Raw genomic sequence first — 54,713 nt, forward strand, 5'->3', positions numbered from 1 at the left:
AAACCGCAGCCGCGGTGGTCGAGCGCCAGGCTGACGGACAGGCGAAAATCCTCTCCAATGTCGTGCGCTCGCAGACCGACGAGCACGCCCGCTTCGGCGGCGTGGTGCCGGAGATCGCGGCGCGCGCCCATGTCGACCTGCTCGACGGGATCGTCGCCTCCGCCATGAAGGAGGCCGGCGTCGGCTACGGACAATTGTCGGCGGTCGCGGCAGCTGCCGGCCCCGGCCTGATCGGCGGCGTGATCGTCGGTCTCACCACCGCGAAGGCAATCGCGATGGTGCACGATACGCCGCTGATCGCGGTGAACCATCTCGAGGCGCACGCGCTGACGCCGCGGCTGACCTGCGCGCTGGCGTTTCCCTATTGCCTGTTCCTGGCCTCGGGCGGCCACACCCAGATCGTCGCCGTGGTCGGCGTCGGCGAATATGTGCGGCTCGGCACCACCGTCGATGACGCGATGGGAGAGGCGTTCGACAAGGTGGCGAAGATGCTGTCGCTGCCCTATCCCGGCGGGCCGCAAGTCGAGCGCGCGGCCGCCGGCGGCGACCCGACGCGATTTGCGTTTCCGCGCCCAATGCTCGGCCGTCCCGATGCGAACTTCTCGCTGTCGGGATTGAAGACGGCGGTGCGCAATGAAGCCAGCCGGCTGGAGCCATTGGAGCCGCAGGACATCAGCGATCTCTGCGCGAGCTTCCAGGCCGCGGTGCTGGAATCGACCGCTGATCGGCTGACCGTCGGCTTGAAATTGTTCGAGGAGCGGTTCGGCACGCCGCGCGCGCTGGTCGCGGCCGGCGGCGTTGCCGCCAACCATGCCATTCGCAGCGCGCTGCAGGATGTCGCGGCGAAAGCGCAGACCACGCTGATCATTCCGCCGCCGGCGCTCTGCACCGACAATGGCGCGATGATCGCCTGGGCCGGCGCCGAGCGGATGGCGCTTGGCCTCACCGACACGCTGGAAGCGCCGCCGCGGGCCCGCTGGCTGCTCGATGCCAACGCCAAGGCGCCGGCCGGCTACGCCAACAGCCGCGCCGGATATTGAGCTGAGGGTTCAGATGCCTGCGCATATGTCAGTCAGCGTGATCGGTGCCGGCGCCTGGGGCACGGCATTGGCCGAGGTCGCGGCACGCGCCGGGCGCAAGGTGACGCTGTATGCGCGCAATGCCGAGCATGCCGCGCAGATCCAGGCGACGCGGGTCAATCCGAAGCTGGCTGGTGTCCGGCTGCAGCCCGGCATCGCGGTGACATCGGATATTGCGGCGGCCGCGCGTGCGGACATCGTCCTCGCCGTCACCCCGGCGCAGCATTTGCGCGCCGCGGTCAGCCATCTTGCGCCGTACCTCAAACCCGATACGCCTGTCATCGCCTGCGCCAAGGGCATCGAGCACGGCACGCACAAGTTCATGACCGAGGTGATCGCGGAAGCCGCACCGCGCGCCGTGCCCGCGATCCTGTCGGGTCCGAGCTTTGCCGACGACGTCGCGCGCGGATTACCGACGGCCGTGACGTTGGCCACCAAGGACGAGGCGCTGGCACGCGCGCTCGTGCAGGCGCTCGGCTCGGCAACCTTCCGGCCCTATCACACCACCGACGTGCGCGGCGTCGAGATCGGCGGCGCGGCCAAGAACGTGCTGGCGATCGCCGCCGGCATCGTCGTCGGCAAAAATCTCGGCGCTTCCGCGCTCGCCGCGCTGACCACGCGCGGCTTCAGCGAGCTCGCAAGATTGGGCCGCGCCTGCGGCGCGCGCACCGAAACCCTCGCCGGCCTGTCCGGATTGGGCGATCTCCTGCTCAGCTGCTCGACCGCGCAATCGCGCAATTTCGCGCTCGGCCTCGCGCTCGGCCGCGGCGAGGCGGCGCCGGTCGGCAAGCTCGCCGAAGGCGCGTTCACCGCGCCGGTGCTGTGCGAGCTCGCCGCCGCGCAGAAGGTCGATATGCCGGTGTCAAACGCGGTCGCCGCGATCCTGAGCGACCGGCTGACGATCGATGACGCGATCGAAGGCCTGCTGACGCGGCCATTCAAGGCGGAAGGGTGATCACCGCGCCGTCGCGAAGGCGACGAGGTCGTGCAGTCCGGCCCCCGCTCCATCGGGTGTCACGCCGAGTTCCTCGGCTGACGCGTTGCTGCGGTTGACCCAGAAGGTTGGATAGCCGAACCATTTTGCGCCGGCCACGTCCCATCCGGCGAATGCGGCAAAGACGATCTCCTCCTTCTTCAGTCCGAACGCGTCGACACCCATTTGATAGGCCCGCGCGTCCGGCTTGAAGGCAGCGACCCTGTCGGTGCTGAGGTGATCTTCGAACAGACCCTCGAGCCCGGAATTCTTGATCGCCGCATCCAGCATCGGTGCGGTGAAATTGGAGAGAAACGCCATGCGCAGGCCGGCGGCGCGAAGCTGCACGAGCGCCGGCACGACGTCCGGCCACGCCTTCAGTTCCAGGTAGCACTGCATCAGGCGGTCGCGCTGCTCGGGCGAGAGCGAGATCTTCGTCGCCTTCGCCGCGAACACCAGCGCGTCCTCGGTAACGCGCCAGAAGTCGGCATATTGCCCGCCGAGCGTCCTGAGCCAGCTGTATTCGAATTGCCGGGTTCGCCACACGGCGCTCAGCTCCGCGCCCATGCCGGGGAACATCTCGTCCAGCCGGGCGGACACGGGGCGGGGATCGATCACGGGGAAGCCGTCGAAGGCGACCGCCCGGAATGGCGGGCGGCCTGCCGCGCGCGACCGATCGGGCAGCACCGTCGCGGCCGTGACGGAAGCCGCGGCCAGTGTCGTAAACGTCCGGCGATCCAGCAGCATGTCGTTTCCTCGCATTGCGTGCCGCCAGCGTTCACACAATTGCGTGTTGGCACAATCGCCCGATTTCAGCAGAGATCATTCCGTGTTTCAGAACAATCGGGGAGGGGATGACGATGGACCGGCTCGAGGAGCTCCGCCTGTTTCTCGCGATCGTCGACAGCGGACAATTTGCGGCCGCCGGCCGCAAATTCGCACGTTCACCCTCCTCGACGACACGGATCGTCGCCGAGCTCGAGCAGCGCCTCGGCACCCGGCTGCTGCAACGGACCACGCGAAAGCTGTCGCTGACCGACTCCGGCGCGCGGCTTGCGGCGCAGGCGCGCCGCCTGCTCGCCGATTATGACGACGCGATCGACGGCGCGATCGGCGAGGCCGCGAGCCTGCGCGGCAACATCAAGCTGTCAGCGCCGACGCTGTTCGGCAGCCGTCACATCGCACCGCTGGTGCGCGGATTCCTTGAACGTCACCCTGACATCACGCTGCAACTGGCGCTCGAGGATCGTCTCGTCGATCTGATCGACGAGCGGATCGACATCGCGCTGCGGATCGGCCATCTGACGGACTCCTCGCTGAGGGCCCGGCGCGTCGGGGAAGTCCGACGCATTGTCGTCGCCAGCCCCGATTACTTGAAGCGGCATGGCCGGCCACGCAGACCCGACGATCTCGCGCAGCATCACGCCGTGACCTTGGTCAATCAGGCGAGCCCCGCGGCCTGGTGGTTCCAGCACAAGCAAAGCGGTCCGCAGAAGGTCAAGGTATCGAGCCGCATGGAGGTCAACCGGGCCGAGACGGCGATCGGACTGACGCGCGACGGCATGGGCTTGACACGCGTGCTGTCGTACCAGGTTGCGGGTGAACTCGCCGCGGGGACCCTGGTCCGCGTGCTGCGGGATTATGAAGTCGCGCCGATCCCGGTGCAGTTGGTCTATCCCAGCGCACGCCTGATGGCGCCGCGCATTCGCAGCTTTCTGGATTTCGCCGCGGGTGAGCTACCCCAGACGGCATTCAACCATCCATAGCGGGTCTGCGCCGGTCGCGCTTGACGGCGCAGACTTCCACGTCGAGATCATGCGCGCTGTGCTAGCGTGGCGGCACCGTCGGATCCCGTTCCAACAACAAGAAACCGAACTTGGGGAAAGTACATGCGTCAACCGCGTCGCGTTATCGTTTCGATCAGCATTCTGTTTGCCGTCGCCACCTCCTGCGCCACCACGCGCGCGCAAACGGCCGTCCCGTACGACGAACTCGCCAAGCGCGAGGCTGCGGCGAACGCCGAGGATGGCAAGCGGGTCGCCCCGCTCAAATCGATCGGCAATCCCTCAAGTGACGTCTCGGCGGAGATGCAGGCGATGATCGGCGCGCCCTACCCGTCGCATTTCAACGCCGACCCGAAGACCCCAGCGGAGTGGAAGGAGTTGATCGACCGCCGCGCCAAGGAAGCGGTCGCGAATATCCCGGCGATGAAGGCGAAGCTCGGCGTCAAGGTCGAGGAGACCAGGCTTGCCGGCGTGCACTGCTACATCGTGACGCCGAACAAGATCGCGCTCGAGAACCGGCGGCGCCTGCTGATCCATGTCCATGGCGGCGGCTACGTGTTCGGCCCCGGCGAAGCGGCGTTGCCGGAAGCCATCATGATGGCCGGCTTTGGCGGCTACAAGGTGATCTCGGTCGATTACCGGATGCCGCCGGACTTCCCCTATCCGGCCGCAATGGACGACGCGATGGCGGTGTGGAAGGAGGTCCTGAAGTCGCACGAGCGGCACCGGCTGGCGATCTTCGGCACCTCGACCGGCGGCGCGATGACGCTTGCGATGGTGCTGCGGGCGAGGGACGAGAAGCTGCCGCTGCCCGCCGCCATCGCGCCGGGCACGCCCTGGTCCGACATCGACAAGATCGGCGACAGCTACGCGAGCAATGAGTGGGTCGACAACGTGCTGGTGACCTGGGACGGATGGCTCGGCCGCGCGGCAAAGTTTTATGCCAACGGGACCAGCCTGAAGAATCCCTATATTTCGCCGATCTATGGTGACTTCAAAGGCTTTCCGCCGACCATCCTGACGTCGGGCACGCGCGACCTGTTCCTCAGCAACACGGTTCGTACGCACCGCAAATTGCGGCGCGCCGGCGTGATCGCCGATCTCAATGTCTATGAGGGGCAATCCCACGCGCAGTACCAGATGAACATCGATGCGCCCGAGACCAAGGAAGCCTTCACCGACATCGCCAAATTCTTCGATCGATACCTGAAGCAGTGAGTGCTGCCATCAAGATAGATGCCCGCGCTTGTCGCGGGCATCCGGCTGCTTGTAGATTGCCGCGCAATGGACGCTCGAGAACGGGGTGAGTTGCGATGAATTACTGGCTGGTGAAATCCGAACCGTCGACCTGGTCGTGGGACCAGCAGGTCGCCAAGGGCGCGAAGGGCGAAGCCTGGACCGGCGTGCGCAACTTCACGGCGCGGCAGAACCTCGTGAACATGAAGAAGGGCGACAAGGCGTTCTTCTATCATTCCAACGAGGGCAAGGAGATCGTCGGCATCGCCGAAATCATCAAGGAGGCCTATCCCGATCCGACCGACAAGACCGGCAAGTTCGTCTGCGTCGACATCAAGGCCGACAAGCCGCTGAAGACGCCGGTGACGATGGCCGCGATCAAGGCCGACAAGAAGCTCGCCGACATGGCGCTGGTGAAATATTCGCGGCTCTCGGTGCAGCCGGTGACATCCGAGGAATGGAAATACGTCTGCAAGATGGGCGGGCTGTAGCGTCCCACAAATTCAATCGTCGTCCCTGCGAAAGCAGGGACCCATAACCACAGGCGCGCATTGTTAAAGCGCGCTGGGGCCCCAGCTCGTCTCAACAACCAACATTTGGGGTTATGGGTCCCGGGTCGCGCTTCGCTTGCCCGGGACGACTAGAGAGTTACGCTCCCGCCGCCATCACCACCTGCGCCAGCAACTGCTCGCGCTTGGACTGGGTGCGGTAACCGCCCATCGTCGCGGCGAAGCGTTCGAGGATGCCGTCCTCGAACGCGGTGACGATGGTGTCGTGGACATAGCTCTTGCGGCAGATCGCCGGCGTGTTGGAGAGCTGGTCGGCGGCGGCGCGGATCGCGTCCAGCACCTGGCGCTTGCGGCCGCGCTGGCTTGCGGCCGGCGTGATCCGCGACAGCGATTCCACGACGACGGCCGAGGCCATCAGGGTGCGGAAATCCTTTAGCGAGATCTTGATGCCGGCGAGCTCGCGCAGGAACGCGTTCACCGCCGTGGTCGAGGCCGCGCGGACCACACCGGAGCGGTCGTGGTACTGGAACATGCGCTTGCCCGGGACACCGCGCAGAATGCCGATCGCACGCACCAGCTTGGCCGCGTCGCATTCCTTGCGCACGGCCTTGCCGCCCTTGGCCTTGAAGGTCAGCACCAGGGAATCGTCTTCCAGCGTGACGTTGGACTTCAAAAGCGTGGTGGCGCCGCGGGTGCCGTTGAGGCGGGCATAGGACTCGTTGCCGGGTCGGATCGCGGTGCGCGCGATCAGCTCGATCACCGCCGACAGCGCGAACTCGCGCGTCGGCTCGTCGCCAGACAGGAACGCCGAGACCTTGCGCCGGATCTTCGGCAACGCGGCGACGAGCTTGGCCAGGCGATGCGCCTTGCGCTGCTCGCGGACCTTCTCCCAGTCGGCGTGATAACGGTATTGCAAGCGGCCGGCGGCATCGCGGCCGACCGCCTGCAGATGCGAGCTCGGATCGCTGGAATAGCGCACCTGGCGATAGGCCGGCGGAACCGCCATCGCATGCAGCCGGCGGATCGTCCGCGCATCGCGGACGCGCGAACCGTTGGCGCGAACGAACGAATAATTCTTGCCGCGCTTGATACGGCGGATGGTCAGCTCGTTCTGGTCGCCGAGCCGAAGGCCGAGATCGCGCGCGAGGTCCTCGACCGAGGTCTTGATGGCAGCGGGCGCGTCAAGCTTGAGCTTGGATTGTGGCTGCTTGGGCCACTGGCCCAGCGCCTTCGCCAAGGCGACAGCGGGATCGGCGGACATGGGCCGCACAGCCGCGATGTTCTGCTGATCCATCATACTTCCAAGACGCCTTGTTCCGCTGTTCTCCCGGTAATGCCGTTGCTTCGGGCTTCGTTCCGGTGGGGCCGTCCGGCCTCGATTTCGCGATTTAGGGCGTCAGGGCTGACATTGCGAGTCGCGAATCGGTTATTGACGGTTTCTAATTACCTTTCATGGGTGCCATTCGCCCGCTAACCTTGATTTTGGCCCCTCCAGGATCGGTCAAAATGGCGGGAGCCCGGCTGGGAACCGGGTTTTGAGGCCCACGGGGGCTACAGGAGACAGGTCAGGGATCGTGCCGTTTCGCACCAAGTCCCCAGACTGCGCCGCCACACCTCACGATCCACCCGGCTCTTCCGGAAGCCGAACCAGCCGCACAAGCGGTTCGGGCGGAATTGTCGGCGCAGATCGTCGCGACGGCCCTGCGGGTATTCATTGACGCGCGCTGGAAGTGGTCCAGCAGAATTGGCGCCGTGCCACCGTCGTGCGTCGCTCTCTGAACGTTGATTGAGGCTCTCCAAAATCGGCACAGGCGGATCGCGGTCGGCAATTCCTTTGCGACAGCCAGCGTCCGTGGCAACAGCGTGAAACGCCGGCGAGCGGAGCAGAGAACGATACCACTACGACCAAGAGACCAGTGACCCGGAGCACACGATGGAGCATAGGTTTCACTCGTCAACGAGGCGCGGTAAACCGCCCAATCAGACGAGGAAGCCGGCAGGATGCCCGGCGGCTTCGCCGCGACGAAAGTGACAGTCCTTTTTCCTTGCCGGGCCGGAATGCGGCAACGCATAATCGCGGCAATGATCAAGACGGCTTGTCGGCGCGTGGTGTGCGATCGGCAATGAGTGGAGGAAAATGATGTCCGAGAAGATCTATGACGTGTCGGCCGACTGGGCCAAGCGCGCCTACATCGATGACGCCAAATATCGCGAGATGTACGCGCGCTCGGTCAAGGACCCCAACGGCTTCTGGGCCGAGCACGGCAAGCGGATCGACTGGATCAAGCCCTTCATCAAGGTCGAGAACGTTTCCTTCGCGCCCGGCAACATCTCGATCAAATGGTTCGAGGATGGCGTACTGAACGTCGCCTGGAATTGCATCGACCGCCATCTCGAGAAGCGCGGCGACCAGACCGCGATCATCTGGGAGGGCGACGACCCTTCCGAATCCAAACACATCACCTACCGCCAGCTGCACGACGAAGTCTGCAAGATGGCCAACATCCTGCGCACGCGGAACGTCAAGAAGGGCGACCGCGTCACGATCTATTTGCCGATGATTCCGGAAGCGGCCTACGCCATGCTGGCCTGCGCGCGGATCGGAGCGATCCACTCGGTGGTGTTCGGCGGCTTCTCGCCGGACAGCCTTGCCCAGCGCATCAAGGACTGCGACTCCAAGGTGGTCATCACCGCCGACGAGGGCCTGCGCGGCGGCAAGAAGGTGCCGCTGAAGGCCAATGTCGATGCCGCGATCGCCAAAACCGGCGGCGTCGATTGGGTCGTGGTGGTGAAGCGCACCGGCGGTGCGATCGACATGAACCCGACGCGCGACCTCTGGTATCACGAGGCCGCCGAGATGGTGACGACGGAATGCCCGGCCGAGCACATGCATGCCGAGGACCCGCTGTTCATCCTCTACACCTCGGGTTCGACCGGCACTCCGAAGGGTGTGCTGCACACCTCGGCCGGCTATCTCGTGTTCGCGTCGATGACGCACCAATACGTGTTCGACTATCACGACGGCGACATCTACTGGTGCACCGCCGACGTCGGCTGGGTCACCGGCCACAGCTACATCCTCTATGGGCCGCTCGCCAACGGTGCGACCACGCTGATGTTCGAGGGCGTGCCGAACTACCCGGACAACTCCCGTTTTTGGAATGTCGTCGACAAGCACAAGGTCAACATCTTCTACACCGCGCCGACCGCGATCCGCGCGCTGATGCAGGGCGGCGACGAGCCGGTGAAGAAGACCTCGCGCAAATCGCTGCGCCTGCTCGGCTCGGTCGGCGAGCCGATCAATCCGGAAGCCTGGGAGTGGTACTACCGCGTGGTCGGCGACGATCGCTGCCCGATCGTCGACACCTGGTGGCAGACCGAGACCGGCGGCATCCTGATCACGCCGCTGCCCGGCGCGACCAAGCTGAAGCCGGGATCGGCGACGCGGCCGTTCTTCGGCGTGGTGCCGGAGATCGTCGACGCCGACGGCAAGACGCTGGACGGCGAGACCTCGGGCAATCTCTGCATCGCCAAGTCATGGCCGGGCCAGATGCGCACCGTCTATGGCGACCATGCGCGGTTCGAGCAGACCTATTTCTCGACCTACAAGAACAAGTACTTCACCGGCGACGGCTGCCGGCGCGACGCCGACGGCTATTACTGGATCACCGGCCGCGTCGACGACGTCATCAACGTCTCCGGCCACCGCATGGGCACCGCCGAGGTCGAGAGCTCGCTGGTCGCACATGAGGCGGTGTCGGAAGCCGCCGTGGTCGGCTACCCGCACGACATCAAGGGCCAGGGCATCTACGCCTATGTCACGCTGATGAAGGGCACCGAGCCGACCGAGGCCTTGCGCAAGGAACTCGTCGCCTGGGTCCGCAAGGACATCGGCCCGATCGCCTCGCCGGACCTCATTCAATTCGCGCCCGGCCTGCCGAAGACGCGCTCCGGCAAGATCATGCGCCGCATCCTGCGCAAGATCGCCGAGGACGAACCGTCCAGCCTCGGCGACACCTCGACCCTGGCCGATCCGGCCGTCGTCGACGACCTCGTGCAGAACCGGCAGAACAAGAAGTAATCCGGCAACGGCAATATCGGGACATCGAAGAAGGGCCGCGCGCGATCTCCGCCGCGGCCTTTCGCGGTCTCGTCACGCGAACCGGCATCCATCCCGCATCATGGCGGGACAGACTTGGCTCAAAAAACGCTCGGCGCGGCCCTTTCACGGGATTGTCAGAGGCGCGGCGCGATTGCGGCGCGTTTGTGGCCAAGTGTTGTTTTCAGGTCATTTACTTTAATCCGAACTTTTCCTTTTCTGCCCGCCATCAGGACGTGTCTCGCGGCCGGTGTGAAACCACCCGGTTAAGACACGCGGTTAATATTGCGTGCGCGAGACCGGCGGGCCCGGTTTTTTCAGGGCTCTGCACCTTCGTTTTTGGCTCCCTCACCGGAGCTGTTGGGAAGTGGAGAGGTTGATGTCGATGAAGTTTGCGGTGGCGCTGGCTGCCACCCTTGGTGCTGTTGTTGTGATGTCGCAGACGGCCGAGGCGCGGCCGGAGATGGTCGGAATACACGCCGACAATTATGAGCCGGGCACCATCGTGGTGAAGACCAACGAACGGCGGCTCTATCTCATTCTCGATTCCGGTCACGCGATGCGCTACCCGGTCGGCGTCGGCAAGTCGGGCAAGCAGTGGGCCGGCACGACCCGGATCGACGGCAAGTATCGCAACCCGGCCTGGTCGCCGCCCGCCGAGGTCAAGCGCGACAAGCCGAGCATCCCGAACGTGATCGCAGGCGGTTCGCCGGCGAACCCGATGGGCGTCGCCGCCATGACGCTGGCCGGCGGCGAATACGCCATCCACGGCACGAACGTGCCGGGCTCGGTCGGCGGCTTCGTCTCCTACGGCTGCATCCGCATGCTGAATCCCGACATCACCGATCTCTATTCGCGCGTCTCGGTCGGTACGACCGTCGTCGTCACCCGCTGACATCTGCAAAAGCTCGCGAGAAAAAGCCGCGCATCTGCGCGGCTTTTTGTTTTGCGGCACCTTGGCTTGGATACGACGCTGTCGCCTAGCGCGCGAAATATCCGCACCAGCCGAAGCGGTGGCCGCCATTGTAGGCGCGGGCATGGCCGGCCGCGAGCAGCGCGGTCGAGACGTTGTCGGTCTTCCTGGTCGCGACATCGGCGACGACGCGGCCCTGATATTTGTCGGGGCCGATATTGTAGATCGCGACATCGCCCTGGCCGAGCAGATCGCGCAGCGCCACCGTGGCTGCTTGCGCCATTTGCAGTTCGCGCGCGCAGGACGCCTTCAGCTCCGGCGCATCGATGCCGCGCAGCCGGACCCGCGTGTACAGATCGGGTCCCGGCGTGAGATGCACCCGCGCCTCGAACGTGTCGCCATCGATCGTCCTGATGACATCGACCGCATGGCGCGCATCAGACGCGCCGGCGCGCTGCCAGATCATTTCGGCATCGCGCGACCGGCTCAACGACCAGTGCGACGGCAAAGGCACCCATTCAGGCGCCCATCGGCGGATCGGCAGCATGCTGCCGACGGCAATGCCGAGAACGAACACCCACGGCAGCGCTGCCGAGACACGACGGCCCCAAGGTGAGCGGCGAAAGGGCGGACGCCCCGTCCCACGATAAGGATTTATTCTCTCATATGGGGACATATTCCCAGACTGATCTGAGTCGGACCGCCAAGCAAGACTCTCAGAAGTCCGAGGCGATGCCCTTGGTCTCCCAATCGCCGTAACGCGTCGGTTCCGGTCCCTTCGGGCCCTGGAATTCCTTCGGCCGCGCGGCCGCATCCTTCGCAGCGGCCTCCTCGGCAGCCTTGCGCCGCGCCGCGGCCTCGGCAAGCGCACGCTGCGCGGCCGGCGTCAGCGGCTTGCGCGGCGCGGGTTCCGGCGGAGACGACGATGGCGATGGCGATTTCTCAGACATGACAAAACTTTCTGCCCGCGAATTTCGTATCTCTGTCTTGGCTCAGTGACGACATCACGATCAAGAAATCCCGCAAGGCGATTCTTACATTTGGCATATTCGCATGCCAGAGGTGTTTTCGAGTTGATGGCATGAGCCGAATGTAACTCCAGCACCTTCGAGATATCTCCGCTTCATGCCTCCTTCAAGATTTGCAGTTCCTGCCGAAGTCCCCGGTCTCGCGGCGCGCCGTATCGCGGCCGACATCCTCGATGGCGTGCTGCACAAGCACCGCACGCTCGATGATCAGCTCGACGGCGCCGGCGCGCATCCCGGCCTGAAATCGCTCGCCGATCGCGACCGCGCGCTGATGCGCCGGCTGGTGTCGACCATCCTGCGCAAGCTCGGCACGCTCGGCCATTTGTTGTCGCGGCTGCTCGACCGCGGCGTCCCGACCGATGCGCCGCGCGCGCAGAGCGCGCTGCTGATCGGCGCCGCGCAGATCCTCTGGATGGATGTGCCTGACCATGCCGCGGTCGATCTCTCGGTGCGGCTGGTGCAGTCGGACCGGCGCGCGGCGAAATATGCCGGGCTGGTCAACGCCGTGCTGCGCCGCTGCGCGCGCGAGGGCCAGGGCCTGATCGACGAGATCAGCCCGCAGACGCTGGACCTGCCGCCATGGATGCTGGCGCGCTGGAACGCGCATTACGGTGAAGCCACCGCGCGCGACATGGCGCTGGCGCTCGGCCACGAGCCGTCGCTCGATCTCACGGTGAAGTCGGACGCGCCGCAATGGGCGAGCCGCCTGCATGGCGAGATCCTGCCGACGGGAACCGTGCGCACGCTGCTGCAGGGCTCCGTGACCATGCTGCCGGGCTTCGCCGAAGGCCAATGGTGGGTGCAGGACGCTGCCGCCGCACTTCCGGTGCGCCTGTTCGGCGACATCAAGGACAAGCGGATCGCGGACCTCTGCGCGGCGCCCGGTGGCAAGACCGCCCAGCTCGCGCTGGCCGGCGCACAGGTCACCGCCGTCGACCGCTCGCCGGCGCGGGTCGCGCGGCTGCGCGACAATCTCACCCGGCTGGCGTTGCAGGCCGAGACGGTGGTCGCCGACGCCGCCGAATGGCCGGCGGAAGCCGCGAGCTTCGACGGTATTCTGGTCGATGCGCCCTGCACCTCGACGGGAACCATCCGCCGCCATCCCGACGTCGCCTGGCTGCGGCAGGAGAGCGACATCGCCGCACTGACGGCGCTGCAGAAGCGGCTGTTGCAAAAGGCCACCCATCTGCTGAAGCCCGGCGGCACCCTGGTCTACTGCACGTGCTCGCTGGAGCCGGAGGAAGGCGAGCACGCGATTGCTGCGCTGCTGGCGAGCGAATCAGGCCTGCGCCGTGCGCCGGTCGAGACAAGCGAGGTCGCCGGCCTCGCCGACATCATCACCGGCGACGGTGATCTGCGCACCCTGCCCAGCCATTTGCCCAACGCCGACCCGCGACTGGGCGGACTGGACGGCTTTTACGCCGCCCGGCTGGTCAAATCCTGATTTTAAACTTCAGTCCTCTAAGCTCGAAGTGATTCGCGCGGTATCAAGAGGGTGTCTTGGATATCAAGAGGGTGTCTTGGCCGCGTTTCCGGATTAAATAAGGATTCGTTGAAAATTCCCTCCCCGCAAGGTTAGGCGTGTCGGTCGCTCAAAGCAGACGCATCTCGACGCTGATTGCTGGCCGCTTTGCCCGCAGCATAATGGCGCGCGCCAGCGGGAGCACGGTTGCGCTGTCGCGGCTCTGGCCCGGCCGCACCGACCGGCTGATCATCGCCCCGCATGATCTGCGGACCGCCGACGCCACCCGCGCTGCCGAGATCTATGCCGGGCGATTCGTGTTCGCCGGCAAGATCGTCACCTGCCACGGCCGATCGATCTTCGATCTCGAACCGCCGTCGGAGGATTGGGAAGCCGCCCTGCTCGGCTTCGGCTGGCTGCGCCATCTGCGCGCCGCCGACACTGCGCTGACCCGCGCCAATGCCCGCTCGCTGGTCGACGACTGGATCTCCAACCAGGCCCGCAAGCGGCCGCTGGAGCGGCGCGCCGACGTGCGCGCGCGGCGGGTGATTTCGCTGTTGTCGCAGGCGCCATTGGTGCTCGGCGACACCGACGGAAAATTCTACCGCAAATATCTGCGCGGGCTGGCGCGCGAGATCCGCTATCTGCGCCACGCCACGCTCGACATTGACGGCGTGCCGCGCCTGCAGGTGTTGATCGCGCTGTGCTACGCCTCGCTCTGCCTCGCCAACCAGGCGCGCAACATCAAATCGGCCACCCGCAGGCTGTCCGACGAATTGCAGCGCCAGATCCTGCCCGACGGCGGCCATATCTCGCGCAATCCCGGCGCGCTGGTCGAATTGCTCAGCGATCTCTTGCCGCTGCGGCAGACCTTTGCCGCGCGGAACATCGCGCCACCGCCGGCGCTGCTCAACGCCATCGACCGCATGATGCCGATGCTGCGCTTCTTCCGGCACGGCGACGGCAGCTTCGCGCTGTTCAACGGCATGAGCACCGCGCCGTCCGATCTGGTCGCGACGCTGCTCGCCTATGACGACACTCGCGGCGTGCCGATGTCGAGCATGCCGCATAGCGGCTTCCAGCGCCTCGATGCCGGCAACACCACCTTGATCATCGACACCGGTCCGCCGCCACCGGCCAGCGTCAGCCAGGATGCGCATGCCGGCTGCCTGTCGTTCGAGCTGTCCTCCGGGGTCAGCCGCATCGTGGTCAATTGCGGCATGCCGAACACCGGGCGCGACAATTGGCGGCCGTTCGCGCGCTCGACCGCGGCGCATTCGACGCTGACCTATCGCGACACCTCGTCGTGCCAGTTCGTCGAGCTGTCGGCGATGAAGCGGCTGTTGCGCGGCGCGCCGGTCACCAGCGGGCCCAGCAATGTCGAGAGCTACCGCGAAGCCATCCCCGGCGGCGACGTGCTGACCGCCTCGCATGACGGCTATCTCTCGCGCTTCGGCGTGATCCACCGCCGCGTGCTGATGATCGCCCAGGACGGCACGCGGATGGAAGGCGAGGACTCGCTGTCACCGGCCCCCGGCGGGCGCATCAAGGGCAGCGAGGCCGATTTCGCGCTGCGCTTCCATCTGCACCCCTCGGTGAAGGCGAGCCGGCTGTCGGATGCCCGCGGCGTCATGCTGGTGCTGCCCAACCGCGACGTCTGGACCTTCGAGGCGCTGGACGACAAGGTCGACCTCGAGGACAGCGTTTTCCTGGCCGGCAATGACGGCCCGCGCCGCACCTCCCAGATCGTGATCCGGCAGGACGCAAGGCAGGCCGCCACCATCCGCTGGAGCTTCGTGCGCTCCTCGACCTCGGCCACCGCCACCAACGCCCGCCGCAACGCCCGCCGCGAGCCGGAACTGCCGCTGTAGGACGCCCGCTGTCCGGGTGACCAAACTCAATCCCGTCACCCTGAGGAGCGCGTATCGCGCGCGTCTCGAAGGGTCGACGGCCACTAGTCGGGCCGATCCATCCTTCGAGACGCCGCTTCGCGGCTCCTCAGGATGACGGGGATAGCGTAGCACGCGGAAATTTGGACCGAATCATCGCCATTTTCAGGGGAATCGGCCTCGGAGACCGGTTTCGTACCGCCCCAAACCATGCTACCCGGCTGCCTTAACAGCCAAGGATTTTCCGATATGACCGAGCAGCTTCGCCGCGTGACCCGCGCTCTGTTGTCCGTTTCCGACAAGACCGGACTGATCGAGTTCGCCAAGGCACTTTCCGACCATGGCGTCGAGCTGGTGTCGACCGGCGGCACCGCCAAGGCGATCGCGGCGGCCGGGCTGAAGGTCAAGGACGTCTCCGAGCTCACCGGTTTTCCGGAGATGATGGACGGCCGGGTCAAGACGCTGCATCCGAAGGTGCATGGCGGCCTGCTCGCGATCCGCGACAACAAGGAACATGCGGCCGCGATGGCCTCGCACGGCATCGCGCCGATCGATCTGCTGGTGGTCAACCTCTATCCGTTCGAGGCCACCGTCGACAAAGGCGCCGGCTTCGAGGAGTGCATCGAGAATATCGACATCGGCGGCCCCGCGATGATCCGCGCCGCGGCGAAGAACCATGACGACGTCGCCGTGGTGGTCGAGGCGAACGACTATTCTGCCGTGCTCGACGAGCTCGCAGCGCACAAGGGCGCGACCTCGCTCGGCCTGCGCCGCCGGCTCGCCGCCAAGGCCTATGCGCGCACCGCGGCCTATGACGCCGCGATCTCGAACTGGTTTGCGGTGCAGCTCGACACCAAGGCGCCGGATTTCCGCGCTTTCGGCGGCAGGCTGATCCAGTCGCTGCGCTATGGCGAGAATCCGCACCAGACCGCGGCGTTCTATGCCACGCCGGAGAAGCGGCCGGGCGTTGCGACCGCACGCCAGCTGCAAGGCAAGGAACTGTCCTACAACAACATCAACGACACCGACGCGGCCTATGAGTGTGTCGGCGAGTTCGATCCGCAGCGCACCGCGGCCTGCGTGATCGTCAAGCATGCCAACCCTTGCGGCGTCGCCGAGGGTCCGGATCTCGCCACCGCCTATGCCCGCGCGCTCGCCTGTGATTCCACCTCGGCCTATGGCGGCATCATCGCGGTCAACCGCAAGCTCGATGCGGATGCCGCGCGCGCCATCATCGGCATCTTCACCGAGGTGATCATCGCGCCCGATGCGACCGAGGAGGCGATCTCGATCATCGCCGGCCGGCGCAATCTGCGCCTGCTGCTTGCGGGCGGCCTGCCGAACGCGCGCGCGGTCGGCCTCACCGCCAAGACCGTCGCCGGCGGCCTCTTGGTGCAGAGCCGCGACAATGCCGTGGTCGAGGACATGAACCTGAAGGTCGCGACCAAGCGCGCGCCGACCGACGCCGAGCTGCGCGACCTCAAATTCGCCTTCCGCGTCGCCAAGCACGTCAAGTCGAACACCATCATCTACGCCAAGGATCTTGCCACCGTCGGCATCGGCGCCGGCCAGATGAGCCGCGTGGACTCCGCACGCATTGCCGCACGCAAGGCGCTGGATGCGGCGGCCGAGCTGAAGCTCGCCGAGCCCCTGACCAAGGGTTCGGTGGTCGCCTCCGACGCGTTCTTCCCGTTCGCCGACGGCATGCTCGCCTGCATCGAGGCCGGCGCGACCGCGGTGATCCAGCCCGGCGGCTCGATGCGCGACGACGAGGTGATCAAGGCCGCCGACGAGCACGGCATCGCCATGGTGTTCACCGGCGTGCGGCATTTCAGGCATTAATTGGATCCGTAGCCCGGATGCAGCGAAGCGAAATCCGGGACGGTTTCTCCGCGGACCAAAGACCCCGGATTGCGCTTCTTCGCTCCATCCGGGCTACGAAGCTGTCGTCCCAGCGAAAGCAGGGACCCATAACCACAGGCGAGTGTTGTTGGAACAAGCTGGGGCTCCAGCGCTGCGCAACACGAGCAGCGGTGGTTATGGGTCCCGGCTCGCGCTTCGCTTGGCCGGGACGACGGCGGTGATTTACTCCCGCACTTTCGCCAACAGCACGAGTCCCACCACGAAAAACGCCACCAGCACGGCCATGCCGTACTTCTGGCTCACGGTCGCTGCCGTGATCGCGCCGATCAGCAGCGGGCCGATGAACGAGGTCACCTTTCCGGTGAGCGCGAACAAGCCGAAATACTGCGCGATGCGATCCTTCGGCGCGAGCCGGATCAGCAGCGAGCGCGAGGCCGCCTGTAGCGGCGCGCCGGTGGCGCCGATCAGGCAGCCCAGCACGATATAGGCGCGCTCGGCGGCGCCCGCGAACAGCGGACCACCCGGCACCGGCGGCGCGACCGGGATGAACAGGATGGAATCCTTGTTCACGGTGAGGATCACGACGATCGCAAACAGCAGGATCACGAGGCTGCCGGTGATCACACGCTTCGGCCCGAACGCGTCGTCGAGCTTGCCGCCGAGCCAGCCACCGAATGTGCCGGCCACCGCCAAAATGATTCCGAAGGTGCCGATCCGGATGGTGTCCCAGCCGAACGTGCCGGCGGCATAGATGCCGCCGAACGCGAACAGCGAGACCAGCCCGTCGGTGTAGATCATGTTCGCCAGCAGAAATCGCGCCAGTGATTTCTGCTTCGGCAGGCTTGCCAATGATTCCCTGAGCTCGCGCAGGCCTTCGCCGAGCGCCTCGTGCATCCGGCGCTTCGCCGGATAGTCCGGCGTGAACAGGAACATCGGCATCACGAAGATGATGAACCACAGCCCGGTCAGCGGTCCGGTGATGCGGTCACCTTCATGCATGACGGGATCGAGTCCGAACAGCGGCGTGAAGCCGAACAGCGTGCGGCCGGTCTCGGCATTGGCGGCGAGGAAGCCGAGCACCAGCACGAGACTCAGGATGCCGCCGACATAGCCGGTGGCCCAGCCGGTGCCGGAGAGCCGCCCGATCCGGTCTGGCGGCACCAGCGTCGGCATCATCGCATTGTTGAAGACGGTCGCGAACTCGACGCCGACGCTCGCGATCGCGTAGGCCAGCAGCAGCGCGGGGATGATGTCGGGATTGCCGGGCTTGCCGATCCACATCGCGCTCGAGCCGATCACGAGCAGCGCGCCGAAAACGGCGATCCACGGCTTGCGCCGGCCACTGGCATCGGCGATCGCACCCAGCACCGGCGACAGCAGCGCGATCGCAAGTCCCGCAGCCGCGGTGGCAAAGCCCCACAACGCCTGCCCGCTCGCGGCATCGGGCGCAACGAAGCTCGCGAAATAGGGCGCGAACACGAAGGTCGTGATCAGCGTGAAGTAGGGCTGCGCGGCCCAGTCGAAGAAGATCCAGCTGACGACGGCGGTGCGACCCGGATAGGCCTTCGCATGTTCAGTCCCCGTCTGCATTGTTGCCGTCATCGCGAAAGATATTCCCTAACTCGAAGCACAGGCAGGCTTTTGCCGCTTCAATCCGCACCCATATAGCATGAGCCGGTTTGCTGATACGGCGATGAACAGGGCAGGACATTTCGATGGCGCTGACGGCAACGATGTCGCGACGGCTGTTTGCCGCTCTCCTCGCGATCGGCATCGCGACGCCCGTCTTGGGTCAGGTGCAGCGGCGCGCCTACGAGCCCTCAGCCAACAATACGAGTCAAAGCATTCACGCCGAAAACGGCATGGTGGTGGCGCAGGAGAAGCTCGCGGCGCGGGTCGGCACCGACATCCTGCGGCAAGACGGCAACGCCGTCGACGCCGCGGTCGCCACCGGCTTTGCGATGGCGGTGACCTATCCGCGCGCCGGCAATATCGGTGGCGGCGGCTTCATGGTGATCCATCTGGCCGGCCGCAACGAAGACGTCGCGATCGACTATCGCGAAACCGCGCCGCAGGCCGCGACGCGCGACATGTTCCTGAACGCCGACGGCAAGCCCGATCCCGACAAGTCGCGCAATTCCGCGCTCGCGATCGGCGTGCCCGGCACGGTCGCGGGCCTCGCGCTGGCGCTGGAGAAGTACGGCTCCGGCAAGTTCACGCTGGCCCAGATCGTCAAGCCGGCGATCGATCTCGCCCGCGACGGCTTCATCGTCACCGACGATACGTCGGACACGCTATCGGACATGTACCGCCGCATGTCGCGCTGGCCCAATTCAGCCAAGACGTTCTCGCATGCCGACGGCACGCCGCTGCATGAGGGCGACCGCCTGATCCAGGGCGATCTCGCCGGCGTGCTGACGGCGATTGCCGAGCAGGGGCCGCGCGGGTTCTACGAGGGCGCGGTCGCCGAGAAGCTCGTCAGCGGGATCAAGAATGCCGGCGGCATCTTTACGCTCGAGGATCTGAAAGCCTATCAGCCGGTGATCCGCACGCCGATCCGCGGCACCTATCGCGGCTACGACATCGTCTCGATGCCGCAACCCTCCTCCGGCGGTGTCGTGCTGCTGGAGATCCTCAACGTCCTCGAAGGCTTTCCGATGTCTGACATGAAGCAGGGCTCGGCCGCCTCGCTGCATGTCATGATCGAGGCGATGAAGCGGGCCTATGCCGATCGTGCCCGCTATCTCGGCGACCCCGCCTTCGTCGACGCGCCGACGCAGCTGCTGACCGACAAGGATTATGCCGCCAGGCAGCGCGCGACCATCGACCTTGCCCGCGCCACGCCCTGGACCGACGTGCGCAACGCCAAGCAGCCGCACGAGGGCGACAACACCACGCATTATTCGGTCGTCGACGCCAGCGGCAACGCCGTCAGCAACACCTACACGCTGAACTTCCCCTATGGCGTCGGCCTCGTCGCCGACGGCACCGGCGTGCTGCTCAACAATGAGCTCGACGATTTCACCGCGGCGCCCGGCGCCTCCAATGCGTTCGGCCTGGTCGGCTTCGAGGCCAATCTGCCCGGACCCGGCAAGCGCCCGCTGTCGTCGATGGCGCCAACCATCGTGCTGAAGGACGGCAAGCCGGTGCTGGTGACAGGATCGCCGGGCGGCAGCCGCATCATCTCCGCGGTGACGCAGATCATCGTCGACGTCATCGACTACAAGATGGACATCGCGGCCGCGGTCGCCGCGCCCCGCATGCATCATCAATGGCTGCCCGACGAGGTCCGGATCGAGCGCGGCTTTCCCGACGAGGTGCTCGCCGAGCTGCGCGCCAAGGGCCACAAGCCGGTCGAGCCGCTCGGCTACTCCTCCGCGAACTCGATCGTCGTCACGACCAGCGGTCTGCTCGGCGCGCCCGACCCGCGCACGCGCGGCTCCGAGGCGGCGGGATACTAGAGCTTGATCCGGAAAAGTGCGAAGCGGTTTTCCGAAAAGATCATGCTCAAACTAAAGACCTAGAGGGCAAACGCGGCTTTGCCCGGCCTGCAACATCGCGATAGATTGGCGGTCCGCGCAACTCCGGCCGCGGATCGCAAACAGCCGGTGAAAGATTTCTCCGGGGAAAGCGCATGAGCACGGCCGAATCCAAATCAATCGAAGTCGCAGAGATCGAGGACACCAGCCTCCTCGCCTTCTATCGCGACATGAACCTGCCGGAGCGGCGCACGTTCTGGGCCTGCGCCTCGGGCTGGACGCTCGACGGCATGGATTTCATGATCTATCCGCTGGTGATCGGCACCATCATCACGCTGTGGAAGGTCGATGCCGGCACTGCCGGCCTCGCCGGCACCGTGACGCTGCTGGCCTCCGCCGTCGGCGGCTGGCTCGGCGGCTATCTCTCCGACCGGATCGGGCGGGTGAAGACGCTGCAGCTCACCATTATCTGGTTCTCGTTCTTCTCGCTGGTCTGCGCCGCGGTGCAGAATTTCGACCAGCTCCTGATCGCCCGCGCGTTGCTCGGCTTGGGCTTCGGCGGCGAATGGGCGGCCGGCGCGGTGTTGATCGGCGAAGCGATCCGGCCGCAATATCGCGGACGCGCGGTCGGCTCGGTGCAGTCGGGCTGGGCGATCGGCTGGGGCCTTGCGGTGCTGGCGCAGGCGATCCTGTTCTCGATCCTGCCTCCGGAGAACGCCTGGCGCTGGATGTTCGTGATCGGCGCGCTGCCGGCGCTGCTGGTGTTCTATCTGCGCCGCTATGTCACCGAGCCGGAGATCTCCGCCGCGACGATGGCGCAGCAGCAGGCATCCGGCAGCGGGCCTGCCGCCTTGTGGGAAATCTTCCAGGGACCGATCCTGAAGACCACGCTGCTGGCCTCGCTGGTCGGCACCGGCATGCAGGGCGGCTATTACGCCATCACCTTCTGGGTGCCGCGCTTCCTCACCACCGAGCGCAAGCTCTCGGTGGTCGGCTCGACCGGCTATCTCGCGACGCTGATCATCGGCTCCTTCATCGGCTATCTGGTCGGCGCCTGGCTTGCCGACCGGATCGGCCGGCGCAATCTGTTCCTGATCTTCTCGCTCGGCGCCATCGCGATCGTGCTGCTCTATACCCAATTGCCGCTGTCCAACGAGGTGCTGTGGGTGCTGGGCTTCCCGCTCGGCTTCTTTGCCTCAGGCTATTTCTCCGGCATGGGCGCGTTCCTCACCGAGCTCTATCCGACCCGGCTGCGCGGCTCCGGCCAGGGCTTCTGCTACAATTTCGGCCGCGGCGTCGGCGCGCTGTTCCCGTTCCTGGTCGGCGCGCTCTCGACCACGACCACGCTCGCCAACGCGATCGCGATCTTCGCGGTGGCGGCCTATGCCGTGTTCTTCATCGCCGCCTACGCGCTGCCGGAAACGCGCGGGCGGGTACTGCATGCGGATACGTAAGTGATGGGATGAGGCGATGACCGCGCGACTTGGTCCGCTTTGCCTCTCCCCCTGTGGGAGAGGCCGGATTGCATCGCTAGATGCGATCCGGGTGAGGGGTCGCGGTCTATCCAGGCAGTACGCCGTATGGAGAGATACCCCTCACCCCCAACCCTCTCCCACAAGGGGAGAGGGAGCCTGACATGGTGCATCCCTAACTGTGGAGGAGCCAACAGATGACATCGCTCAAAGGCAAGACGCTGTTCATCTCGGGTGCGAGCCGGGGTATCGGGCTGGCGATCGCGCTGCGCGCTGCGCGTGACGGCGCCAATGTCGCGATCGCGGCGAAGACCGCCGAGCCGCATCCGAAGCTGAAAGGCACGATCTACACCGCCGCCGACGAGGTCCGCGCCGCCGGCGGCAAGGCGCTGCCGGTGCTCTGCGACATCAGGGACGAGGCGCAGGTGATGGCGGCGATCGAGCAGACCGTCGCCGAATTCGGCGGCATCGACGTCTGCGTCAACAATGCCAGCGCGATCAGCCTGACCCCCTCGCAGGCGACCGACATGAAGCGCTACGATCTGATGATGGGGATCAACACCCGCGGCACTTTCATGGTGTCGAAATACTGCATTCCGCATCTGAAGAAGGCGGAGAATCCGCACATTTTGATGCTATCGCCGCCGCTCGACATGAAGACCAAATGGTTCGAGCACTCGACCGCCTACACGATGGCGAAGTTCGGCATGAGCATGTGCGTGCTCGGGCTGGCCGGCGAGCAGAAATCCGCCGGCATTGCGGTCAATGCGCTGTGGCCGCGCACCACGATCGCAACCGCCGCGGTCGGCAATCTGCTCGGCGGCGACGCCATGATGCGGGCGAGCCGCACGCCGGAAATCATGGGCGATGCGGCCTATGCGATCATCACGCGGCCATCGCGCGAGTTCACCGGCAATTTCTGCATCGACGACAAGGTGCTCTATGCCAACGGCGTACGCGACTTCGAACGCTATCGCGTCGATCCATCGGTGCCGTTGATGTCGGATTTCTTCGTGCCCGACGACGATGTGCCGCCGCCCGGCGTCACCGTGCAGCCTCTGCCGTCGGTCGGCGGCGCGCAGACGTCACGCTAAGCTAAACCGCCGGCGCGTTCAGCCGCGCGCGCCAATGCTGCACGCGTTCCTTGAGCAGCGTGTCGCGGACATAGGCGAGCTCCTCGTCCTCGATGCGCTCCAGCGTTTCGAGCGAGAGACTGTCTGCACCATGCGCCGACCAGGCGCGCTGCAGCTCGGCATTGCGGTGGCTGCCCATCCCCAGCGTGAACCGGATGCGGTTCTGGATTTTCTCCAGATCGAGCGCCTGCCCGACCCAGACCTCCCCGGTCGCGCGGCAGCGGATCGCGAACACGCCGGCCACAGCCGCGCGCTTCTTGTAGTCGGCGATGGCCAGCTTGCGGTCTTCGGTCTTCATGGCGGCTCCTGTCGTATCGGCACGCTATTTATATCCGGGTATTATTGACAAAGCAATTATGCCCGGATAAAACTATAGGATCGAAACCGGAAATCGGACGAACTGACGTGGACACCACCTGCCATCTGGAGCCGACGTGGAACGCCGGGCGCGAGTTCGCCCAGCGCGCGATCACCGGCGAGCTGGTGATGCTCAACCTGCTGCGCTTCCGCGACATCGCCGACTATTCGCAAAGCCCGGAGCTGGCCCCGCCCCAGCCAATCACGGGTGCGGCGGCCTACGACCGCTACGTCGCTCACACGCTTCCGCACCTGCGCAAGAGCGGCGGCGACATCCTGTTCATGGGTGAAGGCGGCTCGTTCCTGATCGGGCCCGAGGGCGAGCGCTGGGATCGCGCGATGCTGATCAGGCAGAAGAGCCGCGGCGCATTCCTCGCCTTCGCGGTGGCGGAGGCTTACCTCGCCGGCATCGGACACCGCACCGCGGCGCTGGCGGATTCGCGCCTGCTGCCGCTGGTCGAGTTGCCGCGATGAGCGATCCGCTACCGACCGACCTCGTACGGCCCGCCCTTCTCCAGCGCCCGCGCATAGGCCGGGCGCGCGTGGATGCGTTCGAGGAATGCGACACATTTAGGGTGGCCGTCCTCGAGCCCGCCGCGCGCGGCGGCAGCCTCCAGCGGAAAGCTCATCTGGATGTCGGCGCCGGAGAATTCGTTGCCGGCGAACCACTCGCTCTTGCCGAGCTCGCCTTCCCAATAGGCCATGTGCTGCTTGAGCTGCGGATTGACCAGCGTGGACAGCGCCTGGTTCGAGACCTTGCGCACCAGCGGCCGCAGCAGCGCCGGCGCGCGCTTCGGCATCAGCGTGAACAGCAGCTTCAAGAGCAGCGGCGTCATCGCCGAGCCTTCGGCATAGTGCAGCCAATAGGTGTAGCGCAGCCGCTCCGGCGTATCGGCTTGCGGGATCAGGCGGCCATTGCCGTAGGTCGCGATGATGTATTCGAGGATCGCGCCGGATTCCGCGATCGTGTTGCCGTTGTCGGTGACAACAGGCGACTTGCCGAGCGGATGGATCGCGCGCAGCTCCTTCGGCGCCCGCATGTCGGGTTGCCGCTGGTAGCGCACGATCTCGTAGGGCACGCCCAATTCCTCGAGCAGCCACAGCACGCGCTGCGAGCGGGAATTGTTGAGATGATGAACCGTCAGCATGGGCGTCCTCTGAAATGTCGGCGCTATCGGGCGGCGTTTGGTGCCAGCCGGGAACAGGAAAGTCGAGAATCACGCGCCGTGCTTGCTGGAAATGACCCGGGCAATACGTCGCACAATCGGAGAGGTGTACCATGAATCCTGCCTATGTCGCCTTCGAAGGCGAGCATCGCATCGGGGCCGGTGACCTCAAGGAGGTCGCACGCGCCGCCAAGCAGCTGCTCGACCTTCGCAAGGATGCCGCGGTCCTGGTGTTCAACGGCCGCACCTCGGCGCTGGTCGATATCGATTTCCGCGGCTCGGTCGACGACGTGCTGGCGCGGCTGCCGAAGCTCGCGCCGCCGCTCGACGAGGAGCCGGCAACGCCGGCCGGGCCGCGCGGTCCGGGACGGCCGAAGCTCGGCGTCGTCGCGCGCGAAATCACGCTGTTGCCGCGCCATTGGGACTGGCTCGCCCAGCAGAAGGGCGGCGCATCGGTTGCGATCCGCAAGCTGATCGACGAGGCACGGCGCGCCAGCGGCGACAAGGACCGCACGCGCATCGCGCAGGATGCCGCCTATCGCTTCATGACAACGATGGCCGGCAACCGGCCGAACTACGAGAACGCGATCCGCGCCCTGTTCGCGCACGACCGGCGGCGCTTTGCGACGCTAATCGCGGACTGGCCGGCCGACATCCGCGACCACGCGATCCGGCTCGCCTATAGCGATCAAGCGGACTAGCCCTCGATGAATCTAATATCGACGAGGTGCAGGGAGTGTGCCGCCCGACCTAAGACGCACCAGCAAGGTGCCTAGTCCATTTTTGGAAGTTGAACGTGTCCAAGCCTCCTTCTCTACGCAAAGCCTTCCTGTCGTTCCTGGCGCCGATGCTGCTGAGCAACGTGCTGCAGTCGCTGTTCGGCACCATCAACGGCATCTATCTCGGCCAGATGATCGGCGTCGACGCGCTCGCCGCTGCGTCGGTGTTCTTTCCGGTGATGTTCTTCTTCATCTCCTTCGTGATCGGCCTGAGCGCCGGCGCCTCGGTGATGATCGGCCAGGCCTGGGGCGCCGGCGAGCCCGACCGGGTCAAGGCGGTCGCCGGCACGACCATGACCGTGACGCTGCTGCTGGCGCTGGCGATCGCGATCTTCGGCGGCCTGTTCGCACGCCCGCTGTTGATGGCGCTCGCAACGCCACCTGATGTTCTCGACGCCGCAGTGTCCTATGCGCGGATCATGATGATCACGATGCCGGTGACCTTCGCATTCCTGCTGCTCGCGGCAATGATGCGCGGCGTCGGCGACACCGTGACGCCGCTGCTGGCACTGACGGTCTCGACCGTCGTCGGCCTTGTGGTGACGCCCGCATTGATCCGCGGCTGGCTCGGGCTGCCGATGCTGGGCGTCGCCAGTGCTGCAATTGCTTCCGCGATCTCGGGCGTCGTCACGCTGCTGTGGCTGCATATCCACATGCTGCGGCACAAGCATCCGCTGGCCTTCGACGCCGCGTTCCTGCGCGCGATGCGGCCGAACGGCGCCCTGCTGCGCATCGTGCTGCGGCTCGGCATTCCGACCGCGATCGGCATGGTGGTGGTCTCGCTCGCCGAACTGGTGCTGCTCGGCCTCGTCAACGGCTTCGGCTCGGAGGCCACCGCCGCCTATGGCGCGGTCAACCAGGTGATCAGCTATGTGCAGTTTCCGGCGATCTCGATCGCCATATCGGTGTCGATCTTCGGCGCACAGGCGATCGGCCGCGGCGATTCCAACCGGGTCGGCGCCATCGTCCGCACCGGGATCGAGATGAACCTCGCGCTGACCGGCGGACTGGTTGTGCTCGGTTATCTCTTTGCGCGGCCGCTGATGGGCTTCTTCATCGTCGATGGCGCGGTGCTCGCGCTGGCGCAGCAGCTTCTCTACATCGTGCTGTGGAGCATGGTGCTGTTCGGCATGGCGACGGTGTTCTCGGGCGCGATGCGTGCCGGCGGCACGGTTTGGATGCCGCTGTTCATCTCGATGCTGGCCATGGCGCTGGTCGAGGTGCCGGTCGCGATCCTGCTCAGCCGGGCCATCGGCATCAGCGGCATCTGGATCGCCTATCCCGCCACCTTCGCAACCATGTTCCTGCTGCAGATGGCCTATTACGCCCTGGTATGGCGCAAGCAGACCATCAAGCGGCTAATTTGACATCGCGCGCCGCGGCTCACATGATGAGTATCATATTCTACTGATGGCCCCTGCGGCAGCAGGCCCATGCTAGAGAAATGCCAAGCAAGCCCAAACGAGATAAGTCGAGGGGAGAGACCGCCGTGAGCCAGAATCCGCAATTCCTGTTCGATTTCGGCAGCCCCAATGCCTTCCTCAGCCACGAGGCGATCCCGGCGATCGAGAAGCGCACCGGCGTCAGGTTCGAATACGTCCCGATCCTGCTCGGCGGCATCTTCAAGGCCACCAACAACAAGTCGCCGGCCGAGACGCTGGCGGGCGTCAAGAACAAGCCCGAGTTCATGAAGATCGAGACCGAGCGCTTCCTCAAGCGCTTTGGCGTCAAGCCCTACACCTGGAACCCGTTCTTCCCGGTCAATACGCTGAACCTGATGCGCGCGGCGGTCGCCGCCCAGCTCGAAGGCGTGTTCGAAAAATACATCGAGGCGGCTTTCCACCACATGTGGGTCGAGCCGAAGAAGATGGACGATCCGGAAGTGGCCGGCAAAGCCATCGCCTCCTTCGGCCTCGACGCCGCCAAACTGTTCGCCCGCGCGCAGGACGCCGACGTGAAGGCCAAGCTGATCGCAAACACCCAGGCCGCCGTCGAGCGCGGTGCATTCGGTTCGCCGACCTTCTTTGTCGGCAACGAGATTTTCTTCGGCAAGGAGCAGCTGCGCGAGGTCGAAGAATTGGTGTCGCGAAAGTGAGATGAGCGAATGGCCAATAGCGGGTAGCGAATAGTCGGTCAGAATCCTTATCTATTTGCCATTCCCCATTCGCTCTTTGCTCGCGTCCCGGGCAACAACAAAGAAGGACAAATTCCCATGCGCGTTCTCGTGGTCGGCGCCGGTGCGATCGGCGGATATTTCGGCGGCCGGATGCTTCAGGCCGGCCGCGACGTGACATTTCTCGTTCGGCCCCGCCGCGCCTCCGAGCTCGCCTCCGCCGGGCTCGTGATCAAGAGCCCGAACGGCGACGTCACGCTGAACAATCCGCCGACCGTGCAGGCCGACAAGCTGTCGGACAAGTTCGACGTCGTGCTGTTGAGCTGCAAGGCGTTCGATCTCGAGGACGCGATCAAGTCCTTTGCGCCTGCGGTCGGCGACAAGACCGCGATCATCCCGCTGCTCAACGGCATGCTGCATCTCGATGCGCTCGACAAGAAATTCGGCGCCCAGCACGTGCTCGGCGGCCTCTGCGCGATCGCGGCGACGCTGAACGAGAAGCGCGAAGTGGTGCAGCTGCAGCCGATGCAGTCGCTCGGTTTCGGCGAACGCGCCGGCGGCCTGTCGGACCGGGTGCGTGCGATCGCCGAGACCTTCTCCGCGATCAACGGTGCGGCCGCCAGCGAGCACGTGATGCAGGACATGTGGGAGAAGTGGGTGTTCCTGGCGTCGCTCGCCGCGTCCACCAGCCTGATGCGGACCTCGGTCGGCAACATCCTGGCCGCGCCCGGCGGCAAGGATTTCCTGCTCGGCATCCTCGACGAATGCAGCGCGATCGCGGCCGACGCCGGCCATGCGCCGGGTGGTCCGTTCTTCCAGCGCACCCGCGGGCTCTTGACCACCGAGGGCTCGCCGATGACCGCATCGATGTTCCGCGACATCAAGGCGGGGCTGCCGGTCGAGGCCGACCACGTGATCGGCGACCTGATCGTGCGCGCCGATGCCGCGAAGATCCCGGTGCCGAAGCTGCGCACGGCCTACACACATCTCAAGGCGTATGAGAAGCAGCGTCAGGCGTAATACAATCGGTGTCGTCCCTGCGAAAGCAGGGACCCATACGCCGCGGCCTCACGATTTGAGGCGGTCGGGGTTGATATCTCTTCAAGACAATTGAAGCCGGTGGTTATGGGTCCCTGCTTTCGCAGGGACGACACCATCGTTGCCGCTACAAATGCGCCAGATAATGCGCGAGCGCGGTGATCTCTTCGTCGCTCAGCGGGTACGCCACATCGGCCATCGCCGCCTGCGCGCCGCCGGAGCGGACGCCGGACTTGTAGTCGTGCAGCGCCTTGACAAGATACTCCTCGCGCTGGCCCGCGATGCGGGCCACCGCCTTGGTGCCGGCAAAAGTATCGCCATGGCATGAGGCGCAGCGGCGGCCGGCGGCGGCCTGCTTGCCCTTCTCCGACAGGTCCGGATTGTCGTCCTTGCCGCCCTTGAACGGCGTCAGCGAGGCGAAATAGGCGCCGAGATTGCGGATGTCGTCATTGGTGAGCTGCTCGACGATCGGCTGCATCTGCTCGTTCTTGCGCGCACCGGCACGGAAGAACACCAGCTGCCATTGAATGAACTGGTCGAGCTGGCCGGCCAGCGAGGGAATGTTCTCGGTCTGCGAGATGCCGTTGTCGCCATGGCAACCGGCGCAGATTTCGGCCTTTGCCTTGCCGGCGGCGACATCGGCTGCCTCCGCAAAGGAGGTCATCGCGATTGCCGACGCGAACAGGATTCCGAGGGACGCGATACGCATTGCCAGTTCTCTCCACGTGTCATTGCCGGGCTTGACCCGGCAATCCATCTGGCTTGCAGAAGGGTTTTTGTTTGGATGGATGCCCGGATCAAGTCCGGGCATGACGAGTCTGTTCCGTGTTTGGCGTGCCGAACCAAGCGAACGGGGCTGCGGGTGCCTCATCGGCGACCGCAGCCCCGCATGCCTTCAACCGTTACTTCTTGCTGTAGCTGATGCGATAGATCGCACCTGCCCAATCGTCGGCGACGAGGATGGAGCCATCCTTGTCGAGCAGGATGTCGGCGGGACGACCGAGATAGCCCTGGTCACCCTCGATCCAGCCGGAGGCGAAGATTTCCTGCTTGGCATTCTTGCCGTCGGGGCTCGCGGTGATCTTCACGATGCGGCCGCCCTGGTACTTGTGCCGGTTCCAGGAGCCGTGCTCGGCGATCAGGATGCTGTTCTTGTACTCGGCCGGGAATTGGCTGCCGGTATAGAACTTCATGCCGAGCGGAGCGACGTGGGCGCCGAGATTGTACACCGGCGGGGTGAACTCCGAGCACTTGTGACCCATCGCGAACTTGGTGTCCGGCAAATTGCCCTGGTGGCAATAGGGATAGCCGAAATGCTCGCCGATCTTCGAGATCATGTTGAGCTTGTCGCTCGGCAGATCGTCGCTGATCCAGTCGCGGGCGTTTTCGGTGAACCAGTACTTGCCGGTGCGCGGGTCGACGTCGCCGCCGACCGAGTTGCGCACGCCGAGCGCCCAGACCTCCGCGTTGCCGGTCTTGGGATCGACGCGGCGGATCTGCGACACCGAGGTCGGCGGGATGCCGATGTTGAAGGGAGGTCCGAACGGAATGTAGAACCAGCCGTCCTTGTCGACGGCGATGTATTTCCAGCCATGCGCCGCATACGACGGCATGTCGTCATACACCACCTTGCCGCTGCCGAGATTGTCGAGATTGGCTTCGGCATTGTCGTACTTGATCAGCTTGTCGACCGCGATGACATAGAGCGCGCCGTCGCGGAACGTGAGGCCGGTCGGCATGTTGAGGCCCTTCAAGATGGTCTTGACCTCCTTCTTGCCGTTGTTGTCCTTGATCGCATAGACGTTGCCGAGGCCGAATGAGCCGACGAACAGCGTGCCCTTGTCGCCCCAGGCCATCTGCCGCGCCGCGAGCACGTTCGAGGCATAGACCTCGATCTTGAAGCCCGGCGGCAGCTTGATCTTCTTCATCATCGCGGCGAGTTCGGCGTCGGATGCGCCGGTCGGCGGACCGGACGGCGGGGCAAGGCCCTTCTGCGCTTCGGTCTCGTCGCCGAGGAACCAGTCATCCGGCGGATGGGTCCAGAATTCCTTGGTGCCGGATTCGTATTTCTTCAGCGCCCGGTTCTTGTCGGTTTGTTGCTGCGCATTGGCGAAGGTTGTTCCCGCCAGCAGCGCAATCGCCGCGAACGCAAGTATGGATCGATTGAAAGCCGATTTCATCGCGTCACTCCCCTACGCAAGCCGTTGCAGCTTGCCTGTTATTGATTTTGAACGCCCTGAGAGATGATGGTGGCGGTCTGTGAGGTAGGTCAGACGGCAAAATGGTAGCACATCCATCGACGCTGAAAAGCGCATGCTCGGGTGTGCGCTGCGTCAAAACAAGTTGAGACGAAATTTGAGACGAAATTTTCCTGCGCAGACTGCCTGATAACAAGGCATTCTGCACCGCAGCGTAATATTCAAACGTAGCTAACGCTCGCGATCGCGTCTATCGCGACGAGAAATGCGCAAGCCCGAGCGCCTGCTCCTTGGCCTTCGGCAGCGGCCTGAACAGCACACTGCGCTTCTGCCCGCCGAAGATCGCCGCGATCTTGAAGCCGTCATCGGCGGCGATGATTTCGCCGATCCGCAGCGTCATGTCGTGCTCGATCGCAATCGGCGACAGTCCGGTGAACGCACTGGTGCTGCACGCGCATTGCGGCACGATCTCGCGCTGGAATCGGAATGCATTTGCAAACGCCTTGGAGGTCTCGCCCGCTTCGGTTGTGGCGCTGTCGATGTCGGAGCTGGAAGACAGCTTCACCTCGGCGGCGGGACAGACCGCCTCGCAGGTCCTGACATCCGCCGCCGCACTCACGCGCGGCAGCAGGCAGAAGCGGCCATCGCGGGCCGCGGCATCTTGACCGCGAGATCACGGCACTGCCTGAACTGCAAAACCGTCCGAACAGCAAAAAAGCCCGCACCAATGGGCGGGCCTTCATCAGACTGTCAGCTCGGTCAGCGAGATATTTTGGAGCGGGCGAAGGGGCTCGAACCCTCGACCCCGACCTTGGCAAGGTCGTGCTCTACCACTGAGCTACACCCGCATCCGAAATGGCGGCGATCGCTCGCCGGCAACGGCAGACCTATGCCAAATGCTGTCTGTGAATGCAACACAAGAGCGCGGTCCGAGCTTCACGAAATCGCACGGTTTCCTTAAAAATTGACCCCGAATCGGCCGAAACCGGTCATCGCGACGATTTCTTTTTATGTTTCGGCCGGAACCAGCCTCAGGGCCATCTCGTCCCGGAGCGATTCGAGCCAGGTCTCGAACCAGCCGGTCAGCGTCTGCGCCAGCTCGACGCGGCGGTCCGCGTCGCAATCGAACACCGCCCACCATTCGATAAAGGCCCGGTCGCCGTCGATCACCGGGGTCACCCGCAGGGTCGCGCTGAAGTCGGTCATCGGAAGGGTCGGAGGACCGGCAAATTCGTAGGTCTGGAAGCGTTCGACGTCGGACTGGGCGAGCAGCCGCTGCCGGATCCGCCGTTCCCGGTACAGGACGTTGCGCACGGCGCCGACGGTATCGCCGGACTTGCCGTCCTCGATCTCGCTGGTGCCCGCGCCGTGGACCCAGACCGGGTAATTGTTGAAATCGCGGATGATTTTCCAGACCTCGCCGGCCGGCTGCTCGAATACGGTGCTGTAATAGGCCTTTGCCACGGGCGATCCCCTGTTTGCGATGAAGGAGCGCCATCGTCGGCCGTTCCGGACCTCAAACCCACCCGATCTCCGATGGAACAGGCCGGGCGGTGAGCGATTGAATTTTGCCGGCCGACCGCCATCTACGGAGCATGTTCCGGGATCATGCTCTGGGCTGACAGAACGGCTGAACACGCCGTCCGGAGCGTGCTAGAACGCCCCCGTATTTTTCCGACCTCAGAAGACCAAGGCGAGGACAACGTGACGATAATGGAGCAGGGCGGCCCCACGCCCGAGGCAGCGCCCGATCTGATCAAGGAGACGACGACCCAGACCTTCGTCAAGGACGTCATCGAGGAATCGCGCCGCCAGCCGGTCATGATCGACTTCTGGGCGCCGTGGTGCGGTCCGTGCCGCCAGCTCACCCCGATGCTGGAAAAGGCGGTCCGCAATGCCAAGGGCCGGGTCAAGCTGGTCAAGATGAACATCGACGAGCATCCGCAGATCCCCGGCCAGATGGGCATCCAGTCGATCCCGGCCGTGATCGCCTTCGTCAACGGCCAGCCCGCCGATGGCTTCATGGGCGCGGTGCCGGAGAGCCAGATCAACGCCTTCATCGAGAAGATCACCAAGGGTGTGCCCGCCGCCGGCGAGCCCAATCTCGCGGAGATCCTGGCCGAGGCCGACGCCGTGCTGGCCGAGGGCGATGTCGAGGGTGCGGCGCAGATCTATGCCGAGGTGCTGGCGCACGACGCCACCAACATCGCGGCGCTGGCCGGCCTCGCCAAGTGCTACGTCACGTCGGGTGCGGTCGAGCAGGCCAAGCAGACGCTCGCGATGGTGCCGGAATCCAAGCGCAATGACGCCGCGGTGAAGGCGGTGCAGGCGGCGATCGACCTCGCCGAACAGGCGCAGTCGGTCGGCCCGATCGCCGAGCTGGAACAGAAAGTCGCCGCAAACCCGCTCGATCACCAGGCCCGGTTCGATCTTGCGACCGCGCTCAATGCCATGAACAAGCGCAGTGAAGCGACCGAGCAGCTGCTCGCGATCGTCAAGCGCGACCGCAAGTGGAACGACGACGGCGCGCGCAAGCAGCTGGTGCAGTTCTTCGAGGCGTGGGGCGGCACCGATGAGGCAACCGTCGAGGGGCGCAGGCGGTTGTCGACGATTCTATTCTCGTAACGCACGCCCGTCACAGCACCGGGACCGCAGATGCCGATCAATGCCGAATATCGCGGGCCCGGCGAGCTCCCCGAGGTGATCCCGGTGTTCCCGCTGCCGGGCGCGCTGCTGCTGCCGCGCGGCCAGATGCCGCTCAACATCTTCGAGCCGCGTTATCTCGCGATGATCGACGACGCGCTGCGCGACGGTCACCGCCTGATCGGCATGATCCAGCCCGACGTGGCGCATTCGCAGAAGGAGGCGAAGCCGGCGCTGTTCCGGATCGGCTGCGTCGGCCGCATCACCCAGCTCGCCGAATCCGGCGACGGCCGCTACATCCTCGAACTGACCGGCGTGGCGCGCTTCAAGGTGGTCGAGGAGCTGACCGTGCAGACGCCGTACCGGCAGTGCAAGGTCGACTTCTTCTCCTTCGCCGGCGACTTCACCGCGCGCAAGGGCGAGGACGCCGTCGACCGCAAGGCGCTGCTCGAGGTGCTGGCGGATTTCCTGGAAGCCAACAATCTGAAGGTCGACTGGGAAGGCATCGAATCCGCGCCGAACGAGGCGCTGGTCAATGCGCTGGCGATGATGTCGCCCTATGGTCCGGCCGAGAAGCAGGCGATGCTGGAAGCGCCCGACCTGAAGACCCGCGCCGAGATCCTGATCGCGGTCACCGAGATGGACCTCGCCAAGAAGCGCACCTCCGGCGACCCGCCGGTGCAATGAGGCGCTTCACCGCAACTCTCGTCGGCCCAGCCAAATGTGAAGCGGAAACATCAAAGAGAGGGCAAATCCCGCTGTGAGATGGATCCAACTCATCCAGGGCCGCACCTGTTCGGATCCAAGATAATAGAGCCCGAAGGCGGTCAGGATCAGGACGGCATTGAACGCCGCCATGATCGATCCCGAAATGCGATTCTTGCGGCTCCGCCACGCGCGCAGCAGATGCACGGGGATGAGGGCGCCCAGCGTCAACAGCGCCAGCATGGCGACCCCGCCATGAACCATCAATAAGTTGGCGGCGGCCTGCTGCCAGATCTCGTCGCCGGCAACGTTCTTTTGCCAGTCCGCCACCAGCCAGCCGGCGCCGGTCAGCAACAGCGCTCCGAACGTCGCGTACATCGAATAGCGAAATGAACGTTTAAGCCGCAAGATGCACCGCCTGAGGCCAGTCGGAAGTGATCTGAACGTCGCCGTCGGTCGAGATCAGCAAGGCACTTGCCTTGTATTGCTCAAGCAGGTCGCCGGCATTGGTCCCCGCGATCATGACAGCCTTCGTCAGCGCATCGGCGATCATGCATGAGGGCGCGCAGACCGTGGCGCCGATCGCGACGTTGGCCGGATTGCCCGTGGCGGGATCGATGATTGCAGAAGTGCCCGGAGGCGCTCCGTCGACCAAATCAAAACGAAGCGCGGTCGATGCCAGCGCCTGATCCGTCAGCTCGATACCAGCGAGCAGGCGGAGCGGGTCGCGGGGGTCGCGCAGATGGACCGTGTGCGGTCCCTGTCCGAACACCCGAAGATCGCCGCCGGCATTCACCACCCCGCCCGGAATATCGAAGCCGCGCAACACCTCGACGGCGCGATCGACGGCAAAACCCTTGGCGATCCCTCCGAGATCGATCGTGATGCCCGGTGATCGAAGGCGCACTCCTAGTTCGGGCAGCAGCTCGATCGCATTGTCGAGGCTCGGTTCCGGCCCGATGACGCGATCGCCGCCCGGTCCGGGCAGCAGGCCCATGGCTTGCAACACCGGCGCAACGGTGACATCGAAGGCACCCTTGGAGCGGCGATGCATCTCGAGCGCCGCCTCCAGGACCTCGAACGTCCAGGCATCAACGCGCGTCGGCCGGACGCCGGCGTCCCGGTTGAGGCGGCTGACGTCGCTGTCGTGCTCGTGAAAGCTCATCAGCCGATGAACCCGCGCGACGGCGTCGAATGCGGCGTCAATGGCGGCATCCGTTTCGGGTCCGGCGCCAGCCGCGACCTCGATCTCGACGAAGGTGCCGAGCAGCGGCCGGGCGCGGCGAATGCTATCGGAGGCGATTGGCATAGGCGGCCAAAATCCTCTTCACGCCCTCCGTTACATGCGTCGACGACAGCGTCGCGCCGGAGATATTCCGGATGTCGCCGTTGATCTTCAACGCACTGCCGCCGGTCTTGCCGACGAATTGCGCCAGCCAGCTCGGACTCCGGATCTCGCCGCCATAGGACTCCCGATATTGCAGGATCTCGACCTTATGCACTGCGCCGCCCGGCGTCAGCGCCACTGCATAGTCGATGAACAGGTGCTTGCCGATCACCCGGTCGAAGACAAGGAAGCCCGCGACCTTGCCTCCGGCTTCGGCCTTCCAGACCCGGCCTGCCTGGACTTCGGTGAAATTCGTCGCCGACGGAAACGCCTGCTTCTGCGCCTCCTCGATCGACAGATACTGAACGGCATAGGCCGGCGAAGCAGCCGACACGATCGCCGCTGCAGGCAGTGTATATCGAACCCACGTCATCTCTCACCTGGCTCCAATCGTTTTCATCATGCGCGCGGAGCGTTTGCTCCGACGCGACCGCGCTGATCTCAGAAGAAGAATCCGACGCCGCCGAGGAAAGAATCCGACATCGCGCCGGTGATGCTCTTGTCGATGACGTGCTGATAGGTCGCCTTCAGCGCGATCTTCGGTGACGGGAAGAGCGCGAAGCCGGCGGTATGGAACTGGCGTTGGCCGGCGCCGGTCGGCATGTTGGCATCCGTGCCGGCAAAGCCGCCGCTCTGCAAATTCTGGTAGGTGTAGCGATAGAAGGGCACCGCCTCCCACTCGCTGTTCAGGATGGTGCCGAGCGGCACGTGATAGGCGATCTCGCCGGAATAGCCGTTCATCGCCTTGCCGACATTGTTGGTGGGATCTGAATCGTTGTTCGCGCGCAGGTTCTCCGGATGGCTGAATTCGGCGTGGACATACTCGCCGCGAAGCTCGAGGCCCGTTTCAGGGACGCGGTAGCGGAACTCGGCGTCGAACATCGCCAGACTGGAGTGGCCCAGGAAATTGCCGAGATCATCGTGTGCCCCGCGTGGCGTCGTGTTCGGCGAGAAGTAGGCGCTCACACTTCCCGCGAAGCCGGGCACGAATGTCGGCGTGACGTCGAGCCGTCCGGAGACGGCGACGGCATTGTTGAGCTGCTGGAAGTCGCCGAGCGGGGGCCTGGAGAACCCGAGCCCATTCAGGCCATCGATGCCCGCGGCGTAGGGCGTTCCGGGAAGCGGCACGGTCTTGGCCGCGGTGCGATTGTCGAAGGTATCGCCGAAGTCCTCGTTGCTGGTGCTGACCATCACCTGATACTTCAGATCTTCGCTGATGGTGCCGTAGACGCTGCTCGACGGCACCTTCCAGGTCGATGGGATGAGGCCGTTGTACAATTCGGGCCGGTTCACACTGTAGAACTGCGTCGGCTCGTGATGCTGGTTGATGTAGCCGATCGGCACGAGATCAATGCCGGGCGCGCGCCAGTTGAACTGATCGAGGATCTTGAAATCGATCCAGAGCTGCTCGATCTCGGCGGTGCCGTGCAGCTTGTCGTCGTTGTCAAAACCGGACCCTGCGTGCTCGAACTCGATCTCGGCGTTGAAGATGATGTTCGGCGTGATCGCATAGGTCGGCAACAAGACGAATCGTGCAGCATCGAAGCCCTTCTGCCACTGGCCGTTGGCGGCGGGGTTTTGCATGGTACCGAACTTGATCTCGCCATAGGCGCCGATGCTGAGACCGGCCACGGGTGAGTCCGCCAGCCCGAGAATAGGCTTGTCACCGACCGCCGGAAGCGGGGGCAGCTGCAACATCGGCTTGGCCGGCGTCTGCGCTGATTGAGCTGCGGACTTGCCCTTGGCGTCCTTCGGGTCCTTGGTGTCGGCCGCCTCTTTCGGCTCGACCGACGAAGCCGCGGCATTGGCGCTCCGGATCGAGGCCGCCTGCGGCGCGGGTGAGCGGCTGTCCTTCTGCTTCAGCTCGGCCTCGAGCGCCTGGATCCGCCGCTCCATCTTGTCGAGCTTTTTCAGCAACGCCTCGTTCGCGGTATCTTCAGCCCCGAATGCGCTGCCGCTGCTGATGATCGACAGCGCGGTCGCCGCGAGCAGCGCCGCGCGCCTGGAATCAAAGCCAAGTTCGAATTTCGATGCACCTAACCCCACGCAACGATGCGACGACATGTGCCCCCCATACTCTGCGGAAACGAAAACCCGCGACATAAGGGCGCACCTAACACTACCGAGAATTATTTCGGAGAGTTTCCGCCATCCAGGTGGCAACTCGGCGGTTAGAATCACTCAAGTTTAGAATTAGAATAAGAATAAGCTTCAATGGTAGGTCGGGATTTTCCGGCACCGGCGGCGGATTTGCGCATGGGGCTTCCGAACCAAAGACGCGACCCGGCCTGGCGGCTCGAAGCCGCTTACCGAGGACTACGGAAAACCTTCCGCCCGGTGAACATCGCGCGCACCAGGTTCTGACGCTGCAGCAATCCCACCACGATGACGCCAAGCACGTGCAGGGCGACCAGGATGATGACCGTATCCGAAGCATAGGCGTGGGTGTCCTCGACCCACCAGACCCCGAAGAAGGTCACCGTGACCTCCATTGCACCCGTGATCGCGGAGACCGCGAGCGTGAGCAGCAGTGCCACCAGCATCACGGTGCCCGCGGGGTTGAGCCCGATATAGCGTCCGGTGATGCCGCGGCGGAGATTCCAGATGTAGCGCGGCGCGGCGCGCAATCGGACGCCGAGCTTGCCGAAGCGCGCATAGCGCGTGCCGGCAAAGCCCCAGATCAGCCGGAATGCCAAGAGCCCGATCACGGAATAGCCCGCCAGCCGGTGCAGCCGGTCATAGACGTTGGGCGTCACCCAAGCGACCAGGACGAGGATGGCGAGCGCCCAGTGCCAGAGCCGCAGCGGCAGGTCCCAGACCTGCACGGTGGTGGCGCCGCGGGCGCCGGGCGCCGCCTTCGTCATCGCGTCTGCTTCACTCGACGATTCACTTGAAGATTCACTTGGCGATCGTGTGCTTCAGGCTGAGATCCTCCGGGCTGTAGAACAGCTCGTAGAGCTTGCCTTCCTTGACGCCGTACACTTCGTAGCAGGAACCCTCGACCTTCGAGCGGCGCACCTCGTAGCCCGCCGCCTTGGCCTTGGCTTCGGCATCGGTTGCCGGCTTCCACGACGCCTTGTCGAGCTTGGTGCAATTCTTGTAGCCGTCGGCGAACGCCGCCGATCCGGTCAGCCCAAGAACGGACCCAAGAACGCACGCTGCAAGCGCAGCGCCCATCATCACTCTCACGCGCATCTCCCCTCCGTTGACGATCATGCCACAACGCCATCGCGCTGAGCACATGCGTGAAGAATGCCGAGGTGATTGCCAAGTCAAGGAAGCGCGGACACGGCACGCTTTAGAGAAATTCTAACAGCCGCGAAAACCGCTTTGCGCTCCACGCGCAATTTGGTTTTGACCGCTTGCTGCGGCCTTACGCCTCATGGGTAATTGAATCTGCTGACGCGGCCTTTCGGTCAGGACGCGGCACCCGCCATTGCCAGACGAACCGCGGGGCGTTCGGTCGCTGCCGGCATCCGCCCACTGATCATCTGTGCGACCTTCTCGCTCTGGACGGCGGGGCTGAAGTGGAAGCCCTGCACTTCCACGCAGGCGTCGGCACGCAGGATGTCGAGCTGCTCCCTCGTTTCGACGCCTTCGGCCGTCGTCGTCTTGCCGAGGCTGACGGCGAAGCGAACGATCGCGCGCGCGATCCGGCGCGACTCGTCGGTTGCGCCCGCGAGTTCGGACACGAAGCTGCGGTCGATCTTGACCTTGTCGAACGGAAACTTCTGCAGGAAGCTCAGCGACGAATAGCCGGTGCCGAAATCGTCGAGCGCGATCCGCACCCCGAGATCATGCAGCTGGCTGAGCGCCGCGAACACCGCCTCGCTGTCCTGGATGATCGCCGTTTCGGTGACCTCGAGCTCGAGCCTGTCGGGCGAAACGCCCGAGCTCGCCAGCGCGTGCACGATCACCGGGACCAGTTCGGGGCTCCGGAACTGCACCGGCGACAGATTGATCGCGATCTTGAGGTCATCGGGCCATTTGGCGGCTTCCGCACACGCGGTGCGCAGCACCCATTCGCCGAGCGGCACGATCAGCCCGGTCTCTTCCGCCAGCGGAATGAACTGTGCCGGGGACACCATGCCGCGTTGCGGATGATGCCACCGCAGCAACGCTTCGAAGCCGCAGGTCTCGCCGCTCGCGACGTTGATGAACGGCTGATAGTGCAGCTCGAACTCGCCGTTGGCGAGCGCGCTGCGCATGTCGCGCTCGAGGCTGCGCCGGGTCTGCAGCAGCCGGTCGAGCTCCGGCTCGAAGAAGCGGAACGAGCCGCGTCCGCCGCTCTTGGCCGAATAGAGCGCAAGATCGGCGCTGCGCAGGACCTCGTCGGAATCGGTGCCGTCGCGCGGCGCGATCGCAATCCCGATGCTGGTCGTGGTGGTCACCCGATGATCGCCGAGATCGATCGGCTCACTGAGCGCCTTCCTGATCCTCTCGGCGAGCACACCGGCTTCCGCGACCGGATCGGTGACGTAGTCGATGACAGCGAACTCGTCGCCGCCGAGCCGCGCGACCAGCGTGGTATCGCTGACGCACCTGCGCAACCGCGAGGCTACCGACTTCAGCAACGCATCGCCCGCCGGATGCCCGAGGGTGTCGTTGACGTCCTTGAAGCGGTCGAGATCGAGCATCAGCACCGCAAGGCTCGGTCCGCCGCACCGTGCGCCGGAGAGCGCCTGCTCCATCCACTCCTTGAGCAGCACGCGGTTCGGCAAATCGGTCAGCGCGTCGTGTTGCGCCATATGGGTGATCTTGGCCTCGGAGCGCCGCTGCTCGGTAACGTCGCGATGCGTCGCCACCCAGCCGCCGCCGGGCATCGGCTGCCGCGTCACGCAGATCAGGCGGCCGTCGGCAAGCTCGTCGACCCGGCTGCTGATCTCGTCGGCCGGCAGCGCGTTCAATGTCGCGAGCACCTGGGTCGCGGCGCTGTCGCTGGTCTCGCCCTTGAGAATGCCGTTGGCGATCCGATGCGTGATGATCTCGCGATGGGCGGTGCCGGGCAGCAGCAATTCGGGCGGCAGCCGGTACATCTTGGCGTAGCGCTCGTTGCACACGACGAGGCGCTTCTCCGCATCGAACATGCAGAGGCCCTCGCCCATGTGGTTGATCGCCGTATCCAGGCGGAGCCTTTGTTCTTCCAGCTCCCTCTGCGACGCCTCGACCTGCTGCCGCGCCAGCGAGAGCTGGCTGATGATCTCCTCGAAGCGGCGGGTGCGAAGCGCGAGGCGCCGGTCGGCAAGCACGCCGACCAGGCTCATCCCGAGCACCGAGAGCGCCACGCCCGCGATCACGATGGCGAGGAAGGCGGGAGAGAGCGACAGGGCTTCCGGAGCCAGCAGCGGGTCCGGAACGATCTCGACCGCGCCCATCGCGGTGAAATGATGCGACACGATCGCAAGCGTCAGCAACAGCGCCGCGACGAGCGACATCCAGCGATCCTGATAGCGGACCGCGACCGACAGCGCGGCGTAACCGAACAGCATGCCGAGCACGATGGAGGCCGCCACGAGATCCATCGACCACACCACGTGGCCCGGCACTTCCAGCGCCCACATTCCGAGATAATGCATGCTGGCGATGCCTACGCCGATCACCGCGCCGCCGACCGGCGCACGCCAGCTGCTGGAGTCGCTGGCGGCAAGGCCGAGGCCGCCGGATGTCAGCATCATCGCTGCGACGAGCGACAGACCGGTCAGGACGATACCGTAGCCGGTCGGCACGCCCGGCTCGTAGGCGAGCATGGCAATGAAATGCGTTGCCCAGATGCCGTAGCCGATCGCAGCTCCCGCGATCGCAATCCAGATCAGCCGCGTCCTCGCCTGTGAAGCGATCGCGCGATGGAAGATGTTGACGGCGACAATGCTGGCAACGAAGCAGACCAGGCCGGCGAGCAGAACGAGCCGCCAGTCATGCTCACCTGAAAGACACGTAAGAACACGAAACATGCGTCGGTCCATGGTTGTCCGCGCGGACAAGCTAGGCCGATTGACTTGTCTTCTCGATAATTTTCTACAACTTTCAGTGGCATGGTTATCCGCGCGTAAGCCGATTCCACACGGAAATTGATGGCTCCATAAATATTGCACACGGTCCTGCGATCGCGCGCGTTCTCAACTCTCGAGCGGAACGAGGACGGTTTCACCGGTTGCGACCAGCGACGCCTCGCCCTGTTCGTTCTCCGCAAACAGCTCGGCGCGCGCGAACACCTGCCGGCGCCCGGCGCGCAGCGTGACGCCTTTGGCGATGAAGCAGCGGCCCACCGCGGGTTTCAGACAATTCATCGAGAAATGCGATGCGGTGACGGAACCGACGATCGATGCCGCAGCAAAGCCGCAGGCGGTATCGAGCAAAGCCGCGATCATGCCCGCGTGCAGATGGCCGGCATATTGGGTGAGATCATCACGCCAGGGCATGCGCAGCTCCACTGCGCCGGCGCCGGCGGAAACCACCTCGAGGCCGACCAGCCGGTTGAAGGCCGCCGATGCATTGGTCGCAACAAGACGCTCCAGATCGAATCCCGCTCCAGTGGTCATGCAAAACTCCATTGCGGCGGTCGTCGTTCGATATTGGCCCTGACCGCTTCGACATGATTGGGCGCGCCAAGCAGATTCTTCTGTTCGGCGGTTTCGGCTGCAAGCTCGATCGCCGCTAGTAACCGGCGGCGGCAAGCGCCACGACGGCGCTCATCGCCATCCAGCCGAAATGCCGGCCGCGGGTCGCGACCGCATTGGCGAGCGCGGCGCTGCCGAACACGATGGCGAGCGTCGCCACGATCCAGTGCCGCGCGGCATCGGAGGCCATCGCGGGCGCTGCGACCAGCAGCACGCCGCCGCCGATCCAGGCGACCGTGCCGGCCTGATAGACCAGGCGAAGCAGGAGACGCAGCCGCGGCGGCTCGACGGTGGCGCGCGCGAATATTTTGGTCTCGCCGAGAACGCCATGGATCAGGCTGACCAGGATGGCGATGATGCCGGCGCCTTGCAGCAGAAGATCACGCATCGCAACGCCTCCATACAGTTATGTATGGATAGGACACCGCCGGCTGGCGCCTGTCAATACACTTGTGTATGGTCGGGACGCGGACGGGGAACCATGACGGAACAGCTTTCGGTCAAGGACTGGCTCGATCAGGGCCTCAAGACGCTGGCGCGGCGCGGCTTCACGGCGCTCAAGGCCGAGCCGCTGGCCAAGGCGATGGGCGTCTCGCGCGGCAGCTTCTATTGGCATTTCGCCGACATCGGCGCCTACCGCACCGCGATCCTCAACCATTGGCGCGAGGTTGCCGCCGAGCAGGTGATCGCCGAACTCGAGACCATTCCGGAAGGCGGCGACGCGCTGGCGCTGCTGCTGCGCCGGGCCTTCTCGGCGCGAATGGCATTGGAGCGCGCCGTGCGCAGCTGGGCCACCGGGTACGCCGCGGCGCGCGCCGCCGTGCTCGAGGTCGACCGGCGCCGCATCGGCTACATCGAAACCCTGCTCCGCCAGGCCGGATTCCCTGACGACGTGGCGCGCGGCCGGGCGCAGATCTTCTATTGGGCGTTCATCGGCTACGCGCTGTCCGAGCAGACGCTGCCGAAGCCGCGTCAGCAGGCCGCAATCGACGAGCTGTTGCGGATGACCAAGCGCTGACAGCGCTTATTTAGATGTGCTACATGACGGTCAGCTGGAGCCATCCATGAATTCCACGACCGACCACCTCGACAGCACCGCCGACCCAAAGCTGCTCGAAATCCTGGTGTGCCCGATCACCAAGGGACCGCTGGAATTCGACGCCGCGCGGCAGGAGCTGATCTCGCGCTCCGCGAAGCTCGCCTATCCGATCCGCGACGGCATCCCGATCATGTTGCCGGAAGAGGCGCGCAAGATCGATTGATGCGCGCCCTCGTCACATGGCTGCTGCTGCTCGTCTCGTTGGCGAGCGCGACAGCCGACGAGAGCAGGCTGCGCATCGGCGCCATTGACGCGGTGCTGACCGTGCCGCCCGACATCGCAAAGCCGCCGGTGGCGCTGCTGATTGCCGGCTCCGGCTCGACCGACCATGACGGCAACGGGCCGCAGCTCAAGCCGGCGACATTGAAGAAACTCTCCGAGCAGCTGGTCGCACGCGGCATCGCGACGCTGCGCTACGACAAGCGCGGCGTCGGCGAATGGAAGAAGGAGTTCGGCCGTCCGGAGGACTTTCGCTTCAAGGACTATGTCGGCGATGCGGCGGCGCTGATCGACTATCTGCGCGGCAGCGGCAAGTTCGCCCATGTTGCGGTGGTCGGGCACAGCGAGGGCGGCCTGGTCGCGATCCTCGCCGCACAGCGCGTGCCGGTCGACCGGCTGGTGCTGCTGGCAACGGCGGCGCGCAAGCAGGGCAACCTGTTGAAGGCGCAGCTCGAAAAGCAGCTGCCGCCGGACAAATTCGAGCCGATCGGAAAGGCTATCGACGACATCATGGCCGGGCAGATCGTCAACCCGCCGCCGGCGGGGCTGGCGATCGCGCCTGCGATGCAGCCCGCCATCGCATCCGCCTTCACCGAGGATCCGATCGATCCGATGAAGAAGATTACCGGGCCAACGCTCATCATCGCGGGCGGCCGCGACCATCAGCTGGCGCGGCTCGATTACCTCGCGCTCACCACCGCCGACGTCGCGGCCAAATCATTGTGGCTGCCGGACATGAATCACCTGCTGGTCGACGTCACCGACGCGGCGGACGACATGGCAAGCTACAATGAACCGGAGCGGCCACTCGATCCCGACCTAATTGACGCGGTGGCTGGCTTCATTTCACAGAAATAGTGGATGCGAAGGCCGTAGCCCGGATGAAGCGCAGCGCAATCCGGGGCCGATCCACCCGTGGAGAGACTGCTCCCGGATTTCGCTTCGCTGCATCCGGGCTACGGCACCGCGCAAGGCTTACAGCGCCTCACCCTTCAGCAGCCGCGGCACCTCGCCTGACAGCCCGGCTGCCTGGCGGATGAACATGCTCTTCAGCGGCGGCGCGCGGTCGACGAGGCCCAATCCGATGTCGCGCACGGTGCGCAGCAGCGTCGATTCGTTGGAGAACAGGAAGTTCAGCGAGTTGGTGGCAACGCCCATCGCCATGGTGTCGAAGCGCCGCCAGCGCTGATAGCGCTCGAGCACGTCGGCTTGTCCGAGATCCATGCCGAGCCGAGCCGCATCGACGACGACCTCGGCAAGTGCTGCGACATCCTTCAGGCCCATGTTGAGCCCTTGTCCCGCGATCGGATGGATCACATGCGCGGCGTCGCCGATCAGCGCCAGCCGTTCGGCAATGAACGAGCGCGCGACGAAATAGCCGAGCGGAAACCCGCGCGGCTTGTCGAGCGCCTTGATCTCGCCGAGGTGCAGGCCGAAGCGCTGCTCGAGCTCGGCGTGGAATTCCGCCTCGCTCAACGCCGTGATGCGCGCGGCATCCTTGCGCGTCTCGGTCCACACCAGCGACGAACGATTGCCGGTCAGCGGCAGGATCGCGAACGGACCCGCGGGCAGGAAATGCTCCTCGGCGCGGCCGTGATGCTCGCGCTCATGCCCGACGGTCACCACGATGCCGGATTGGTCATAGTCCCAGCCATGGGTCGCAATCCCGGCGCGCTCGCGCAGCTTCGAGCGTGCGCCGTCGGCGGCGACCAGCAGGCTCGCATCGATCTCGGTGCCGTCGGCCAGCCGGACGCCGACGCCGTCGGGCCGCGCGTCGAAACTCGACACCGCGGTGGCGCGCAGCTCGACGCCTTCGGCTTCGGCGCGGGTCGCGAGCGCATCGATCAGATAGCGGTTCTCGACCATGTGGGCGAACGGCTCGCCGGGCGCGACATTGCCGGCGAAGGTCAGGAACACCGGACGTGTCGCGTCCGCCAGCTTGGAGTCGGTCACAACCATGTCGGTGATCGGCTGCGCCGTCGGCGCCACCTGGCCCCAGACGCCGAGGGTCTCGAACAGCCGCCGGCAGGCGGCCACGATCGCGGTCGCGCGCGGATCGCGGCTTGGGCGCTGGCTCAGCGCCGGATCGGCCACGATGACCGGAATGTCCGGCCCCAGCCCCTGGCGCAACGCCACGGCCAGCGCCAGACCCGCAAACGCGCCCCCGCAGATGACAATACTTCGCTGTGCCGGCATGCCGTTCCTTTACGCGCCCTGCGCTCTCAGACTGTGCTTGCTACCTGATAATAGCTGGGCGAAACAGGGGACAGAAACAAGAGCGGCTATTCAGCCCCGTCGTCATTCCGGGGCGCGCAACGCGCGAACCCGGAATCCATCAGGCCGCGTGTTCCGTGGACGAATGGATTCCGGGCTCTCGCTTCGCGAGCCCCGGAATGACAGCAATCAACCTATTCAGGACGCACCCCTCATGTCCAAGAGCCTGATCGACCTGTTGTCCATCCTCGATCTCGAGCAACTCGAGGTGAATTTGTTCCGCGGCAACAGCCCGAAGACCAGCTGGCAGCGCGTGTTCGGCGGCCAGGTGATCGGCCAGGCGATGGTCGCGGCCTGCCGCACCGTCGAGGGCCGCCTGCCGCACTCGATCCATTGCTATTTCATCCTGCCGGGCGATCCGCAGGTCCCGATCATCTACCAGGTCGAGCGGCTGCGCGACGGCAAGAGCTACACCACCCGCCGCGTCACCGCGATCCAGCACGGCAACGCGATCTTCTCCATCATGGTCTCGTTCCACGCCGAGGAAGAGAGCAACTTCAATCATCAGGAGAAGATGCCCGACGTGCCGCCGCCGGAGAAGCTGACCGCGGAGGAAGTGTCGAAGCAGCCGATGTTCAAGGAGATGCCGGAGTTCATCCGCCGCTACTATGAGAGCGACCGGCCGATCGAGCTGCGCCCGGTCGAGCTCGGCCGCTATTTCGGCCAGCAGATCGAGGATGGCCGCATCCATGTCTGGATCCGTACCGCGGCGAAATTGCCCGACGATCCGGCGCTGCATCTGTGCGCGCTCGCCTATGCATCGGATTTCTCGCTGCTCGATGCCGTCATGGCGCGCTACGGCCGCACGCTGTTCGACCGGCGCATGATGCCGGCGAGCCTCGATCACGCGATGTGGTTTCACCGCCCGTTCCGCGCCGACGAATGGCTGCTCTACGCGCAGGATTCGCCGAGCGCACAGTCGGGCCGCGGCCTGACCCGCGGCCAGATCTTCAAGCCCGACGGAACGCTGGTGGCGTCCGTCGCGCAGGAAGGTTCGGTGCGCGAACGCAAGGCGTAGCGCGCTCAGGCGCCTGCGTAGGTGCCGCGCTCGGTCAGCGCGAATTGCGAGACGATCCAGTTGGCGTACCAGCGCAGCACCCACGGAATCGGGATCAGGAATCCGCAGCCGATCGAGAACACGATGGTTCGCCACAGCACCTCGAGCCCCGACGCGTTGAAGGTGACCTCGCGGCGCGTGCCCTCGACGTTGCGGCAGATCCAGCGCAGCCATGCGGTCATCACCCAGGCCCAGCCGACGATGGTGATGGCCGAGATCACCATCAGCAAATACCAGCCGATATAGACGAGCGGGCTGCCCGTGAACGAGATCGGCAGATCCTGGCCGCTCGAACTGAGGCGGCCGAAGATCCAGCGCACGATCATCCAGCTCAGGAAAGCCTGCAACAGCAACGAGAGCAGCGTGACGATGTTGCTGTTGGCCGCCCCGGCATAGGTCAGAAGGCCGAGCACGATGAAGGCGTACCAGATGTCGAGCGGCTGCCCGGTGAAGCCAAGATGCGGCCGGCCCGGCACGCGGATATAGGGAATCGCGAAGCGATACAGGCCGGTCGCGGTCCACGGCGCAGGGATGACGAAAATCTGGCCGATGAACATCAGCAAGCTGCGTCCGAACAGGCCCCAGATCGGGAAGTCGGCCGACAGCGCGCCGCCGCTATAGCTTGCCGATGCAGCCACTGGCGGCGGTCCGCCGGCCTGCGGGAACGCCGGCGGCGCACCGGCGCTTGGAACAAGGCCAGGAATCTCGCCGGCCTTCTGCCAGCCGGCCATGCCCTCGGTCCACACCAGGGTATCGGCGCCCACCATGCCACGGGTGATCAGGTCGCGGAGCTGAGCTTCAGGCAGGGGGCCCTTTTGCTGGCCTTCAGATGCATAAAACCAGTTTCGGTTCGACATTTTCTTGTTCCTCGGGGCGCGGGTGCACGCGCTGTGGCGAGAATGAGCCAGCGGGAGCGCTGGCCGGGGCGGGAAAGCCATATTCTGGCCGACGGTTGTCGTCCCGTACAGTGACGGAGTTCACGCGCTGCGCACGTTTTCCCCTTCAACCTGCAACTTTTTTATGCCATTTGCCCAGAAAGCTGCCAGATTTGGCGGACGGCAAATTGCCGCTCCGGTGGCGGGACGTGCAGGCTCGGAGACGGCAAGTGCCGCTCCGGAGACGGCAAGTGCCGCTCCGGAGACGGCAAGTGCCGCTCCGGGGATGGGCGCACACGGAAAACCTCAAGGAAATGAAGGCCTGAACCATGAAACTCGTCGTCGCGATCATCAAACCGTTCAAGCTCGATGAGGTACGCCAGGCCCTGACCGCGATCGGCGTTCACGGCATGACGGTGACCGAGGTGAAGGGCTATGGCCGCCAGAAGGGCCACACCGAGATCTATCGCGGCGCCGAATATGTCGTGAATTTCCTGCCCAAGCTCAGGATCGAGATCGCCGTCGACACCGCGCTCGCCGAGAAGGCGGTCAGCGTCATCACCGAGCACGCCCGCACCGGCCAGATCGGCGACGGCAAGATCTTTGTGACGCCGATCGACCACGCGCTGCGCATCCGCACCGGCGAGACCGACAACGACGCGCTCTAGACCCTGGAGCATGATCCGGAAAAGTGGAAACCGGTTTTCCGAAAGATCATGCTCAAACAAAAAAACTAGATCACCGCCGGCAACGACGCCGGTGCACGCCGAAATCCACAGCAAGAAACGACGACACGCCGGGGAATGATGATGGGGGCACGAGCTCTTCGCGCAGCAATATCAGCTGCGCCGATCACTGCTGCAATCCTGCTCTCGTGGGGTACGCCGGCGTCAGCGCAAGACTCCGGCGCCTCCGGCATCAACCCCGCCGACACGGCCTGGATGATCGTCGCCACCGCGCTGGTGCTGATGATGACGATCCCGGGGCTCGCGCTGTTCTACTCCGGCATGGTGCGCAAGAAGAACGTGCTGGCGACGATGGCGCAGAGCCTCACGGCCGTTGCGATCATTTCGATCCTCTGGGTCGTCTTCGGTTACTCGCTGACCTTCGTCGGCAACGGTCCCTGGCTCGGCTCGCTCGACAGCTGGTTCCTGGCCGGCATCACGATGGACAGCGTCAATCCGGCGGCAAAGACCATCCCGGAAGCGCTGTTCATGCTGTACCAGATGACGTTTGCGATCATCACGGTGGCGCTGGTTGCCGGCTCGGTCGCCGACCGTATGCGGTTCTCCGCTTATGTGCTGTTCTCGATCGGCTGGTTCATCTTCGCCTATGTGCCGCTGGCGCATTGGGTGTGGGGCGGCGGCTTCCTCGCCTCGATGGGCGTGATGGATTTCGCCGGAGGCCTCGTCGTGCATCTGTCCGCCGGCATCAGCGGCCTGGTCGCGGCCAAGGTGATGGGCAACCGGCACGGCTATGGCCACGACAATCTCTCGCCGTTCGATCTGTCGCTCGCCGTGGTCGGCACCGGCCTGCTCTGGGTCGGCTGGTTCGGCTTCAACGGCGGCTCGGCGCTGGCGGCCAATTCGCGCGCGGTGATGGCGATCACCGCCACCCATCTTGCGGCCTGCGCCGGCGCGCTGACCTGGGGCGCGATCGAATGGGCGACGCGCCGCAAGCCGTCGGTGCTCGGCATGATCTCGGGCGCGGTCGCAGGGCTCGGCACCATCACCCCGGCATCCGGCTTCGTCGCGCCGTGGCACGGCATCATCATCGGCATCATTGCCGGCCTGGTCTGCTTCTGGGCCTGTACCTGGCTGAAGCATCGCTTCCAGTATGACGATTCGCTCGACGTGTTCGGCGTGCACGGCATCGGCGGCCTGACCGGCACGCTGCTCGCAGGCGTTTTCGCCACCGCGGCGATCGGCGGCACCTCCGGCCTGCTGGAAGGCAATCCGGGGCAGCTCCTGATCCAGCTCTACGGCGTCGTGGTCACGCTGGTCTGGTGCGGCGGCGTCACCTTCGTGCTGCTCAAGCTGGTCAGCGCCTTCGTCCCGCTGCGCGTCTCGATGCAGCAGGAGCTGGAGGGTCTCGACATCTCGCAGCACGGCGAAGCGCTGCAGTAGCAACCAAGCTCGTATCGCCAGGACGAGATGGGCCCTGAGAGAGCGAATTCGGAAAACAACCCCATGCAAAGTACCCGAGCGCCGCGACGTCACGCTGCACGGGACAGTTCAGGCTTGCACGACACATAAGCATATGCTTATGTGTCGGCATGGTCGACACCGATATCTTCAAGGCACTGGCCGATCCGACCCGCCGCAGGGTCTTTGAGAAACTGGCCGGCGGCAGCCAGAACGCCAGCGCCTTGCGCGACGGGCTTGAGATCAGCCAGCCGGCGATGTCGCAGCATCTGGCGGTGCTGCGCGCGGCAGGCCTGGTGCGCGAGCAGCGGCGGGGCCGCTTCGTGAATTATGAAGTCGACCCGGACGGAATCGCCAGCATCGGGACCTGGCTCGCCCGCTACCGCGCCTATTGGCCGAAGCGCATCGAAGCGCTCTCCGACCTCTTGAAGGACATGGATCAATGAGCGACACGGCTGAGCATGACGCGGACGCAGCTCTGGTGATCGAATACGAGCTCGACGCACCGCCCGAGAAAGTATGGCGCGCCGTCACCATTCCAGCCCTGCGCGAGCGCTGGCTACCGGATTGCGACCTCGCGGGCGCTGAGCCCCTATCGTCAGTCGCAGGCGAAGAGGTGCGTTACCGGCTGCGCGACTCCGCGCCGCCGTTTCGCGAGAGTCACGTCACCTTCCGGATCGAGCCGAACGAGGCCGGCGGCACCCGGTTTCGCATCATCCAGGAAGCCTGCGACCAGCGCGCAAACCAGCCGCAAGCGGCCAACAGCAACAGCCGCGTGCTGATGCGCGCAGCCTGATCGCAGACTTCATCACCCGCTGAAACTTCATCACCTGCTGAAATGGGAGGTCGCCGATGCGCGACATGATGCAACTCGTCCCGATGGTCGTCGAGCAGTCGTCCCGCGGCGAGCGCTCCTTCGACATCTATTCCAGGCTGCTGCGCGAACGCATCATCTTCCTCAACGGCGAGGTCAATGATGCGATGTCCGGGCTGGTCTGCGCGCAGCTTCTGTTCCTCGAGGCCGACAACCCGAACAAGCCGATCAACCTCTACATCAACTCCTATGGCGGCGTGGTCACCAGCGGGCTTGCGATGTACGACACCATGCAGTTCATCAAGGCGCCGGTGCACACGCTGTGCATGGGCACCGCGCGGTCGATGGGATCGTTCCTGCTGATGGCCGGCGAGCCCGGCCACCGCGCCGCGCTCCCCAATGCCAGCCTGCACGTGCATCAGCCGCTCGGCGGCTTCCAGGGCCAGGCCTCCGACATCCAGATCCATGCCGCCGAGATGCAGGCGACCAAGCGGCGCATCATTCGGCTTTATGCGCAGCATTGCCGGCGCACCGAGGCGGACGTGGAACGGACGCTGGACCGCGATCACTTCATGTCGGCGGAGCAGGCGCTCGAATGGGGACTGATCGACAGGGTTTTTGCAGCGCGCGACGCCGCCTAATGGCCTGGCATTGCTTTATCCAAATACCGACGCCTGCACCGCGGCTGAGCAGAATTGTGTCCAGACCCTGGCTTGCTCACGAATTAGGCCAATCTGATTAGATTTTAGGCGCAACGGAATAGCGCAGGAGCAGCTTGCTCCCGCAATGCGGGAAAAGGTCCGGATTCATAATCCATTAGCGAACCCGAGCCGTTTGGCACGGCATTTGATTCTAAGGGTCTCGGCTGTGCCCGCGTAATGGATGTCTTCCGCGTGGTGAACCTCAGTCGAAACTCCCGGTGTTCGTTCGCACCGGGCCCAAGCGGGGATAGGACTCATGAAAATTGTTATGGCGATCATTAAGCCATTCAAGCTGGAAGAGGTCCGTGACGCCCTGACCGCCATTGGCGTTCACGGTCTCACGGTGACGGAAGTCAAGGGGTACGGCCGCCAGAAGGGCCATACGGAAATCTATCGCGGCGCCGAATATGCGGTGAGCTTCCTGCCCAAGATCAAGATCGAGGTCGCAGTCGCCTCCGATCAGGTCGACAAGACCATCGACGCCATCACCGCCGCCGCCAAGACCGGACAGATCGGCGACGGCAAGATCTTCGTCATCAGCCTCGAGCACGCCGTGCGCATCCGCACCGGCGAGGCCGATGCAGCGGCCCTCTGATTTCGCGCTCAACCTTTAAGACCTCAGGAGTGAAATAACATGACGTTCAAGCGTCCCTATGGCGCGGGACTGGCGGCCCTCGCAGTCGGCCTCTTTGCCGCGACCGCCGCCTACGCCGAGCCAACCGTCAACAAGGGCGACAACGCCTGGATGCTGACATCGACGGTGCTGGTGCTGTTGATGACCATCCCGGGCCTCGCGCTGTTCTATGGCGGTCTCGTCCGCTCCAAGAACATGCTCTCGGTGCTGGCGCAGGTGTTCTACACCGTCTGCATCGTCACCGTGCTCTGGGCCCTCTACGGCTACAGCCTCGCCTTCACCGGCGGCTCCGACTTCATCGGCGGCTTCTCCAAGGCCTTCCTGATGGGCGTCACACCGGACTCCAAGGCCGCGACCTTCTCGGTCGACGCCAACATCTCGGAGCTCGTCTATATGTGCTTCCAGATGACCTTCGCGGCGATCACGCCGGCCCTCATCGTCGGCGCCTTTGCCGAGCGCATGAAGTTCGCGGCGATCGCGCTGTTCATCCCGATCTGGGTGACCGTGATCTACTTCCCGATCGCGCACATGGTCTGGTACTGGCCGGGCCCGGACGCGATCCAGGATGCCGCCAAGGCGCTTGCCGCCGCGGCTGACGGCGATGCCAAGACGAAGGCGCAGGCCGCCCTCGACGCGATCAACGCCGATGCCGGCTGGATCTTCAAGAAGGGTGCGATCGACTTCGCCGGCGGCACCGTCGTGCACATCAACGCGGGCATCGCCGGCCTCGTCGGCGCGCTCCTGATCGGCAAGCGCACCGGCTACGGCAAGGAGCTGATGGCTCCGCACTCGCTGACCATGACCATGATCGGCGCCTCGCTGCTCTGGGTTGGCTGGTTCGGCTTCAACGCTGGTTCGAACCTCGAAGCCAATGGCGGCGCTGCGCTCGCCATGACCAACTCCTTCGTGGCCACGGCCGCGGCGGCGCTGGCCTGGATGTTCGCGGAATGGATCATCAAGGGCCATCCCTCGCTGCTCGGCGCGCTCTCGGGTGCGGTCGCGGGCCTCGTCGCGGTGACGCCTGCGGCCGGTTACGCCGGTCCGATGGGCGCCATCGTACTCGGCCTCGTGGTTGGCGTGGTCTGCCTGTTCTTCTGCACGGTCGTGAAGAACGCGCTCGGCTATGACGACTCGCTCGATGTGTTCGGCGTCCACTGCGTCGGCGGCATCATCGGCGCGCTCGGCACCGGCATCCTGGTCAACCCGGCGCTCGGTGGTGCCGGCATCATCGACTACACCGCGATCCCGCCGAAGGTTGCCGATTACGACTTCGTGGCGCAGATGACCTCGCAGGTCTGGGGCGTCTGCACCACGCTGGTGTGGTCGGGCGTCGGCTCTGCGATCCTCTACAAGATCGTGGACGTGATCGTCGGCCTGCGTGCCAACGTCGAGACCGAGCGTGAAGGCCTCGACATCACCGAGCACACGGAGCGCGCCTACAACATGTGAGTTCTCCCGGGGCGCGACCTCCCCAAGCGGTCGTTCCCAGAACTACGGTCCGGGCACATACCCGGCAATGTCCGGACCGTTGAGGGGCTCCAGCGCAAGTTGGAGCCCCTTTCTTTTTTCTGCGGCTTGAGAAAATATTGTCGGAATTGCCTGCTATTGTGGAACAACAGGCTACAGACAAGAAAACGGGAGGACGTCATGAAGGTGCAAGGCAGATGCTATTGCGGCAACGTGCGCTATGAGGCCGAAGGCGAACCGATGATGGCGGCGCAATGCCTGTGCCGCGAATGCCAGTACATCACGGGCGGCGGACCGAACATGTTCATGGCGATGCCGACCACCGGCTTCAAATACACCGCCAGCCAACCCAAGCAGTTCACCCGGAAGGACCTCGAACGCGCCGTGACGCGCGAATTCTGCCCGGAATGCGGCACCCATCTCGTGACCAAGGTGCCCGGCCTGCCCGCCACCATTCTGAAGGTCGGCACCTTCGACGACCCCAGCGTGTTCACCCCGCAGATGACGATCTACACCTGCGACAAGCAGACCTTCCACCATCTGCCCGACGGCAAGCCGTCGTTCGAGAAGCTGCCGGCGCGGTAGACGTCACACGTCGCGTGCGTAGCCCGGATGGAGCGCAGCGCAATCCGGGAGAGGGCGGCTATGTGGGCGAGACTGCCCCCGGACTTCGCGGAGCCCGTCATCGGGCGCGTGTTTGCGCGACCCGTTGGCTGCATCCGGGCTACGGGTGCAAGCAAACTGGATTCGTCATGGCCGGGCTCGTCCCGGCCATCCACGTCCTTGCGTCACGGAAACCAAGACGTGGATGCCCGGCACAAGGCCGGGCATGACGGGATCATGTAACTCGCACTCGTTTGGCCGCGCGAAAAGCAGCGAAGCTCACGCCGCGTCACGGGCGTGCTCGACGCGGTCGCGGCCATGGCGCTTGGCGGCGTAGAGCGCCTGGTCGGCGGTTCGCATCAGGCCGCTCAGGTCGAAGCCAGCGTCCTTCAAGGTGAAGCCGATGCTGATCGTCACCGGCAGAAGGGTCACGCCGTCGAGGATGGTCCGGCCTGCGCAATCACGGCGGATTTCCTCGGCGCCGCGCGCCGTCTGCTCGTGGCTCAGGCCGGTCACGACGGCTGCGAATTCCTCGCCGCCGTAACGGGCGACCAGCGCGCCGTGCCGGATCGCGAACTGGCGCAGCACATCGGCGATCTCGACCAGCACCTTGTCGCCGATCTCATGTCCGTAGCGGTCGTTGATCGACTTGAAATGATCGATGTCGCACATCAGCACCGCAACCGACGCGCCATCGGCCCGCGCGCGTTCAAGCGCCGCGGCGGCATCAGCGTCGAAGCCGCGCCGGTTCAACAGGCCAGTCAGCTGGTCGGTCTGCGAGATCTGGGCAAGCTCGCGGCGGGTATGCGCGAGCTGCAGCATCAACATGCCGGCGCGATAGGACATCGCGCCGCTGAGTGCGATCGAGATGAAGACGCCGGCGGTGAGCCCGAACAACTGCATC

At 65.0% G+C, this 54,713-nt stretch carries 55 protein-coding genes and 1 tRNA gene (2 of these 56 running past the window's edge); 32 read left to right on the plus strand and 24 right to left on the minus strand.

Going from position 1 to position 54,713, the window contains the following annotated elements; translation table 11 throughout:
• A protein-coding gene (gene tsaD / locus ACOIX3_RS41930) for a tRNA (adenosine(37)-N6)-threonylcarbamoyltransferase complex transferase subunit TsaD (protein ID WP_420971933.1) crosses the window boundary here: on the plus strand, positions 1-1,040 show its 3' portion. It extends 34 nt beyond the left edge of the window; 1,040 of the gene's 1,074 nt are visible here — the last part of the coding sequence; the start codon falls outside the window, past its left edge; the stop codon is at positions 1,038-1,040.
• Positions 1,041-1,053: 13 nt separating this feature from the next.
• A complete protein-coding gene (locus ACOIX3_RS41935) occupies positions 1,054-2,034 on the plus strand; it encodes an NAD(P)H-dependent glycerol-3-phosphate dehydrogenase (protein ID WP_420967786.1) in 981 nt (326 codons plus the stop codon).
• On the opposite strand, the gene ACOIX3_RS41940 is transcribed toward ACOIX3_RS41935, so the two are convergent.
• A complete protein-coding gene (locus ACOIX3_RS41940) occupies positions 2,035-2,799 on the minus strand; it encodes a haloacid dehalogenase type II (RefSeq protein WP_420967787.1) in 765 nt (254 codons plus the stop codon).
• A 113-nt stretch (positions 2,800-2,912) separates the two neighbouring features.
• On the opposite strand from ACOIX3_RS41940, the gene ACOIX3_RS41945 reads away from it, so the two are divergent.
• The 3 genes from ACOIX3_RS41945 to ACOIX3_RS41955 all read left to right on the plus strand — a co-directional run bounded on the left by ACOIX3_RS41945 (position 2,913) and on the right by ACOIX3_RS41955 (position 5,563).
• Positions 2,913-3,818 carry a LysR substrate-binding domain-containing protein gene (locus ACOIX3_RS41945; RefSeq protein ID WP_420967788.1) on the plus strand — a complete coding sequence of 302 codons (906 nt, stop codon included), beginning with the start codon at positions 2,913-2,915 and terminating at the stop codon, positions 3,816-3,818.
• A 123-nt stretch (positions 3,819-3,941) separates the two neighbouring features.
• Positions 3,942-5,054, plus strand: a complete 1,113-nt coding sequence (locus tag ACOIX3_RS41950) for an alpha/beta hydrolase (protein WP_420967789.1) — start codon at positions 3,942-3,944, stop codon at positions 5,052-5,054.
• Between the two features lie 95 nt (positions 5,055-5,149).
• Positions 5,150-5,563, plus strand: a complete 414-nt coding sequence (locus ACOIX3_RS41955) for an EVE domain-containing protein (RefSeq protein WP_092121214.1) — start codon at positions 5,150-5,152, stop codon at positions 5,561-5,563.
• A gap of 157 nt (positions 5,564-5,720) precedes the next feature.
• Here ACOIX3_RS41955 and ACOIX3_RS41960 read toward each other — a convergent pair whose 3' ends face one another.
• Complete coding sequence (locus tag ACOIX3_RS41960; RefSeq protein ID WP_420967790.1) at positions 5,721-6,878, minus strand: DNA topoisomerase IB; 1,158 nt, start codon at positions 6,876-6,878, stop codon at positions 5,721-5,723.
• Between the two features lie 843 nt (positions 6,879-7,721).
• On the opposite strand from ACOIX3_RS41960, the gene acs reads away from it, so the two are divergent.
• Entirely contained in the window at positions 7,722-9,662 is a 1,941-nt protein-coding gene (gene acs / locus ACOIX3_RS41965) for an acetate--CoA ligase (protein ID WP_420967791.1), read from the plus strand.
• A 397-nt stretch (positions 9,663-10,059) separates the two neighbouring features.
• Complete coding sequence (locus ACOIX3_RS41970; RefSeq protein WP_097677248.1) at positions 10,060-10,575, plus strand: L,D-transpeptidase; 516 nt, start codon at positions 10,060-10,062, stop codon at positions 10,573-10,575.
• An 85-nt stretch (positions 10,576-10,660) separates the two neighbouring features.
• Here ACOIX3_RS41970 and ACOIX3_RS41975 read toward each other — a convergent pair whose 3' ends face one another.
• A complete protein-coding gene (locus tag ACOIX3_RS41975; protein ID WP_420967792.1) occupies positions 10,661-11,269 on the minus strand; it encodes a thermonuclease family protein in 609 nt (202 codons plus the stop codon).
• Positions 11,270-11,309: 40 nt separating this feature from the next.
• The gene (locus ACOIX3_RS41980; protein WP_420967794.1) at positions 11,310-11,543 is read right to left on the minus strand and encodes a DUF1674 domain-containing protein; all 234 of its coding nucleotides are present in this window, start codon (positions 11,541-11,543) and stop codon (positions 11,310-11,312) included.
• A 175-nt stretch (positions 11,544-11,718) separates the two neighbouring features.
• On the opposite strand from ACOIX3_RS41980, the gene ACOIX3_RS41985 reads away from it, so the two are divergent.
• From ACOIX3_RS41985 to purH, 3 genes are all read left to right on the plus strand, one after another.
• Positions 11,719-13,065: an RsmB/NOP family class I SAM-dependent RNA methyltransferase gene (locus ACOIX3_RS41985; RefSeq protein WP_420967796.1), complete on the plus strand. Its 1,347-nt coding sequence runs from the start codon at positions 11,719-11,721 to the stop codon at positions 13,063-13,065.
• 137 nt (positions 13,066-13,202) lie between these two features.
• Positions 13,203-14,954, plus strand: coding sequence for a heparinase II/III family protein (locus ACOIX3_RS41990; RefSeq protein WP_420967797.1), 1,752 nt, complete (start codon positions 13,203-13,205; stop codon positions 14,952-14,954).
• A gap of 267 nt (positions 14,955-15,221) precedes the next feature.
• On the plus strand, positions 15,222-16,814 hold the full coding sequence (gene purH, locus ACOIX3_RS41995; RefSeq protein WP_420967798.1) for a bifunctional phosphoribosylaminoimidazolecarboxamide formyltransferase/IMP cyclohydrolase: 1,593 nt from the start codon (positions 15,222-15,224) through the stop codon (positions 16,812-16,814).
• A 243-nt stretch (positions 16,815-17,057) separates the two neighbouring features.
• Here the strand turns inward: purH and ACOIX3_RS42000 are convergent, their stop codons facing one another.
• Positions 17,058-18,425, minus strand: coding sequence for an MFS transporter (locus tag ACOIX3_RS42000; protein WP_420967799.1), 1,368 nt, complete (start codon positions 18,423-18,425; stop codon positions 17,058-17,060).
• Positions 18,426-18,550: 125 nt separating this feature from the next.
• Between ACOIX3_RS42000 and ggt the strand changes: the two genes are divergently transcribed.
• From ggt to ACOIX3_RS42015, 3 genes are all read left to right on the plus strand, one after another.
• Complete coding sequence (gene ggt, locus ACOIX3_RS42005) at positions 18,551-20,296, plus strand: gamma-glutamyltransferase (RefSeq protein WP_420967800.1); 1,746 nt, start codon at positions 18,551-18,553, stop codon at positions 20,294-20,296.
• 173 nt (positions 20,297-20,469) lie between these two features.
• Positions 20,470-21,768, plus strand: coding sequence for an MFS transporter (locus ACOIX3_RS42010; protein WP_420967801.1), 1,299 nt, complete (start codon positions 20,470-20,472; stop codon positions 21,766-21,768).
• A 215-nt stretch (positions 21,769-21,983) separates the two neighbouring features.
• On the plus strand, positions 21,984-22,880 hold the full coding sequence (locus tag ACOIX3_RS42015) for an SDR family oxidoreductase (protein ID WP_420967802.1): 897 nt from the start codon (positions 21,984-21,986) through the stop codon (positions 22,878-22,880).
• A 1-nt stretch (position 22,881) separates the two neighbouring features.
• Here the strand turns inward: ACOIX3_RS42015 and ACOIX3_RS42020 are convergent, their stop codons facing one another.
• Positions 22,882-23,217, minus strand: coding sequence for a GIY-YIG nuclease family protein (locus tag ACOIX3_RS42020; RefSeq protein WP_420967804.1), 336 nt, complete (start codon positions 23,215-23,217; stop codon positions 22,882-22,884).
• Between the two features lie 107 nt (positions 23,218-23,324).
• Here ACOIX3_RS42020 and ACOIX3_RS42025 point away from each other — a divergent pair, with 107 nt between their 5' ends.
• Positions 23,325-23,750, plus strand: a complete 426-nt coding sequence (locus tag ACOIX3_RS42025; RefSeq protein WP_420967805.1) for a DUF1330 domain-containing protein — start codon at positions 23,325-23,327, stop codon at positions 23,748-23,750.
• An 8-nt stretch (positions 23,751-23,758) separates the two neighbouring features.
• Here the strand turns inward: ACOIX3_RS42025 and ACOIX3_RS42030 are convergent, their stop codons facing one another.
• Positions 23,759-24,424: a glutathione S-transferase family protein gene (locus ACOIX3_RS42030; protein WP_420967806.1), complete on the minus strand. Its 666-nt coding sequence runs from the start codon at positions 24,422-24,424 to the stop codon at positions 23,759-23,761.
• A gap of 131 nt (positions 24,425-24,555) precedes the next feature.
• Here ACOIX3_RS42030 and ACOIX3_RS42035 point away from each other — a divergent pair, with 131 nt between their 5' ends.
• From ACOIX3_RS42035 to panE, 4 genes are all read left to right on the plus strand, one after another.
• Positions 24,556-25,143, plus strand: a complete 588-nt coding sequence (locus tag ACOIX3_RS42035) for a DUF2239 family protein (protein WP_420967807.1) — start codon at positions 24,556-24,558, stop codon at positions 25,141-25,143.
• A gap of 89 nt (positions 25,144-25,232) precedes the next feature.
• A complete protein-coding gene (locus ACOIX3_RS42040) occupies positions 25,233-26,588 on the plus strand; it encodes an MATE family efflux transporter (RefSeq protein WP_420967808.1) in 1,356 nt (451 codons plus the stop codon).
• Positions 26,589-26,665: 77 nt separating this feature from the next.
• Complete coding sequence (locus tag ACOIX3_RS42045) at positions 26,666-27,316, plus strand: 2-hydroxychromene-2-carboxylate isomerase (RefSeq protein ID WP_420967809.1); 651 nt, start codon at positions 26,666-26,668, stop codon at positions 27,314-27,316.
• Between the two features lie 117 nt (positions 27,317-27,433).
• The gene (panE, locus tag ACOIX3_RS42050) at positions 27,434-28,354 is read left to right on the plus strand and encodes a 2-dehydropantoate 2-reductase (protein ID WP_420967810.1); all 921 of its coding nucleotides are present in this window, start codon (positions 27,434-27,436) and stop codon (positions 28,352-28,354) included.
• Positions 28,355-28,499: 145 nt separating this feature from the next.
• Here panE and ACOIX3_RS42055 read toward each other — a convergent pair whose 3' ends face one another.
• The 5 genes from ACOIX3_RS42055 to ACOIX3_RS42075 form a co-directional block, all read right to left on the minus strand.
• Positions 28,500-29,081, minus strand: coding sequence for a c-type cytochrome (locus ACOIX3_RS42055; protein ID WP_420967811.1), 582 nt, complete (start codon positions 29,079-29,081; stop codon positions 28,500-28,502).
• Between the two features lie 193 nt (positions 29,082-29,274).
• Entirely contained in the window at positions 29,275-30,552 is a 1,278-nt protein-coding gene (locus tag ACOIX3_RS42060) for a PQQ-dependent sugar dehydrogenase (protein ID WP_420967812.1), read from the minus strand.
• 268 nt (positions 30,553-30,820) lie between these two features.
• Positions 30,821-31,189, minus strand: a complete 369-nt coding sequence (locus ACOIX3_RS42065) for a DUF2865 domain-containing protein (RefSeq protein WP_420967813.1) — start codon at positions 31,187-31,189, stop codon at positions 30,821-30,823.
• Between the two features lie 154 nt (positions 31,190-31,343).
• Positions 31,344-31,418 (minus strand) — tRNA-Gly (locus ACOIX3_RS42070).
• 160 nt (positions 31,419-31,578) lie between these two features.
• Positions 31,579-32,034, minus strand: a complete 456-nt coding sequence (locus tag ACOIX3_RS42075; protein WP_420967814.1) for an SRPBCC family protein — start codon at positions 32,032-32,034, stop codon at positions 31,579-31,581.
• A gap of 240 nt (positions 32,035-32,274) precedes the next feature.
• Here ACOIX3_RS42075 and trxA point away from each other — a divergent pair, with 240 nt between their 5' ends.
• A complete protein-coding gene (gene trxA / locus ACOIX3_RS42080) occupies positions 32,275-33,195 on the plus strand; it encodes a thioredoxin (protein WP_420967815.1) in 921 nt (306 codons plus the stop codon).
• 30 nt (positions 33,196-33,225) lie between these two features.
• Positions 33,226-33,900 (plus strand): LON peptidase substrate-binding domain-containing protein, encoded by a 675-nt coding sequence (locus ACOIX3_RS42085; protein WP_229166118.1) that lies wholly within the window; start codon positions 33,226-33,228, stop codon positions 33,898-33,900.
• A gap of 6 nt (positions 33,901-33,906) precedes the next feature.
• Here the strand turns inward: ACOIX3_RS42085 and ACOIX3_RS42090 are convergent, their stop codons facing one another.
• The 9 genes from ACOIX3_RS42090 to ACOIX3_RS42130 all read right to left on the minus strand — a co-directional run bounded on the left by ACOIX3_RS42090 (position 33,907) and on the right by ACOIX3_RS42130 (position 42,310).
• Positions 33,907-34,326 (minus strand): hypothetical protein, encoded by a 420-nt coding sequence (locus tag ACOIX3_RS42090; RefSeq protein ID WP_420967816.1) that lies wholly within the window; start codon positions 34,324-34,326, stop codon positions 33,907-33,909.
• Positions 34,316-35,227 (minus strand): FAD:protein FMN transferase, encoded by a 912-nt coding sequence (locus ACOIX3_RS42095; protein ID WP_420967817.1) that lies wholly within the window; start codon positions 35,225-35,227, stop codon positions 34,316-34,318. Before ACOIX3_RS42095 ends, ACOIX3_RS42090 begins: the two co-directional genes overlap by 11 nt.
• Positions 35,208-35,678: an FMN-binding protein gene (locus ACOIX3_RS42100; RefSeq protein WP_298370986.1), complete on the minus strand. Its 471-nt coding sequence runs from the start codon at positions 35,676-35,678 to the stop codon at positions 35,208-35,210. Before ACOIX3_RS42100 ends, ACOIX3_RS42095 begins: the two co-directional genes overlap by 20 nt.
• A gap of 68 nt (positions 35,679-35,746) precedes the next feature.
• Positions 35,747-37,369 (minus strand): hypothetical protein, encoded by a 1,623-nt coding sequence (locus ACOIX3_RS42105; protein WP_420967818.1) that lies wholly within the window; start codon positions 37,367-37,369, stop codon positions 35,747-35,749.
• 242 nt (positions 37,370-37,611) lie between these two features.
• A complete protein-coding gene (locus ACOIX3_RS42110) occupies positions 37,612-38,169 on the minus strand; it encodes a cytochrome b/b6 domain-containing protein (RefSeq protein WP_420967819.1) in 558 nt (185 codons plus the stop codon).
• A gap of 34 nt (positions 38,170-38,203) precedes the next feature.
• Positions 38,204-38,482 carry a PepSY domain-containing protein gene (locus ACOIX3_RS42115; protein WP_420971934.1) on the minus strand — a complete coding sequence of 93 codons (279 nt, stop codon included), beginning with the start codon at positions 38,480-38,482 and terminating at the stop codon, positions 38,204-38,206.
• A 239-nt stretch (positions 38,483-38,721) separates the two neighbouring features.
• A complete protein-coding gene (locus ACOIX3_RS42120; protein ID WP_420967820.1) occupies positions 38,722-41,256 on the minus strand; it encodes a bifunctional diguanylate cyclase/phosphodiesterase in 2,535 nt (844 codons plus the stop codon).
• Positions 41,257-41,421: 165 nt separating this feature from the next.
• Positions 41,422-41,844 (minus strand): PaaI family thioesterase, encoded by a 423-nt coding sequence (locus tag ACOIX3_RS42125; RefSeq protein ID WP_420967821.1) that lies wholly within the window; start codon positions 41,842-41,844, stop codon positions 41,422-41,424.
• Between the two features lie 115 nt (positions 41,845-41,959).
• Positions 41,960-42,310, minus strand: a complete 351-nt coding sequence (locus tag ACOIX3_RS42130; protein WP_420967822.1) for a hypothetical protein — start codon at positions 42,308-42,310, stop codon at positions 41,960-41,962.
• 93 nt (positions 42,311-42,403) lie between these two features.
• Here ACOIX3_RS42130 and ACOIX3_RS42135 point away from each other — a divergent pair, with 93 nt between their 5' ends.
• Genes ACOIX3_RS42135 through ACOIX3_RS42145 form a run of 3 tightly spaced genes read left to right on the plus strand, consistent with a single transcriptional unit; the run spans position 42,404 to position 44,098 of the window.
• Positions 42,404-42,940: a TetR/AcrR family transcriptional regulator gene (locus ACOIX3_RS42135; RefSeq protein WP_420967823.1), complete on the plus strand. Its 537-nt coding sequence runs from the start codon at positions 42,404-42,406 to the stop codon at positions 42,938-42,940.
• Between the two features lie 46 nt (positions 42,941-42,986).
• Positions 42,987-43,184: a Trm112 family protein gene (locus ACOIX3_RS42140; protein WP_029080935.1), complete on the plus strand. Its 198-nt coding sequence runs from the start codon at positions 42,987-42,989 to the stop codon at positions 43,182-43,184.
• Positions 43,184-44,098 (plus strand): alpha/beta hydrolase family protein, encoded by a 915-nt coding sequence (locus ACOIX3_RS42145; RefSeq protein ID WP_420967824.1) that lies wholly within the window; start codon positions 43,184-43,186, stop codon positions 44,096-44,098. The genes ACOIX3_RS42140 and ACOIX3_RS42145 overlap by 1 nt, the downstream gene beginning before the upstream one ends.
• Before the next feature lie 117 nt (positions 44,099-44,215).
• Here ACOIX3_RS42145 and ACOIX3_RS42150 read toward each other — a convergent pair whose 3' ends face one another.
• The gene (locus ACOIX3_RS42150; protein ID WP_420967825.1) at positions 44,216-45,436 is read right to left on the minus strand and encodes a ubiquinone biosynthesis hydroxylase; all 1,221 of its coding nucleotides are present in this window, start codon (positions 45,434-45,436) and stop codon (positions 44,216-44,218) included.
• Between the two features lie 232 nt (positions 45,437-45,668).
• Here ACOIX3_RS42150 and tesB point away from each other — a divergent pair, with 232 nt between their 5' ends.
• On the plus strand, positions 45,669-46,532 hold the full coding sequence (tesB, locus tag ACOIX3_RS42155; protein ID WP_420967826.1) for an acyl-CoA thioesterase II: 864 nt from the start codon (positions 45,669-45,671) through the stop codon (positions 46,530-46,532).
• A 5-nt stretch (positions 46,533-46,537) separates the two neighbouring features.
• Here the strand turns inward: tesB and ACOIX3_RS42160 are convergent, their stop codons facing one another.
• Positions 46,538-47,428: a DUF4339 domain-containing protein gene (locus ACOIX3_RS42160; RefSeq protein WP_420967827.1), complete on the minus strand. Its 891-nt coding sequence runs from the start codon at positions 47,426-47,428 to the stop codon at positions 46,538-46,540.
• A gap of 347 nt (positions 47,429-47,775) precedes the next feature.
• On the opposite strand from ACOIX3_RS42160, the gene ACOIX3_RS42165 reads away from it, so the two are divergent.
• The 8 genes from ACOIX3_RS42165 to ACOIX3_RS42200 all read left to right on the plus strand — a co-directional run bounded on the left by ACOIX3_RS42165 (position 47,776) and on the right by ACOIX3_RS42200 (position 53,791).
• On the plus strand, positions 47,776-48,114 hold the full coding sequence (locus ACOIX3_RS42165; protein WP_176534499.1) for a P-II family nitrogen regulator: 339 nt from the start codon (positions 47,776-47,778) through the stop codon (positions 48,112-48,114).
• A 141-nt stretch (positions 48,115-48,255) separates the two neighbouring features.
• Positions 48,256-49,572: an ammonium transporter gene (locus ACOIX3_RS42170; RefSeq protein ID WP_420967828.1), complete on the plus strand. Its 1,317-nt coding sequence runs from the start codon at positions 48,256-48,258 to the stop codon at positions 49,570-49,572.
• A gap of 149 nt (positions 49,573-49,721) precedes the next feature.
• Complete coding sequence (locus ACOIX3_RS42175) at positions 49,722-50,036, plus strand: ArsR/SmtB family transcription factor (protein ID WP_420967829.1); 315 nt, start codon at positions 49,722-49,724, stop codon at positions 50,034-50,036.
• Positions 50,033-50,386, plus strand: a complete 354-nt coding sequence (locus ACOIX3_RS42180) for an SRPBCC family protein (protein WP_420967830.1) — start codon at positions 50,033-50,035, stop codon at positions 50,384-50,386. The genes ACOIX3_RS42175 and ACOIX3_RS42180 overlap by 4 nt, the downstream gene beginning before the upstream one ends.
• Before the next feature lie 56 nt (positions 50,387-50,442).
• Positions 50,443-51,045 carry an ATP-dependent Clp protease proteolytic subunit gene (locus ACOIX3_RS42185; protein ID WP_092121107.1) on the plus strand — a complete coding sequence of 201 codons (603 nt, stop codon included), beginning with the start codon at positions 50,443-50,445 and terminating at the stop codon, positions 51,043-51,045.
• Between the two features lie 316 nt (positions 51,046-51,361).
• Positions 51,362-51,700: a P-II family nitrogen regulator gene (locus ACOIX3_RS42190; RefSeq protein ID WP_044539269.1), complete on the plus strand. Its 339-nt coding sequence runs from the start codon at positions 51,362-51,364 to the stop codon at positions 51,698-51,700.
• A gap of 39 nt (positions 51,701-51,739) precedes the next feature.
• On the plus strand, positions 51,740-53,188 hold the full coding sequence (locus tag ACOIX3_RS42195) for an ammonium transporter (protein WP_176534502.1): 1,449 nt from the start codon (positions 51,740-51,742) through the stop codon (positions 53,186-53,188).
• A gap of 198 nt (positions 53,189-53,386) precedes the next feature.
• Positions 53,387-53,791, plus strand: a complete 405-nt coding sequence (locus ACOIX3_RS42200) for a GFA family protein (RefSeq protein WP_076863381.1) — start codon at positions 53,387-53,389, stop codon at positions 53,789-53,791.
• A gap of 297 nt (positions 53,792-54,088) precedes the next feature.
• Here the strand turns inward: ACOIX3_RS42200 and ACOIX3_RS42205 are convergent, their stop codons facing one another.
• A protein-coding gene (locus ACOIX3_RS42205) for a GGDEF domain-containing protein (RefSeq protein WP_420967831.1) crosses the window boundary here: on the minus strand, positions 54,089-54,713 show its 3' portion. 149 nt of this gene lie beyond the right edge of the window; only the last 625 of its 774 coding nucleotides appear in the window; its start codon lies off the right edge, out of view — the gene reads right to left on this strand; its stop codon occupies positions 54,089-54,091.

Source organism: Bradyrhizobium sp. B120, assembly GCF_049075665.1.
GTDB lineage: Bacteria > Pseudomonadota > Alphaproteobacteria > Rhizobiales > Xanthobacteraceae > Bradyrhizobium.

What these genes read in the sequence shown, in the direction of transcription:
- ACOIX3_RS41935 (WP_420967786.1), top strand. Translation starts at nt 1,054, where the DNA reads ATGCCTGCGCATATGTCAGTCAGCGTGATCGGTGCCGGCGCCTGGGGC.
- ACOIX3_RS41940 (WP_420967787.1), bottom strand. Translation starts at nt 2,799, where the DNA reads ATGCTGCTGGATCGCCGGACGTTTACGACACTGGCCGCGGCTTCCGTC.
- ACOIX3_RS41945 (WP_420967788.1), top strand. Translation starts at nt 2,913, where the DNA reads ATGGACCGGCTCGAGGAGCTCCGCCTGTTTCTCGCGATCGTCGACAGC.
- ACOIX3_RS41950 (WP_420967789.1), top strand. Translation starts at nt 3,942, where the DNA reads ATGCGTCAACCGCGTCGCGTTATCGTTTCGATCAGCATTCTGTTTGCC.
- ACOIX3_RS41955 (WP_092121214.1), top strand. Translation starts at nt 5,150, where the DNA reads ATGAATTACTGGCTGGTGAAATCCGAACCGTCGACCTGGTCGTGGGAC.
- ACOIX3_RS41960 (WP_420967790.1), bottom strand. Translation starts at nt 6,878, where the DNA reads ATGATGGATCAGCAGAACATCGCGGCTGTGCGGCCCATGTCCGCCGAT.
- acs (WP_420967791.1), top strand. Translation starts at nt 7,722, where the DNA reads ATGTCCGAGAAGATCTATGACGTGTCGGCCGACTGGGCCAAGCGCGCC.
- ACOIX3_RS41970 (WP_097677248.1), top strand. Translation starts at nt 10,060, where the DNA reads ATGTCGATGAAGTTTGCGGTGGCGCTGGCTGCCACCCTTGGTGCTGTT.
- ACOIX3_RS41975 (WP_420967792.1), bottom strand. Translation starts at nt 11,269, where the DNA reads ATGTCCCCATATGAGAGAATAAATCCTTATCGTGGGACGGGGCGTCCG.
- ACOIX3_RS41980 (WP_420967794.1), bottom strand. Translation starts at nt 11,543, where the DNA reads ATGTCTGAGAAATCGCCATCGCCATCGTCGTCTCCGCCGGAACCCGCG.
- ACOIX3_RS41985 (WP_420967796.1), top strand. Translation starts at nt 11,719, where the DNA reads ATGCCTCCTTCAAGATTTGCAGTTCCTGCCGAAGTCCCCGGTCTCGCG.
- purH (WP_420967798.1), top strand. Translation starts at nt 15,222, where the DNA reads ATGACCGAGCAGCTTCGCCGCGTGACCCGCGCTCTGTTGTCCGTTTCC.
- ACOIX3_RS42000 (WP_420967799.1), bottom strand. Translation starts at nt 18,425, where the DNA reads ATGCAGACGGGGACTGAACATGCGAAGGCCTATCCGGGTCGCACCGCC.
- ggt (WP_420967800.1), top strand. Translation starts at nt 18,551, where the DNA reads ATGGCGCTGACGGCAACGATGTCGCGACGGCTGTTTGCCGCTCTCCTC.
- ACOIX3_RS42010 (WP_420967801.1), top strand. Translation starts at nt 20,470, where the DNA reads ATGAGCACGGCCGAATCCAAATCAATCGAAGTCGCAGAGATCGAGGAC.
- ACOIX3_RS42015 (WP_420967802.1), top strand. Translation starts at nt 21,984, where the DNA reads ATGACATCGCTCAAAGGCAAGACGCTGTTCATCTCGGGTGCGAGCCGG.
- ACOIX3_RS42020 (WP_420967804.1), bottom strand. Translation starts at nt 23,217, where the DNA reads ATGAAGACCGAAGACCGCAAGCTGGCCATCGCCGACTACAAGAAGCGC.
- ACOIX3_RS42030 (WP_420967806.1), bottom strand. Translation starts at nt 24,424, where the DNA reads ATGCTGACGGTTCATCATCTCAACAATTCCCGCTCGCAGCGCGTGCTG.
- ACOIX3_RS42035 (WP_420967807.1), top strand. Translation starts at nt 24,556, where the DNA reads ATGAATCCTGCCTATGTCGCCTTCGAAGGCGAGCATCGCATCGGGGCC.
- ACOIX3_RS42045 (WP_420967809.1), top strand. Translation starts at nt 26,666, where the DNA reads ATGCCAAGCAAGCCCAAACGAGATAAGTCGAGGGGAGAGACCGCCGTG.
- panE (WP_420967810.1), top strand. Translation starts at nt 27,434, where the DNA reads ATGCGCGTTCTCGTGGTCGGCGCCGGTGCGATCGGCGGATATTTCGGC.
- ACOIX3_RS42055 (WP_420967811.1), bottom strand. Translation starts at nt 29,081, where the DNA reads ATGCGTATCGCGTCCCTCGGAATCCTGTTCGCGTCGGCAATCGCGATG.
- ACOIX3_RS42060 (WP_420967812.1), bottom strand. Translation starts at nt 30,552, where the DNA reads ATGAAATCGGCTTTCAATCGATCCATACTTGCGTTCGCGGCGATTGCG.
- ACOIX3_RS42085 (WP_229166118.1), top strand. Translation starts at nt 33,226, where the DNA reads ATGCCGATCAATGCCGAATATCGCGGGCCCGGCGAGCTCCCCGAGGTG.
- ACOIX3_RS42095 (WP_420967817.1), bottom strand. Translation starts at nt 35,227, where the DNA reads ATGCCAATCGCCTCCGATAGCATTCGCCGCGCCCGGCCGCTGCTCGGC.
- ACOIX3_RS42100 (WP_298370986.1), bottom strand. Translation starts at nt 35,678, where the DNA reads ATGACGTGGGTTCGATATACACTGCCTGCAGCGGCGATCGTGTCGGCT.
- ACOIX3_RS42105 (WP_420967818.1), bottom strand. Translation starts at nt 37,369, where the DNA reads ATGTCGTCGCATCGTTGCGTGGGGTTAGGTGCATCGAAATTCGAACTT.
- ACOIX3_RS42110 (WP_420967819.1), bottom strand. Translation starts at nt 38,169, where the DNA reads ATGACGAAGGCGGCGCCCGGCGCCCGCGGCGCCACCACCGTGCAGGTC.
- ACOIX3_RS42115 (WP_420971934.1), bottom strand. Translation starts at nt 38,482, where the DNA reads ATGGGCGCTGCGCTTGCAGCGTGCGTTCTTGGGTCCGTTCTTGGGCTG.
- ACOIX3_RS42120 (WP_420967820.1), bottom strand. Translation starts at nt 41,256, where the DNA reads ATGTTTCGTGTTCTTACGTGTCTTTCAGGTGAGCATGACTGGCGGCTC.
- ACOIX3_RS42125 (WP_420967821.1), bottom strand. Translation starts at nt 41,844, where the DNA reads ATGACCACTGGAGCGGGATTCGATCTGGAGCGTCTTGTTGCGACCAAT.
- ACOIX3_RS42130 (WP_420967822.1), bottom strand. Translation starts at nt 42,310, where the DNA reads ATGCGTGATCTTCTGCTGCAAGGCGCCGGCATCATCGCCATCCTGGTC.
- ACOIX3_RS42135 (WP_420967823.1), top strand. Translation starts at nt 42,404, where the DNA reads ATGACGGAACAGCTTTCGGTCAAGGACTGGCTCGATCAGGGCCTCAAG.
- ACOIX3_RS42140 (WP_029080935.1), top strand. Translation starts at nt 42,987, where the DNA reads ATGAATTCCACGACCGACCACCTCGACAGCACCGCCGACCCAAAGCTG.
- ACOIX3_RS42145 (WP_420967824.1), top strand. Translation starts at nt 43,184, where the DNA reads ATGCGCGCCCTCGTCACATGGCTGCTGCTGCTCGTCTCGTTGGCGAGC.
- ACOIX3_RS42150 (WP_420967825.1), bottom strand. Translation starts at nt 45,436, where the DNA reads ATGCCGGCACAGCGAAGTATTGTCATCTGCGGGGGCGCGTTTGCGGGT.
- tesB (WP_420967826.1), top strand. Translation starts at nt 45,669, where the DNA reads ATGTCCAAGAGCCTGATCGACCTGTTGTCCATCCTCGATCTCGAGCAA.
- ACOIX3_RS42160 (WP_420967827.1), bottom strand. Translation starts at nt 47,428, where the DNA reads ATGTCGAACCGAAACTGGTTTTATGCATCTGAAGGCCAGCAAAAGGGC.
- ACOIX3_RS42165 (WP_176534499.1), top strand. Translation starts at nt 47,776, where the DNA reads ATGAAACTCGTCGTCGCGATCATCAAACCGTTCAAGCTCGATGAGGTA.
- ACOIX3_RS42170 (WP_420967828.1), top strand. Translation starts at nt 48,256, where the DNA reads ATGGGGGCACGAGCTCTTCGCGCAGCAATATCAGCTGCGCCGATCACT.
- ACOIX3_RS42175 (WP_420967829.1), top strand. Translation starts at nt 49,722, where the DNA reads ATGGTCGACACCGATATCTTCAAGGCACTGGCCGATCCGACCCGCCGC.
- ACOIX3_RS42180 (WP_420967830.1), top strand. Translation starts at nt 50,033, where the DNA reads ATGAGCGACACGGCTGAGCATGACGCGGACGCAGCTCTGGTGATCGAA.
- ACOIX3_RS42185 (WP_092121107.1), top strand. Translation starts at nt 50,443, where the DNA reads ATGCGCGACATGATGCAACTCGTCCCGATGGTCGTCGAGCAGTCGTCC.
- ACOIX3_RS42190 (WP_044539269.1), top strand. Translation starts at nt 51,362, where the DNA reads ATGAAAATTGTTATGGCGATCATTAAGCCATTCAAGCTGGAAGAGGTC.
- ACOIX3_RS42195 (WP_176534502.1), top strand. Translation starts at nt 51,740, where the DNA reads ATGACGTTCAAGCGTCCCTATGGCGCGGGACTGGCGGCCCTCGCAGTC.
- ACOIX3_RS42200 (WP_076863381.1), top strand. Translation starts at nt 53,387, where the DNA reads ATGAAGGTGCAAGGCAGATGCTATTGCGGCAACGTGCGCTATGAGGCC.